This window comes from Halopseudomonas sp. 4NH20-0008, from assembly GCF_057548395.1.
The window spans coordinates 55,283-102,142 of sequence record NZ_BAAJMD010000014.1 but is presented as its reverse complement, the minus strand read 5'-3'; the positions used below and the strand labels follow the sequence as shown (position 1 = coordinate 102,142).

Annotated in this window: 45 protein-coding genes (1 of these 45 running past the window's edge); 29 read left to right on the top strand and 16 right to left on the bottom strand. The window is 57.2% G+C overall.

Translation table 11 applies throughout. The annotated features are described in order from the left end of the window. The 5 genes from AC27HQ_RS14205 to AC27HQ_RS14185 all read left to right on the top strand — a co-directional run. On the top strand, positions 1-1,019 hold a 1,019-nt coding region (locus AC27HQ_RS14205; RefSeq protein ID WP_487156844.1), incomplete at its 5' end, for a methyl-accepting chemotaxis protein. A 102-nt stretch (positions 1,020-1,121) separates the two neighbouring features. Continuing rightward, on the top strand, positions 1,122-1,799 hold the full coding sequence (locus AC27HQ_RS14200; protein ID WP_487156842.1) for a CsgG/HfaB family protein: 678 nt from the start codon (positions 1,122-1,124) through the stop codon (positions 1,797-1,799). Between the two features lie 20 nt (positions 1,800-1,819). Continuing rightward, the gene (locus AC27HQ_RS14195) at positions 1,820-2,182 is read left to right on the top strand and encodes a DUF4810 domain-containing protein (RefSeq protein ID WP_487156841.1); all 363 of its coding nucleotides are present in this window, start codon (positions 1,820-1,822) and stop codon (positions 2,180-2,182) included. Beyond that, entirely contained in the window at positions 2,179-2,835 is a 657-nt protein-coding gene (locus tag AC27HQ_RS14190; RefSeq protein ID WP_487156840.1) for a DUF799 domain-containing protein, read from the top strand. The genes AC27HQ_RS14195 and AC27HQ_RS14190 overlap by 4 nt, the downstream gene beginning before the upstream one ends. 67 nt (positions 2,836-2,902) lie before the next feature. Beyond that, positions 2,903-3,778 carry a cation efflux transmembrane domain-containing protein gene (locus tag AC27HQ_RS14185; RefSeq protein ID WP_487156839.1) on the top strand — a complete coding sequence of 292 codons (876 nt, stop codon included), beginning with the start codon at positions 2,903-2,905 and terminating at the stop codon, positions 3,776-3,778. Positions 3,779-3,844: 66 nt separating this feature from the next. Here AC27HQ_RS14185 and AC27HQ_RS14180 read toward each other — a convergent pair whose 3' ends face one another. Continuing rightward, positions 3,845-4,291, bottom strand: coding sequence for a DoxX family protein (locus tag AC27HQ_RS14180; protein WP_487156838.1), 447 nt, complete (start codon positions 4,289-4,291; stop codon positions 3,845-3,847). A 251-nt stretch (positions 4,292-4,542) separates the two neighbouring features. Between AC27HQ_RS14180 and AC27HQ_RS14175 the strand changes: the two genes are divergently transcribed. Next, complete coding sequence (locus tag AC27HQ_RS14175) at positions 4,543-6,225, top strand: sensor domain-containing diguanylate cyclase (protein WP_487156837.1); 1,683 nt, start codon at positions 4,543-4,545, stop codon at positions 6,223-6,225. 51 nt (positions 6,226-6,276) lie between these two features. Here AC27HQ_RS14175 and AC27HQ_RS14170 read toward each other — a convergent pair whose 3' ends face one another. The 3 genes from AC27HQ_RS14170 to AC27HQ_RS14160 all read right to left on the bottom strand — a co-directional run bounded on the left by AC27HQ_RS14170 (position 6,277) and on the right by AC27HQ_RS14160 (position 12,564). Continuing rightward, positions 6,277-8,493, bottom strand: coding sequence for a putative bifunctional diguanylate cyclase/phosphodiesterase (locus tag AC27HQ_RS14170; RefSeq protein WP_487156836.1), 2,217 nt, complete (start codon positions 8,491-8,493; stop codon positions 6,277-6,279). Between the two features lie 76 nt (positions 8,494-8,569). Continuing rightward, the gene (locus AC27HQ_RS14165; protein WP_487156835.1) at positions 8,570-10,888 is read right to left on the bottom strand and encodes an ATP-dependent DNA helicase; all 2,319 of its coding nucleotides are present in this window, start codon (positions 10,886-10,888) and stop codon (positions 8,570-8,572) included. Continuing rightward, a complete protein-coding gene (locus AC27HQ_RS14160) occupies positions 10,885-12,564 on the bottom strand; it encodes a VRR-NUC domain-containing protein (protein ID WP_487156834.1) in 1,680 nt (559 codons plus the stop codon). The genes AC27HQ_RS14165 and AC27HQ_RS14160 overlap by 4 nt, the downstream gene beginning before the upstream one ends. A gap of 156 nt (positions 12,565-12,720) precedes the next feature. Here AC27HQ_RS14160 and AC27HQ_RS14155 point away from each other — a divergent pair, with 156 nt between their 5' ends. Further along, complete coding sequence (locus tag AC27HQ_RS14155) at positions 12,721-13,731, top strand: Lnb N-terminal periplasmic domain-containing protein (protein ID WP_487156833.1); 1,011 nt, start codon at positions 12,721-12,723, stop codon at positions 13,729-13,731. Positions 13,732-13,748: 17 nt separating this feature from the next. Here the strand turns inward: AC27HQ_RS14155 and AC27HQ_RS14150 are convergent, their stop codons facing one another. Both AC27HQ_RS14150 and AC27HQ_RS14145 read right to left on the bottom strand, forming a co-directional pair. Further along, positions 13,749-14,807, bottom strand: a complete 1,059-nt coding sequence (locus tag AC27HQ_RS14150) for an AI-2E family transporter (protein WP_487156832.1) — start codon at positions 14,805-14,807, stop codon at positions 13,749-13,751. A 179-nt stretch (positions 14,808-14,986) separates the two neighbouring features. After that, entirely contained in the window at positions 14,987-15,238 is a 252-nt protein-coding gene (locus AC27HQ_RS14145) for a GlsB/YeaQ/YmgE family stress response membrane protein (RefSeq protein ID WP_487156831.1), read from the bottom strand. Positions 15,239-15,494: 256 nt separating this feature from the next. Between AC27HQ_RS14145 and AC27HQ_RS14140 the strand changes: the two genes are divergently transcribed. Genes AC27HQ_RS14140 through arfB form a run of 3 tightly spaced genes read left to right on the top strand, consistent with a single transcriptional unit; the run spans position 15,495 to position 16,711 of the window. Further along, the gene (locus AC27HQ_RS14140; RefSeq protein ID WP_487156830.1) at positions 15,495-15,836 is read left to right on the top strand and encodes a YkvA family protein; all 342 of its coding nucleotides are present in this window, start codon (positions 15,495-15,497) and stop codon (positions 15,834-15,836) included. A gap of 16 nt (positions 15,837-15,852) precedes the next feature. After that, positions 15,853-16,290 carry a nucleoside deaminase gene (locus AC27HQ_RS14135; protein ID WP_487156829.1) on the top strand — a complete coding sequence of 146 codons (438 nt, stop codon included), beginning with the start codon at positions 15,853-15,855 and terminating at the stop codon, positions 16,288-16,290. Positions 16,291-16,297: 7 nt separating this feature from the next. Next, positions 16,298-16,711, top strand: coding sequence for an alternative ribosome rescue aminoacyl-tRNA hydrolase ArfB (arfB, locus tag AC27HQ_RS14130; RefSeq protein ID WP_487156828.1), 414 nt, complete (start codon positions 16,298-16,300; stop codon positions 16,709-16,711). 495 nt (positions 16,712-17,206) lie between these two features. Here the strand turns inward: arfB and AC27HQ_RS14125 are convergent, their stop codons facing one another. From AC27HQ_RS14125 to AC27HQ_RS14115, 3 genes are all read right to left on the bottom strand, one after another. Then, positions 17,207-18,199 carry an L-threonylcarbamoyladenylate synthase gene (locus tag AC27HQ_RS14125; RefSeq protein ID WP_487156827.1) on the bottom strand — a complete coding sequence of 331 codons (993 nt, stop codon included), beginning with the start codon at positions 18,197-18,199 and terminating at the stop codon, positions 17,207-17,209. Positions 18,200-18,239: 40 nt separating this feature from the next. Continuing rightward, on the bottom strand, positions 18,240-19,919 hold the full coding sequence (ilvD, locus tag AC27HQ_RS14120; protein WP_487156826.1) for a dihydroxy-acid dehydratase: 1,680 nt from the start codon (positions 19,917-19,919) through the stop codon (positions 18,240-18,242). A 159-nt stretch (positions 19,920-20,078) separates the two neighbouring features. After that, positions 20,079-20,927, bottom strand: a complete 849-nt coding sequence (locus AC27HQ_RS14115; protein ID WP_487156825.1) for a DUF6671 family protein — start codon at positions 20,925-20,927, stop codon at positions 20,079-20,081. 352 nt (positions 20,928-21,279) lie between these two features. On the opposite strand from AC27HQ_RS14115, the gene nhaR reads away from it, so the two are divergent. Then, positions 21,280-22,191 carry a transcriptional activator NhaR gene (gene nhaR, locus AC27HQ_RS14110; RefSeq protein ID WP_487156824.1) on the top strand — a complete coding sequence of 304 codons (912 nt, stop codon included), beginning with the start codon at positions 21,280-21,282 and terminating at the stop codon, positions 22,189-22,191. A gap of 24 nt (positions 22,192-22,215) precedes the next feature. On the opposite strand, the gene AC27HQ_RS14105 is transcribed toward nhaR, so the two are convergent. Together AC27HQ_RS14105 and AC27HQ_RS14100 are read right to left on the bottom strand one after the other, a co-directional pair. Next, entirely contained in the window at positions 22,216-23,073 is an 858-nt protein-coding gene (locus AC27HQ_RS14105; protein ID WP_487156823.1) for a PA4780 family RIO1-like protein kinase, read from the bottom strand. 39 nt (positions 23,074-23,112) lie between these two features. Beyond that, complete coding sequence (locus AC27HQ_RS14100) at positions 23,113-24,150, bottom strand: M14 family zinc carboxypeptidase (protein ID WP_487156822.1); 1,038 nt, start codon at positions 24,148-24,150, stop codon at positions 23,113-23,115. A 177-nt stretch (positions 24,151-24,327) separates the two neighbouring features. Here AC27HQ_RS14100 and AC27HQ_RS14095 point away from each other — a divergent pair, with 177 nt between their 5' ends. The 3 genes from AC27HQ_RS14095 to AC27HQ_RS14085 are packed head-to-tail and all read left to right on the top strand — an operon-like array spanning position 24,328 to position 27,307. Then, positions 24,328-26,013: a carbon starvation CstA family protein gene (locus tag AC27HQ_RS14095; RefSeq protein ID WP_487156821.1), complete on the top strand. Its 1,686-nt coding sequence runs from the start codon at positions 24,328-24,330 to the stop codon at positions 26,011-26,013. Next, a complete protein-coding gene (locus AC27HQ_RS14090) occupies positions 26,006-26,284 on the top strand; it encodes a cory-CC-star protein (protein WP_487156820.1) in 279 nt (92 codons plus the stop codon). The genes AC27HQ_RS14095 and AC27HQ_RS14090 overlap by 8 nt, the downstream gene beginning before the upstream one ends. 15 nt (positions 26,285-26,299) lie before the next feature. Beyond that, positions 26,300-27,307 carry an ArsA family ATPase gene (locus AC27HQ_RS14085; RefSeq protein WP_487156819.1) on the top strand — a complete coding sequence of 336 codons (1,008 nt, stop codon included), beginning with the start codon at positions 26,300-26,302 and terminating at the stop codon, positions 27,305-27,307. 23 nt (positions 27,308-27,330) lie between these two features. Here the strand turns inward: AC27HQ_RS14085 and AC27HQ_RS14080 are convergent, their stop codons facing one another. Beyond that, entirely contained in the window at positions 27,331-27,969 is a 639-nt protein-coding gene (locus AC27HQ_RS14080; RefSeq protein WP_487156818.1) for a TetR/AcrR family transcriptional regulator, read from the bottom strand. A 122-nt stretch (positions 27,970-28,091) separates the two neighbouring features. On the opposite strand from AC27HQ_RS14080, the gene AC27HQ_RS14075 reads away from it, so the two are divergent. The 3 genes from AC27HQ_RS14075 to AC27HQ_RS14065 are packed head-to-tail and all read left to right on the top strand — an operon-like array spanning position 28,092 to position 32,529. After that, positions 28,092-29,150, top strand: coding sequence for an efflux RND transporter periplasmic adaptor subunit (locus AC27HQ_RS14075; protein WP_487156817.1), 1,059 nt, complete (start codon positions 28,092-28,094; stop codon positions 29,148-29,150). Continuing rightward, a complete protein-coding gene (locus AC27HQ_RS14070) occupies positions 29,147-32,203 on the top strand; it encodes an efflux RND transporter permease subunit (RefSeq protein ID WP_487156816.1) in 3,057 nt (1,018 codons plus the stop codon). The genes AC27HQ_RS14075 and AC27HQ_RS14070 overlap by 4 nt, the downstream gene beginning before the upstream one ends. A gap of 59 nt (positions 32,204-32,262) precedes the next feature. Further along, positions 32,263-32,529 carry a TA system antitoxin ParD family protein gene (locus tag AC27HQ_RS14065; RefSeq protein ID WP_487156815.1) on the top strand — a complete coding sequence of 89 codons (267 nt, stop codon included), beginning with the start codon at positions 32,263-32,265 and terminating at the stop codon, positions 32,527-32,529. Here the strand turns inward: AC27HQ_RS14065 and AC27HQ_RS14060 are convergent. Continuing rightward, positions 32,478-32,843, bottom strand: a complete 366-nt coding sequence (locus AC27HQ_RS14060) for a hypothetical protein (RefSeq protein ID WP_487156814.1) — start codon at positions 32,841-32,843, stop codon at positions 32,478-32,480. The genes AC27HQ_RS14065 and AC27HQ_RS14060 overlap by 52 nt on opposite strands. 136 nt (positions 32,844-32,979) lie before the next feature. Here AC27HQ_RS14060 and AC27HQ_RS14055 point away from each other — a divergent pair, with 136 nt between their 5' ends. Together AC27HQ_RS14055 and AC27HQ_RS14050 are read left to right on the top strand one after the other, a co-directional pair. Then, on the top strand, positions 32,980-33,291 hold the full coding sequence (locus AC27HQ_RS14055) for a hypothetical protein (protein ID WP_487156813.1): 312 nt from the start codon (positions 32,980-32,982) through the stop codon (positions 33,289-33,291). Between the two features lie 36 nt (positions 33,292-33,327). Next, a complete protein-coding gene (locus tag AC27HQ_RS14050) occupies positions 33,328-34,518 on the top strand; it encodes a GGDEF domain-containing protein (RefSeq protein ID WP_487156812.1) in 1,191 nt (396 codons plus the stop codon). 9 nt (positions 34,519-34,527) lie between these two features. On the opposite strand, the gene AC27HQ_RS14045 is transcribed toward AC27HQ_RS14050, so the two are convergent. After that, a complete protein-coding gene (locus tag AC27HQ_RS14045; protein WP_487156811.1) occupies positions 34,528-34,953 on the bottom strand; it encodes a hypothetical protein in 426 nt (141 codons plus the stop codon). A gap of 112 nt (positions 34,954-35,065) precedes the next feature. On the opposite strand from AC27HQ_RS14045, the gene AC27HQ_RS14040 reads away from it, so the two are divergent. From AC27HQ_RS14040 to AC27HQ_RS14000, 9 genes are all read left to right on the top strand, one after another. Then, positions 35,066-35,383, top strand: a complete 318-nt coding sequence (locus AC27HQ_RS14040) for an EthD family reductase (RefSeq protein WP_487156810.1) — start codon at positions 35,066-35,068, stop codon at positions 35,381-35,383. 38 nt (positions 35,384-35,421) lie between these two features. Further along, a complete protein-coding gene (locus tag AC27HQ_RS14035; RefSeq protein WP_487156809.1) occupies positions 35,422-36,093 on the top strand; it encodes a glutathione S-transferase family protein in 672 nt (223 codons plus the stop codon). 289 nt (positions 36,094-36,382) lie between these two features. Beyond that, positions 36,383-36,931: a hypothetical protein gene (locus AC27HQ_RS14030; protein ID WP_487156808.1), complete on the top strand. Its 549-nt coding sequence runs from the start codon at positions 36,383-36,385 to the stop codon at positions 36,929-36,931. Positions 36,932-36,933: 2 nt separating this feature from the next. After that, positions 36,934-37,266 (top strand): winged helix-turn-helix domain-containing protein, encoded by a 333-nt coding sequence (locus AC27HQ_RS14025; RefSeq protein WP_487156807.1) that lies wholly within the window; start codon positions 36,934-36,936, stop codon positions 37,264-37,266. A gap of 29 nt (positions 37,267-37,295) precedes the next feature. After that, entirely contained in the window at positions 37,296-38,252 is a 957-nt protein-coding gene (locus AC27HQ_RS14020; RefSeq protein WP_487156806.1) for a MotA/TolQ/ExbB proton channel family protein, read from the top strand. Positions 38,253-38,254: 2 nt separating this feature from the next. Continuing rightward, positions 38,255-38,689 (top strand): TonB system transport protein ExbD, encoded by a 435-nt coding sequence (exbD, locus tag AC27HQ_RS14015; protein WP_487156805.1) that lies wholly within the window; start codon positions 38,255-38,257, stop codon positions 38,687-38,689. Continuing rightward, positions 38,689-39,396, top strand: a complete 708-nt coding sequence (locus AC27HQ_RS14010; protein WP_487156804.1) for a TonB family protein — start codon at positions 38,689-38,691, stop codon at positions 39,394-39,396. Before exbD ends, AC27HQ_RS14010 begins: the two co-directional genes overlap by 1 nt. 18 nt (positions 39,397-39,414) lie before the next feature. Next, entirely contained in the window at positions 39,415-42,021 is a 2,607-nt protein-coding gene (locus AC27HQ_RS14005; protein WP_487156803.1) for an ankyrin repeat domain-containing protein, read from the top strand. Between the two features lie 109 nt (positions 42,022-42,130). Next, positions 42,131-43,630 carry a phospholipase D family protein gene (locus AC27HQ_RS14000; protein ID WP_487156802.1) on the top strand — a complete coding sequence of 500 codons (1,500 nt, stop codon included), beginning with the start codon at positions 42,131-42,133 and terminating at the stop codon, positions 43,628-43,630. A gap of 1 nt (position 43,631) precedes the next feature. Here AC27HQ_RS14000 and AC27HQ_RS13995 read toward each other — a convergent pair whose 3' ends face one another. Both AC27HQ_RS13995 and cls read right to left on the bottom strand, forming a co-directional pair. Next, positions 43,632-44,003 carry a DUF6746 family protein gene (locus AC27HQ_RS13995; RefSeq protein ID WP_487156801.1) on the bottom strand — a complete coding sequence of 124 codons (372 nt, stop codon included), beginning with the start codon at positions 44,001-44,003 and terminating at the stop codon, positions 43,632-43,634. A gap of 105 nt (positions 44,004-44,108) precedes the next feature. Next, positions 44,109-45,551: a cardiolipin synthase gene (gene cls, locus AC27HQ_RS13990; protein WP_487156800.1), complete on the bottom strand. Its 1,443-nt coding sequence runs from the start codon at positions 45,549-45,551 to the stop codon at positions 44,109-44,111. A gap of 94 nt (positions 45,552-45,645) precedes the next feature. On the opposite strand from cls, the gene AC27HQ_RS13985 reads away from it, so the two are divergent. Continuing rightward, positions 45,646-46,860, top strand: the 5' portion of a protein-coding gene (locus AC27HQ_RS13985) for a CASTOR/POLLUX-related putative ion channel (protein ID WP_487156799.1). The gene runs 735 nt beyond the window's last position; 1,215 of the gene's 1,950 nt are visible here — the first part of the coding sequence; its start codon is at positions 45,646-45,648; its stop codon lies beyond the right edge, outside the window.

Sequence of the window (46,860 nt, the reverse complement as noted above, 5' to 3'; positions counted from 1 at the left end):
CACTGAAACGAGGTTCATTCCCAAGACAGCGAGCTGACGGTAAAGCGTTATGGGTTGAAGGGACTTATTTTCCGGTCAGAAACGCTCAGGGAAGCGTGGTACGCGTTGTCAAGATTGCCAACGATGTTACTTCTTCATACCAAGATAGCGCTGATAAGGAGGCTTTGCTCACCTCTCTGAATCAGTACATGGCCGTGATCAAGTTTAAGCCCGATGGCACTGTGATCGAAGCAAATGAAAACTTCTTGACCGCAATGGGTTATCGGCAGGCGGATATCGTTGGTAAGCATCATCGCCAATTCTGTTACGAAAGCTTTTACAAGCAAAATCCTGATTTCTGGGGTCGGCTTGCTAATGGCGAAAGCTTTACAGGACGTTTTGAGCGTAAAGACAGTCGCAATAATCCCGTATGGCTCGAAGCCACTTATAGCCCAGTGCTGAACGAGTTTGGCAAGGTATGTAAGGTAGTCAAATTTGCGATGGATGTTACTCAGCAGGTTCTGCGCTCTCAGAATGCGCGCGATACGGCCGCAGCGACCTCCGAGCAGACATCTCAGATTGCCATGCAAGTCAATGCTGCTATTGAGCAGGCAGTTTCTGCTTCGGCGGAGGTTTCCAATGATATTTCTTCTGCTGTTGAACTGAGTAAGGATCTTGAGCGTCAAGCAGCCAAGATTTACGGAATCGTAAGTGCCATTCAATCCGTTGCAGATCAAACCAATCTCCTGGCTTTGAATGCAGCCATTGAAGCCGCGCGTGCTGGGGAGGTGGGTCGAGGTTTCGCTGTAGTGGCTGATGAAGTGCGTGCCTTGGCGGCGAAAACAGGACAATCTTTGACTCAAATATCAGAGGTTGTCAGTGAAAACAATAATATGATTGCTAGCCTCAGGGAAAAAATGAGCACTGTTAGTGATCTTTCTAATAAAAGTATTGAACGCGTAGGGAGTGTCGCAGACGGCATCCTTGAGGTTGAGCGCGGTGTCAGTGACTTGGCTAAGGTCATGTCACAATTGGCTTGATTGAAAGATACCAATCAAGCCAATTTGCCATATTCCCTTGTTTGACGTCTGCGGCTACTATCGGTGTGCCATTACTCAATTCCTGGAAAAGGACTCCTACAGGTGATCAACAAGTCTGCGTTGTCTGCTACCGCCCTGGTAGCTGTGTTTGCCCTTGGTGGCTGTGCCACTGAAACACACCGCACCCTCGAGGTACCCAAGGTAGAAAGCTTTGGTACCTTTTATCAGGGCGAGCGCTCGCCGATTGCGGTCGGACAGTTTGATAACCGTTCCAGCTACCAGCGCGGTATTTTCTCCGACGGTGTTGACCGTCTGGGCAACCAGGCCAAGACCACGCTGGTGACTCATCTGCAGCAGACCAATCGCTTCAATGTGCTGGAGCGGACCAACATGGCCCAGTTGCAGACTGAAGCGGGCTACAGCGGTGTAACCCAGTCGATCAAGGGCGCCAGCTATGTGGTGACCGGTGACGTGACCGAGTTCGGCCGCAAGACCGTTGGCGATCAGCAGTTGTTTGGCATTCTCGGACGCGGCATGGAGCAGGTTGCCTATGCCAAGGTCAATCTGAATATCGTCAATGTACAAACCTCTGAAGTGGCCTACTCGGTGCAGGGTGCGGGCGAATACAGCCTGTCCAACCGCGAAGTGGTCGGCTTTGGTGGTACTGCCGGTTATGACGCAACACTGAACGGCAAGGTGCTGGATCTGGCCATCCGCGAAGCGGTCAACAATCTGGTGCGCGGCATTGAATCCGGCGCCTGGAATCCTGCCGGGAACTGATCACGACAAGGGAATGTGTTATGAAGTCACTTTTTCTCAAGGGCACGCTGCTGGTCGGCGTTTGCCTGGTGAGCGCCTGCGCTCCGGTTTCACCGCCGCTGTATTACTGGGGTAATTACCAGCCCAGTCTGTACCAGTATCACCAGAATGGCACCACCGACTACGCCGGTCAGATTGGCGCGCTTGAAGCGGTCCTGCAGCGCGCCCAGGCCCAGGGCCAAAGCGTGCCGCCGGGTCTGCATGCACACCTGGGCATGCTGTATTTCAATACCGGGCGTGAGGGCGAAGGCCGAGAGCAGTTTGCTATGGAGAAACAGCTGTTTCCCGAGTCAGCCCACTTTGTCGATTACGTAATGAAGGCGCAGCCTGAGGTGACCCCATGAAATCAAGGATGATGGCCCTGTTGGGGCTGGCCAGTCTGCTGCTGACAGGTTGTGTGACCACCACCCCCTACGATTACACTGCCTTCCGCGAGAGCAATCCGCGCTCGATTCTGGTGCTGCCGCCGGTCAATGCGTCGCTGGATACCACCGCCAGCTATAGCTTCCTGACCCATGTCAGCATGCCGTTGGCCGAGGGTGGCTACTATGTATTTCCGGTTGCCGTGGTGGAGGAAACCTTCCGCGAAAACGGCATGACCAATCCGGATGAGATCCATGCCCTGCCGCTGGAGCAGTTGAACAAGGTGTTTGGTGCGGACTCGGTGATGTACATCAGCATCAAGCAGTATGGCACCAGCTATCAGTTGCTCGCCAGCGACACCCGCGTGACAGCTGAAGCCAGTCTGGTGGATGCCCGTACCGGTGAGCTGTTGTGGAAAGGTCAGGCGACTGCCTCCAGTACCGAGCAGAGCAACAACAACCACGGTGGGGGCTTGTTGGGTGTGCTGGTGGTGGCGCTGGTAGAGCAGGTAATCAACTCGTCCACCGACCGCAGTTACCAGATCGCCGGTATGACCAGCACACGCCTGTTGTCGACCAATGCGGTCAACGGCGTATTGCCGGGGCCGCGATCACCGCTGCATCAGCGGCAGTAAAGGCTTGGGCCTGGCCTGATTGAGGATCAGGCCAGGCAAATCAGTCAAAGATTGCGAGGCGTCAGTCATGAAAGAATCCTGCAATTGTACAGACACAGACAACACCAGAAGCTGTTCGGATCAGAATCCGTCAGCCCCGGCACAGTGCTCCAGTCTGTTCAGTTTGCCGGGCATGGATTGTCCCTCGGAAGAGCGGATTATTCGTCTGGCGCTAAGCCCGTTTGAGGCGGTTAAAGCACTGCATTTCGATTTGTCACACCGCCAGTTGCGGTTGCAGCATGATGGTCCGGTCGAGCCGTTGACAGCCAAATTGGTCAGTTTGGGCATGGGAGCCGTGCTGCTGTATTCACAACCTGCCGAGATAGATCAAGTTCAGCCTGCGACGTCATCTGATGCTCAGGAGGCGCATACGCTGCGCTGGTTGCTGGGCATCAATGCAGTAATGTTTGTGCTGGAGATGGCAACTGGGTTGATAGCGCAATCAGCGGGTTTGATTGCTGACTCGCTGGACATGTTTGCTGATGCCGCGGTCTATGGCTTGGCACTTTATGCCGTAGGGCGTGCAGTTAGCCTGCAGATGACCGCAGCCCGCATTGCCGGTGTGGTGCAGGCGGTTCTGGCGCTGGGGGTCTTGCTTGAGGTGCTGCGGCGCTTTGTCTTTGGCAGTGAGCCGCAATCTCAGATGATGATGGCTGTTGCCTTGCTGGCGTTGATAGCCAACAGTATTTGCCTGTTTATGATTCACAAACATCGCCAAGGCGGTGTGCATATGCGCGCCAGCTGGATCTTTTCAGCCAATGATGTGCTGATCAACCTGAGTGTGATTATTGCCGGTGCCCTGGTGGCCTGGACCGGTTCAAACCTGCCAGATCTGCTGATAGGCACTTTGGTGGGGCTGATAGTGTTGAATGGTGCACGGCGTATCCTGGCGCTCAGGGCTTGACCGAGCCAGAGATAATAGCCCTGCTTCGCACCGGTATCAGGTGCCAAAGCAGGGTTGGCTGAGGGGTTAGTTCGAGCGCTGGCTGATCAGACGATCAACCGATAGAGCACCGGCACCGTTAAAGGCCAGCGCAACCGAGATGGCCAACAGTGCCAGGCCAAATTCGTAGCCGTTGTTGCTCATGAACAAGCCGTTGCCGAGGTGAACCACCAGGATGGCAACCAGCATGGTTAGAGCCAGTACCACAGCCGCAGGGCGGGTCAGCAGGCCGAGCAGCAGGGCAATGCCGCCGAAGAATTCGGCACTGCCGGCGCCCAGCGCCATCAGGTAGCCAGGCTGCAAGCCGATGGAGGCCATCCATTGACCGGTGCCTTCCAGCCCGTAGCCGCCAAAACTGCCAAACAGCTTTTGGGCGCCATGGGCGATAAAGATGATGCCAGCGGGGATGCGCAAAGCCAGTCCGGCAAAGCCGTCGTTGGTTGCCAGCAAACGTTGGATGAATGTGATGCTCATGGTGAATCCTCGATAAGGTCGTTGTGATGGTTGATGTCGTTACTGTATTGATTAATTGTCTGAATGAATAACGCAGCTTTTTGACCAGAATGATCAACATTTTGAAACAGTAGCAGAGCCAGTCTGATTTCGCCGGTAGCAGCAAAACGGCTACAGGGATGCTTTATGTGGGGCAGGTGGCATGGACTGGTTATAATGGACGTGTTGCCGGCAATGGCGCTGGTAACTGATTTGACCTGAAGGTGGCCCTTTTGAGCCTGAAAACCCGTTTCCAGTTGGTCATTGCGGCTTTGTTGGTGCTGGCCAGTATCGTGACCTGGCAGCTGTTCATGCAGATCAGCGAAAGCATTATCGAAAGCTGGGGTGTGCGCACTGTTGAAATTCAGGTGCGCTATGACACGGCGCGGCTGATGCAGCCGGTTGAGCGTGAACTGGCCCTGGCCCGGCAGATGGCTGACTCCACGGTGCTCAAACGCTGGGCCCGGGACCCGGAGAATCCCGAACTGCATGCCGCAGCCATGCTGGAAATGGAAAGCTTCAGACGTAACTTCAGCGCCAATAATTTCTTTGTGGCGCTGCGAGAAACAGGTGGTTATTACTTCAATAATGCCGAGTCCGAGTACCTGGGTCGGGAGCTGCGCTACAACCTCAATCCTTACAAACCTGAAGATGCCTGGTTCTACCAACTGCTGAGCCTGAATAAAAATTTCCACATGAACGTCAACCCGGATGTTGAACTGGGTATTACCCAGTTGTGGATTGATGTGTTGATGGAGGATGAGGGCACGCCACTGGGTATTGTGGGTACCGGTATTCCGCTGGAAGAGTTGCAACGTGAGGTGGTGGATATCCAGCAGGTCGGTATTACCACGCTGTTTGTCGATCACAGTGGTGCCATCCAGTTGCACAAGGACAGCCGGTTGATTGACTACGCCACGCTGGTAAAACCGGAAGGGCAGAAAAACACCATCGCGCTGCTGATTGATCTGGAAGAAGACCGCCAGGCGCTGGCTTCTATGATGCACGATTTGCGCAGTGAGCAAGCCAGTCAAGGCCGCGTTGCCAGCCGTTTCATGCAGGTGGACGGCCAGCGACATCTGGTCGGCGTGGCCTATTTGCCGGGTCTGGACTGGTTTGAGGTCAGCCTGATCGATCTCAATGAGTTGATGCCGGTCAGCCAGTTCACGGCCGTGCTGGTGGTATTCATCATTACCTTGCTGGTCGCCCTGTTGCTGGTCAATCTGACCCTCAGTCGGCTGGTGTTCAAGCCGCTGGTGCAGCTGGAGGCGGCCATGCTGCGTCTGCGCGATGGCCAGCCATATGACCAGGATCTGCCGCGCGGCAAGGGCGAGATTGGCCAGTTGATTGAGCACTTTGCGACCATGGCCAGGGCCATTCGCAGCAATACCCAGGAGCTGGAGCGCAAGGTGGCCGAGCGCACCGAGGAGCTCAATCGCCTGGCCCGCCATGATCCCCTGACCGAGTTGTTGAACCGGCGCGGCATGCAGGAACTGCTTGAGCTGGAGCATCAGCGTTGTGAGCGGCAACATACCGAGGCTGGGGTGATCTGGCTGGATATGGATTACTTCAAACAGCTCAACGATCAGTTTGGCCATGACCTGGGTGATCGCGCCCTTAAGCGCGTTGGTGATGCGCTGCGGGCAACCATTCGGCCTTATGATCATGCCGCCCGCTGGGGTGGTGACGAGTTTCTTGTCCTGGTTTCGCCCTCGGATGCGGCCAATCTGGCCAGCACCGCTGAGCGCCTGCGCGAGGCGATCGAAAACATTGAACTTGAGGTCGGTCAGCGCATGAGTGTGAGTATCGGCACGGCCCTGCTGTCAGACGGCAAGGTCCTGCAGGCGGCTCTGCTGGCAGCCGATCAGGCGCTGTATCGAGCCAAGGCGGCAGGCCGTAATCAGGTGGGCGGCTAAGTCACGGATCTGTTTGCCGCTTGTGTATGGGGTCAGCGTTGTTCTGGTGTTTTATCGCCGCTTGTGGCGGCGTGCCGTTTCTTCGCTGTAATTATCAAGATATTGCTTTATCTCACTGAAAGATAAAGGTTTGGAAAACAGGTAGCCCTGATACTCATCGCAATCACAGGCACTCAGAAACTGTTTTTGTGCTTCCGTTTCAACGCCCTCTGCGTTGACCTTGCGCCCGAGGTGACGGGCCATGGCGATGATGCCCTGGGTCAAAGCGGCGTCTTCTGCATGGCTGTCGACACCGCTGACAAAGGAGCGGTCAATCTTGATCTTGTGTACCGGTAAAACCTTCAGGTAGCTGAGGCTGGAAAAACCGGTACCAAAATCGTCAATCGCCACTTGCACACCGAGTTCGTTTAGTTGCTGCAAGGTAGCAACAGCGCGATCCGGATTGGTCAGCATAACGCCTTCGGTAATCTCCAGTACCAGTAATTCAGGCGCCAACTGGTGGGACTGCAGGGCGTGCTGTACCAGGGTGCAAAAATTGCTGCGCAGTAAAAAGATCGGGGAGATATTGATGGCGACATTGACCGGGTTGCTGCGGCCCTGATTGAGTTCGACTATCTGTCGGCAGGCGGTGTCCAGCACCCATTGGCTGAGCGGAATGATTTGCCCGGTGCTTTCAGCTACGGGGATAAACCGCGTTGGCGGGATAAAGCCTTGCTGTGGATGCTGCCAGCGCAGCAGGGCCTCGAGGCCGATTACCTGGCCGGTGACGTCACTGATTTGCGGTTGATAGTAGAGTTCGAAGCCATCCTGTTCGAGGGCCTCCTGCAGGTCATGGCGCAGGGTGGTGAGTTCGCAGGCACGATCTTCCAGGTTGCTGCTGTACCACTGGTAGCTGTTGCGTCCTTCCTGTTTGGCCTTGTACATGGCCAGATCGGCATAGTGCAGCAGGCGCTTGGGCTGTTCGACGTGGCCGTCACTCATGGCAATACCGAGGCTGGCGGTGACCCGCAGATCCACTTCTTCAAGCCGGTAGGGATGGGCAATGTCGGCAATGATACGTTCGGCAATGGCCGCTGCGTCCTGCTCAGCGGTGAGGTTGGGTAGAATGACGATGAACTCGTCGCCGCCCATGCGCGCTACCGTGTCTCCCGGACGCATCAGCAAGGCCATGCGTCGCGCTACTTCGATCAGCAACTGATCACCCAGATGATGGCTGAAGTTGTCATTGATGGGTTTGAAACCGTCCAGGTCGATCAGCATGACGGCCAATTGTCGGCCACTGCGTTGGGCAGCCAGGCAGGCCTGTTGCAGTCGATCATCAAGCAGGCTGCGATTGGGCAGTCCGGTCAATTCGTCATGCTGGGCAAAGTGCGCCAGTTGCGCCTGCAGGCGGCTGGCTTCTGCTGTGCGCTGATCCAGGCGTCGGGCTGCTGCCAGGGATGTGCGCAGGTTAAAGCGGCTCAGATAGCCAAAGATCAGCGCAGCCAACAGCAACAGTGGCATAAGCCATATCAACATGCGCGTGCCAGGGCGTTCGCTGTCCCATTGCAAATGCAGGCTGTCGCCACCAAGGACCGGCAGGGCGAGCAGCGAACTGTCGTCGCCGTCCTCGGCAGACACCTGGCGCAGATTGCTGATGCCATAGTCGTTGCCCATGGATTGCAGGGACTGTGGATGGAGTTTTTCAATAAACAGCAGGACCGATGCGGGCCCCCCGATGGCCTCTACCGTCGGATCGTCACCGTCGGAGATGGCCGCTGCGCCGCCCAGTGCCAGTTGCCCATCGACGCTCAGGTAGTAACTGACGGCCTGTTGATCCAGTTCAGCTGCGCGGGCCTGGGCAAGCCAGTCGCTGATGTCCTGCCCCAGCCACTGCTCGGCTGTCGTATCGCGTATCTCGCCCTCGATCAGGGCGTAACCTGTGCTGCCGTCCGGTGCGATGACAAAAACGCCCTCATAGCCCATGGCGTCATACATGCTGCGACCCATGTTGGCACGTGTGTAGGCCCAGTCCAGGTCCAGCTTGGCATGCAGATGCTGGTAGGCATCGCCCCAGAAGGCATAGTCAATGACGTTGCGCTCGGCGTTGCGGCTGCCCGCATCAATGGCCTTGCTGGTGTAGAACAGGTTTTTCCTGGCTTCCGCTGTGTTCTGTTGGTGGGCGATCAGGATGATACTCAAGGCACCCAGCAGCACCAGCGCCAGGATCAGGCCGGTCATACAGAGCAATGCCGAACGGGTATTGCGGTAGTGAGCCTGATTGGTCACGGTGGCAGCAGAACTCCGGTGGAAGACGTTGGCTGGTTGTCTCATCCTGAGTCGTCGGCTTGACGTCAATATGCCACTATTCGAGTGGCGTATACAGGTCTTTCAGACCAACTGCACTGTTATCCAGCCGGTATGTGACAGGCCGCCACCAAAGCGGCAGCAACTGGCGCACAGCCGGCTTGGCATAGCGGTCATCCAGCAGGTAGACCACGCCCTGATCATCGATGGTGCGGATTACTCGCCCGGCGGCCTGTACGACCTTTTGCAGACCGGGATACAAGTAGGTGTAGTCGTAGCTGGATGTCTGGTCAAATATCAGTGCCAGGCGGTTGCGTATTTCTTCGTTGACCGGGTTGATCTGCGGCAAGCCCAGGGTGGCGATAAAGGCGCCGATCAGACGTTTGCCGGGCAGGTCGATGCCCTCGCCAAAGGCGCCGCCGAGTACGGCAAAACCAATACTCCGGGATGATTCGGTAAAGGCATCCAGGTAATCCTGCCGGGCCAGCTCGTTCATATTGCGCGACTGCTCGCTGACCGGGATATGCGGGTAGCTCTCGCTGAAGGCCTCCAGCACCTGTCGCAGATAGGCGTAACTGCTGAAAAATGCCAGATAGTTACCCGGACGGCGCTGGAACTGCTCGGCCATCAAACGGCAGATGGGCTCCAGACTGGTCTGGCGGTCAGGGTAACGGGTAGACAGGTTGCTCAGGCTGTAGACCTGTAACTGTTCTGCGCTGAAGGGTGACTCCACATCCAGTGCCCTTGCAGTTTCAGTCAGACCAAGCAGGTCGGCGTAATAGTGCGCCGGGCTGAGGGTGGCGGAAAACAGCGTGGCACTGCGGGCTACGGCAAAACGCGGTGCCAGAAAGGGCGCCGGGACTATGTTGCGCAGGCACAGCGTGGAGGTGGCGCAGAGGCTGCTTTCCTCGTCGCGGCTGATATCAAACAGCGAATGCGGGCCGTAGGCTTCGGCCAGACGGCAGAACAGCATGGCCTGCAGGTAAAAGCTCAAGAGCAGGCTGTCGTTACCGGCGGGCTGGTCGGTCAGGTGGTCGGTGATGGCGCTGACGGCCTTTTGCAGGGCCATGACAAACAGATCGGCGACGGCCGGGTAGACCTGATAGGGCACTAATTGATCGGCATGCAACTGCTCCCAATGCCGACTGACACGGTCAAAGACCGACTTCAGACCCTTGGGCGCGATACGTCGCAGGGTGTTGAATTCAGCCTGATTGAGTTCGGCGCTGTACATGCTTCGCCCGCGGTCCACCAGATTGTGCGCTTCATCCACCAGCAGGGCGACGCGCCAGTCGTTGGCCTGGGTCAGGTGGAAGAGCAGGGCGTTGATGTCGAAGTAATAGTTGTAGTCGCAGACCACCACATCGCTCCAGCGGCACAGCTCCTGGCTCAGGTAATAGGGACAGATCTGGTGCGCCAGGGCGATTTTGCGCAGTGTCGGAAAATCCAGCCAGCGCCTGTCTACAGCCGCTTGTCGCGCCGCTGGCAGACGATCAAAAAAGCCCTTGGCCAGTGGGCAGGACTCACCGTGACAGGCTTTGTCGGGGTGTTCACAAGCTTTGCCCCGTGCCGTGTGTTCAAGAATGCGCAACGGCAAGCCTGGCTGATGCGTGCGCAGTTGTTGCAGGGCATCCAGGGCCAGACGTCGACCGGGGGTTTTGGCGGTCAGAAAGAATACCCGATCCAGTTGTTGCTGCGGCATGGACAGCAGTTGCGGGAACAGGGTGCCGAGGGTTTTGCCAATGCCGGTCGTGGCCTGGGCCAGCAGGTGGTAGCCGTCACGGACTGCGCGGAAGACGCCGGCAGCCAACTGCTTCTGGCCAACCCGAAAGCTGGCATAGGGAAAGCGCAGGCTGCTCAGGTGCTGATCACGTTCAATCCGATGCGCACTTTCCTGACGTGCCCATTGGATAAAGCGACTGCATTGCAACTCGAAGAATTCGCGTAATTCCTCGGCGCTGAATACCTGACTGAAAGGGCTTTCCTGCTGGGTCACGACGTTGAAGTAGAGCACGGTCAGTTCGATTTCGGGCAGGTCGCGCATCTGGCACATCAGCCAGCCATAGACTTTGGCCTGAGCCCAATGCAACAGCCGGTGGTTGGCCGGAATACGGGAAATATCGCCGCGATGGGTCTTGATCTCTTCCAGCTGATTGCGCTGCGGGTCGTAGCCATCGGCGCGGCCACTGACTTGCAGGCCGGGATAGCTGCCGCTCAGTGGAATTTCGCATTCGTAGCCCGGGCCACGGCGTGAGACCACGGTATGGTGTCCGTTGATGCCTTCCTGGGCGGTGGGTGAGGGGGTAAAGCGCAAATCAAGGTCGCCTTCCTTGGCGGTAAATTCGCACAGGGCGCGCACGGCAATGCGGTAGCTCATGCATCACTCCATTGCACATGGCAGACCTGCACCGGCATACCGTGCTGTGCGCAGAGTGCCAGCCAGCGTTTCTGGTTATCCTGCAGACGGTCGCCGGGACCCTTGACCTCGATCATCCGGTAACGCCGTTGCTGCGGCCAGAACTGGATCAGATCCGGCATGCCGGCGCGGTTGGCACGGATATCTGCCAGCAGCCGCTCGAACCAGACACGCAGGTGTGTGGCTGGCAGGCAGTGCAGTGCCTGATCAAGCAGCTGTTCCGTCAACAGACCCCAGAATACAAAGGGCGATTGCAGCCCCTGTTTGGCGCTGTAGGTGCGGCGGATGCGCTGGATATAAGCGTCGCTGTCGAGCGCTTGCAAAGCCTCGGCAAACAGCCCAGCGCGGCGCTGGCGAAAATCGGCCTGATACAGGTCCGCCGGCCCGCTTTGGAAGGGATGGAAAAATGCACCCGGTAGCGGGGCAAAGATCGCCTCCCAGCAGAGCAGGCCGAACAGGCTGTTGATCAGGGTGTTTTCGACATAATGCACCGGGCCATCGGTTTCATTCAGGTGCAAGGCAACCGCGACTTCTACCGATTGCCGCTCGGGCTGCGGCAAAGTTAAATCCAGGCGGTTGATCTCGACTGTGGGGGCTGGGTTGGGCAGGGGCTGTCCAAGACGTTTGCGCAGGCGCGGCAGAACCCGCTGCAGGCTCTGCTGTTCAGCTTCACAACGGGGTGCTGCCAGCGCTTGCATGGCGAGTTCATGGGCGGCGGTATAGTCGGCACTGAGCTCCAGAATGCGGATCTGCCGTTGGCGTGCCTCAGGGTGGGCATTGTTCGCATAGTGTTGCAGGGCCAGAGACAGCTCGCCCTGACGCTCGGCCTGACGGGCCAGATTGAACTGCAGGCGCGTCAGACGCTGCTGAATCCACGGGCTGTCCGGCTGCATTCGGTTGAGCTGATCCAGTGCATCCAGTATCGGTTCGCCTTGCTCAACAGATTCACGACAGGCATGCAGTTGCAGGTACTGCTCCAGTTGCTGGCGGCTCTGAAAGCCCCGCGAGACAGTGTCCATGTCAACCTGCTCGTACTGAAAGATACCCAGGTCAGCCAATACAAAATCGGCCCAGCCCTGATTCAGGGTGCCAAAGAACAGCAGGCGCAAGCGCTCGCATAAAGCGTTGATCGTCAGACTCAGCAAGCGGTCCTGCGCAGTCGGCCACCACTGAGTAAAGCATTGCTGCTGGGGCCAGACCTCAGTCAGTCGCTCAACCAATTCGGTTTTGCCGAGTTTGCTGCAGTGACTGGGTGTGAGGCTGGTTGCGGCAGCGGGGTCGCTCTTTATCTGGTCTGCCAGCATTAATAGCAGCTCATCCTTGCGCAGCAGTCTGGCCAGTTCGGGCAGGTTCAGCACCAGGTCGTCCCGCACCCAGCCGAGGGTCAGCAACGGCTCTGCGGCAAGGGCGGTGTCGCCGATTTCCTGGTAATTGAGTTTGCTCTGGCGAAAGTGCTCGCCCTTGCGCATGACCATGCGCACCAGCAGCGCCTGACTGGCTGTTGGCAGTGCCCGAAAGTGCAGGATAAAGGTCTGTTCTTCTGCCGACAGCACGTCCCCATAGCGCGCTGCCACCCAGTCGATGACCTGGTGGAAGTTGTGCAGGTAATACAGATCGCTGAGTGGTTTTTGGAGCATGCGTGTCAGTACTGGTTAGGTATACAGTATTGTGCGCTGGTGTCCTGATCGATTCAAGACCCGGGTTGTAAGCAAAAGCGCTTTCCGGCGGAAAAGGCAACGTCGTTCGCATTGCGTGCTTTCCGGGCTATCAGGGAGGATGGCATCTCAAGTAGGATGTCTGATCTTTCAAGGGCTACCCGAATCGGCATGCTGCACACCCTGTTACTCAGTGTTTTGACCCTGGCGATACTTTTCAGCAGTCTTTGGGCTGTGTTGGCGCTTTGGTACCGTTTGCCTCTGCTCAGCATGGCCTGGGTAGCTGCGCTGTTGCCGCTGTTTTACCTGCTCTGGGCTGGCCAGTTGTGGATGGTATTGCCGGCCTATGGCCTTTGCTATTTGTCGCTGCTGCTCTGGTGGCGGCGACTCAAACCGAGCAACGAGCGGCATTGGACCGATGATCTGGCTCGCACCACAACTGGCAGCATTGAGGGCGACAGGGCAACCCTGTTTAACCTGCGCAACTTCAACTGGCGTAGCAAAACTGACTACGACGTTCGCTGGGAAAGCCGCGAATACGATCTGAGCAAGTTGCAGTCAGTCGACATGATTACCTCCTACTGGGATTACCGCGCCATTGCCCATGTGCTGGTGTCCTTTGGTTTTGAGGGCGGCGAGCATGTGGTGTTTTCGGTCGAGGTGCGCAAGGAGCGTCATCAGGACTACTCGGAGATCGGTGGCTTTTTCAAACAGTTCGAGTTGAGCATTGTCGCGACCGACGAGCGCGATGCGGTCCGCGTGCGAACCAATGTGCGAGACGAGCAGGCGTACCTGTACCGTATCACCCTGAATCAGCTGGATGGCGCCGGTCTGTTCCGCGCCTTTGTCGAGGAAGCCAACAGCCTGGCGCAATGCCCACGCTTCTATCACACCATCAGCGCCAACTGCACCACGGAAGTCTTTCATATGATGCGCCGGATCGTTCCCGGTCTGCCGCTGGATTATCGCTTGCTGTTGTCCGGCTATTTGCCCGACTACGTGCAGAAGGTCGGCGGCCTGCAGCCCGGCTTCAGCGCCGAAGAGCTGCGCCGTCGTGGTCGTTTTACCGAGCGTGCGCTGGCCGCGGATCAGGCTGAAGACTTCTCCAGGCTGATCCGCCGTGGTGTCCCGGGTTGGGAGCTGGAGTAACTCGGGTCGACGATGTCCTAGCTACGCTTTTCGACCCGCTCACTCATCATGATCCCCGCCCAGCGGGTTGAGGGCGAGGCGTCCAGCGCCAGTTTGGCAATCATGGTCAGGGGGATCGACAGCACCATGCCCACCGGTCCGAAGACATAACCCCAGATCAGCAACGAAACCAGTACGATCAGCGGCGATAGGCCTAGACTGCGACCCATCAGCTTGGGTTCGATAACATTGCCGATCAGGGTGTTAATCAGCACATACATGACCAGCACGATCAGTGCATCGGTTACACCCAGCCCCAGCAGGGCAATAAGCACCGCGGGCACCCCGGCAATGATCGAGCCGATGGTCGGGATGAAGTTCAGCAAGCCGGCGACAATGCCCCAAAGAATGGCAAAGTCCACGCCGATGATGGCCAGGCCAATACCCACACACAGGCCGGTGGCGACACTGACGGCGGTCTTGATCAACAAGTAGCGGTAGACCGAGCGCAGAAAGCGTCTGGAGCGCACCCGTGCCCGGCGACGCGAGGGAAAGGCTGCGTTGAGCTTGTCCATCAGCGTGCGCTCTTCCAGCAGCAGGAACATGAAGGCCAGCAACACCAGCAGCGTGCTGGCAGTAAAGGCCCCCAGTCCGCCGGCAATCTCGCGGGCTGCCCCGGTGATGGTTGCCGTGGCGGGAAGCGGCAGGGTCTGCGGCAACAGCTCTGCAGGCAAACCTCGGGCCACAATGATCTCGCGCAGATCGTTCATCCAGCCGATAAAACGGGCCTGATACAGCGGCGCCTGGGTCGCCATGCTTTCCGCCGCGCCCTTGAGGGCCAGAAACAATAGAAAGAACGACAGACCCACAACGGAAAACAGCACCAGCACCGACAGCGGACCGGGCACGCCCCGGCGTTGCATCCAGCTCAATGGCGGCGCACAGATGATCGCCAGAAAGGCCGCCAGCAGAAAGGGGGTAACGATGCTGCTGATGGCCTTGAGCCCCGCCAGAACGATGACCAGTGCGGCTGCGCCGAGCAGCCACTGAAACGCATTGGATACGGATTGGGGGGGAGCGGGAATAGGGGACTGCATACTGTCATCCTGTTGCTGCCGGCGCGTTGACGGCCAGGCCTGTTGAATATGGGTGACATGATAAGGCTAAAGGCGGGGCAGCTACAGAGCTGGGGATGGAATTTATCGGGTAGTTTATTGTCGTCAGACAGGCTGAGCCACCAGATAAATCAGGCCCAGCTTGTCATCGTCAATCTGCTTCAGCGACGAAATACGCCGAGCAAACGCAGTATGACAATCAGCAGAATCGCACCGCCGAGTGCAACGAGAAAACGCGCCAGATCACCTGCAGTTGAAATACCCAGTTCGCCGGCAATCCAGAAGCCCATGGCAGAACCGAGGATACCAACCAGAATGTTGGCGATGATGCCCATCTGACCGTTGGTTTTCATGACGATGCTGGCCAGCCAGCCAATGATGCCGCCGATGATAATGGTGATAATCCAGCTCATTGTTTTGCCTTCCTTTAGTTTTTGAACGAGCCGGCAGGTTTCCCATTGCCGGGTATCAAGCAGTCACTGCCCTGGCCACCAGGGAGTAAAGCGGGAATGGCAGCCGAGTACGGCCATTCGTCGTACTCTGTGCCCACAGCATAGACTAAAGCGCTTGCCGGTTGTCTCTATATTGTTGGCCTGGCGTTGAACGCCCGGGCTGGACGCGGGTCTGCATAGGCGTTAGCGTGGTTAATAGCAATCAGAGGGTTTCCCCATGAAAAATAAGGATGACCTGTCCAGCGCGTTCACTGAGACAGGTTTTTGGCAAAAACTCAGCGGCTATGCAAAGCAAGCCGGTCGCGAGGTGGTCGAGAAAGCCTTGTGGATGTATTTTGCGGCGCAGAATCCGCACACGCCGGCCTGGGCAAGGTCGGTGATATTCGGTGCGCTGGCCTATTTTATTCTGCCCCTCGATGCCATGCCGGACATGCTGCCGGGTATCGGTTACAGCGATGACCTGGGCGTATTGGCTGCCGCCTTTGCGGCGGTGTCGGTGTACATTACGGCTGATGTTAAAAACCAGGCTGCAGACAAGATTGCAGCCTGGTTTGGTTGATTTCGGAGAGCGGTGAATGGATCCTTTTATGCGTGCCTGTATTGATGAGGCCCTTGTCGGACTGGCAGAGGGTGGCATTCCGATTGGCTCGGTGCTGGTGCACAAGGGACAGATACTGGGCCGTGGCCACAACAAGCGGGTGCAGCAGGGAAGTGCGGTGCTGCATGGCGAGATGGATGCTCTGGAAAATGCTGGGCGTTTGCCCGCGTCGGTGTATGCCGAGTCGGTGCTCTATACCACGCTGTCACCCTGTGCGATGTGCAGTGGCGCCATTCTGCTGTACGGCATACCGAAGGTAATCGTTGGCGAGAATCACAGCTTTATGGGCGAAGAGACCTTGCTGCGTTCCCGTGGTGTTGAGGTCGAGGTACTGCAGGATGACGAATGCATCGCTATGATGCGCGATTTCATGCAGCGTTCGCCGGCACTCTGGAATGAGGATATCGGCGTATAATCGGGCCATGATCAAATTAGCCAACGATGTTGAACTCGGCGACTGGGAAGTGGAAATCAGTGCCATTCGCTCCCAGGGCGCCGGCGGACAGAACGTCAATAAAGTCTCAAGTGCCATTCATTTGCGCTTTGATATCAATGCCTCGAGTCTGCCGCCGTTCTTCAAGGAGCGGTTACTGGCGCTGTCTGATCAGCGGATCAGTAAGGACGGGGTAATCATCATCAAGGCGCAGTCCTACCGCACCCAGGAAATGAACCGTGATGATGCCATCAAGCGCTTGCAGGAGCTGATCAACGCTGCCGTCGTCGTGCAGAAGAAGCGCCGCCCGACCAAACCCACCAAGGGCTCGCAGCAGCGGCGTATGGACAGCAAAACCATTCGTGGCAAAGCCAAGTCACTGCGTGGAAAGGTTTCGATCTGAGTTTGATCTTGTTACGCATGGCTCCTGCTCAGGATGTTATCGGTTGCATCAATAGCCCACTTTCCGCGTGTTGAAACCACGGCGCCAGCAATATCTGGGGATGGCATAGTGACAACTGTTGCCATTGCTTTTGCGCATCGCGCCCCGATGTTGCACTGGGGAAAACGGGAATAAAATACCCTGCTGTGTTGCATTTGCGCTCAGCCTTGGCTGCCTCGACCAAGATGCTGGCAAGCTTGCTTCGTGTTATCTCATGGCCGTGCAAAGCCACAATGGGCTGCAGCCAGCACAGCGTCCAAAGGCCCTGAAACTCCAGGGTTTGATCTATCCTCAGAGCCTGGCTGGGTGGCTGAACGACCATGTGCGGGTCAATCCATATCCCCAGAAGCGGCAATGGCTTTGCCGGATAATGGGTGCGGCTGAAACTAAGGAAGTGATTCAGCTCAACGCAGCTGCGGGGCAAATCCTCGGCACGTCTTACCAGCATCAGCAGGCTCAAGATGTCCCCCTGGCTGAGTGCGCGCCTCCAGCCGCGCGTTGCAAGCGATCATGCACGGCGCTCCAATCTATGCTCTGCGGTGGTCGCTCGATCAGGAGTTCATTGCAGCACCAGGTGTCGATATGACGCAGCTGAGCATAGAGCTGCCGTCCATAGTCCTCGGCCTGGCTGGGCATGCAATGCCAATGTCTGAAGCGAGGATCGGGTGCGGGTCTGCGGGCCATGACAGCCACTGTTCTACCTGCGATCACTGCTGTGTGGGCAAGGTCATCCAGCCGAAATGGATCAACCAGGCTGACAGGCGTTGTCGGTGCATAGTGTGATGAGAGTGAGCCTGGTACTCGGGGGCTGGCGCTTGAGCCAGTGGTCAGCCGTTCTCCCCCAACCTCCTCGAGTGTGCCTGGCATCACGGCGCCTGGTCGCAGTATCCGTGGCCGATCTGAACTGAGGTCGAGAATGGTGGACTCAAGGCCAACTGTGCAGGGTCCCCCGTCAAGAATACAATCAAGGGCGTCACCCATCTCAGCCGAAACATGATCTGCTGTGGTTGGGCTTACCCGCCCAAAGCGGTTGGCTGACGGCGCTGCAACGCCGCCCCCAAAGGCCTGGAGTAGCGCCAGGGCGACAGGGTGATCTGGCACACGCAAACCGATCGTATCCTGGCCGCCGGTCACTGCATCCGGAACTCCGGGTGCGCGCTTCAAAATAAGTGTAAGCGGCCCGGGCCAACAGTGTCTGGCCAGTCTCCAGGCGGCGTGCGGAATATCCCGCGCCCACAATGCCATCTCTTCTGCTGAACCAAGATGCACAATCAGCGGATGGTCGGCCGGACGCCCCTTGGCAGCAAATATCCGTGCTACCGCTGTGGCGTCGGCCGCGTTGGCGCCCAGTCCGTATACGGTCTCGGTGGGAAAGGCCACCAGGCCACCATCGCAGAGGAGAGCGGCTGCGCGACTGAGGTTTTCCGCGGTAGGGGGCGAGAGCTTCATGGCATCCACCCTGGGTTGTCCGGTCTTGCCAATACGGTCTTCATTTGTCGGTTACCGCACCTTCCGCAGCACTGGAAACCAGTTTGGCGTATTTGGCCAATACCCCTCGGGTGTACAGCGGTGCTGGTTGTACCCAGCGACTGCGCCGCTCAGCCAGGACACTATCGGGAACCGCCAGGCTGATTTCCCGGGTTTCTGCATTGATAGTGATCACATCACCGTCTTCCACCAGGGCGATAGGGCCACCATCGAAGGCTTCAGGGGTAATATGACCGACGACGAAGCCGTGCGAGCCGCCCGAGAATCGGCCGTCGGTAATCAGCGCCACCTCCTTGCCCAGACCTTTGCCCATCACCGCAGAGGTGGGTGACAGCATTTCTCGCATACCTGGCCCGCCTCGCGGCCCTTCATATCGGATAACGATGACATCACCAGCCACCACCTCGCCCTGCAGGATGCCTGCCAGTGCCGCTTCCTCGCCGTGGTAGACCCGAGCCTTGCCGCTGAAGTGAAGACCTTCCTTGCCGGTTATCTTGGCCACGGCGCCGGTGGGAGAGAGGTTGCCGCGGAGAATCACCAAGTGGGAGTCTTTTTTGATCGGGTCATCAAAGGGGCGGATGATGGATTGGTCGGCGGGATAGTCGGCGACATCAGCCAGGTTCTCGGCCAGGGTCTTGCCCGTGACAGTCAGCACATCACCATGCAGCAACCCTTTATCGAGCATGCGCTTCATGAGTGGTTGAATGCCACCGATGGCAACCAGTTCTGACATCATGAACTGGCCTGAGGGGCGCAGATCAGCCAGGACCGGGGTTGTCTTGCCAAGTTCGACAAAGTCATCCAGGGTGAGTTTGACATCGACAGCGTGGGCCATGGCCAGTAAGTGGAGCACGCCATTGGTCGAACCGGCGAGCGCGATAATCACGCGAATGGCGTTTTCAAAGGCCTTGCGCGTCATGATATCGCGCGGCTTGATGTCTTGAGCCAGCAGCGCCAGGACCTGTTGACCGGCGCGGAAACAGTCGGCTGACTTGTCGGCCGAAACGGCATTCTGTGCCGATGAACCGGGCAGTGACATGCCCATGGCCTCAATTGCAGAGGCCATGGTGTTGGCGGTATACATGCCACCACAGGAGCCTGGGCCGGGAATGGCAGTGTCTTCGATCTGTTTCAGCTCAATCAGATCCAGCCCGCCTTTGGCGTGCTGTCCGACCGCCTCGAAGACCGAAATAATATCGGTATGATCATAGCCAGGCTTGATGGTCCCGCCGTAAACGAAAATGGCGGGTCTGTTCAGGCGCGCCATGGCGATCAGGCAACCCGGCATGTTCTTGTCACAGCCACCCACGGCGACCAGGCCGTCAAATCCCTCGCAACCAACCACCGTCTCGATTGAATCGGCAATAACCTCTCGCGATACCAGCGAATACTTCATGCCCTCGGTGCCATTGGCGATTCCATCGGAGATGGTGATGGTGTTGAAGATAACAGCTTTGCCTCCCGCAGCATTGGCGCCTTTTTCTGCCTCTTCAGCCAGTTTGTTGATGTGCATATTGCACGGGGTGACATTGGCCCAGGTTGAGGCAATGCCGATTTGCGGTTTGCGAAAATCATCATCGGTAAAGCCAACGGCCCGCAGCATGGCACGGGCCGGTGCCGCCTCTGGGCCATCCACGACCTGGGAGGAGTGTTGACGCATCCGGTCGGTTATCGTGGTCATATCGCATACTCGCAGTTAGATAGAGCCGCATGGCTGTTGGGCTGCTGGTGGCTCGCAGCGATTTCATCCCGAGCATTGCAAGTCGTCATGATCACGGCGGGGTTGATGCATCCGGTTTCCAACCTTGGGTGCCAGGGGTTGTGCGTCATGTCTCTCTCCTCAGGGATTGCAAAAATCACATTGAGCCGGGTCAGCAAGGCCTTGGCCGGCAGTGTTGCGCGTTTCGCGATAATCGCAAGCAATACAGGCGTGTCGTGTTGCCTGAGTTGCTTGGGTTGGTGCACAGCAGGCTGCGCAGGGCAATCCTGGCAGATGCTCAACCACCCAGAATCCCGGTGTATTGCAGTCTGGACAGTGTGAACTGAGCTTGGCAGCCAGGTTGTCGGCTGCCTGAGCAATCATGGCCATGCGTGTTGGGTTGGCGTAGGCGCGGCCATCCACTTCGACCAGCACCGTTGCACTGTGCGCCTGTATCAAAGCCCTGTTAAAGGCACTTTCAAGCTTGTCCCAGCTATCCAGTCGGTCATGTATGCGCGTATCGTTCTGATTATCCGGTCGCAGCAGCAGCTGGTGTTCTGGAAAACCGGCCTGACGCGCGTAGGCTTCGATTTCATGCCAGTTGCTGGTCAGCAAATGACCTGACTTTGCATACCCTTGGGCAACCCCGACAACTTCAATACCACGCTGGTCGTCAATAAAAACCAGCAATTCAAGGTTCCAGGGAAGCATCCCCATGATCGGGTCGGGGCCAAAGCTACCTTCGCTGCCGAGCCCCAGAGTCAAGCCTGACAGGTCCATGCCCATGCGTGCCTTTTTGCGCGCAGCCTCAAGCTGCGTGCCCGCACGCTCAACAGTGCGCGAAAAGGTGCCTAGTGTGTCGGTGTCATAACCTGATATCAGCATTACCTGACAGCCCAATATCGGATCAAGTGCCTGGCTGATGACGTGCTCCTTGCCATGCTGAGTCAACAGCGCGACTTTTTGGTCATGGTAGGTCCCCAGGCTCACAGGGGGGCCACTGCAGCGGAAACAGCGTCAAACAGTGAATAGGCCACAGGAAGTGACTGCGTCCCGCTTTCGAACCCAGAAAACAAGGGGGCAGACACTAGGGTTGTGTCCCCCTTGTACGAGAAACCGGGCGTTTTCAAGTGTTGAATAGTCAAGGTCATGCCACTGTCATTCTGGCTTGGTTAGGACGGCGATAAGTCTGCACCCGCTCTGAGGCAGGGTGATCGTGGTCGTCAGTTGTGGGGAACACGAATAGCTTCACGCTGTGAGCATGCTAGTTTTGCTTTTGCATCAAGAAAAGCAGATTATTCTTTATGTTTTATTCGTTACAGACTGATAAGAGCAGGGCGTCATGCTGAATTACAAACAGCTGCATTATTTCTGGAATGTTGCCAAAGCCGGCAGCATCACGCGAGCAGCCGAACACTTGCACTTGACCCCGCAGACCATCAGCGGTCAATTGGCCGAGCTGGAGCGCGCATTGGGGACGCAGTTGTTCCGGCGTATTGGTCGTCGGCTTGAACTCACTTCAGCTGGAAAACTGGCACTGTCGCATGCCGATGACATATTCCAGCTGGGTAATGAACTGGAGCAATCGTTACGCAGCGGGGCTGGGAGTGAAGAACAGTCATTCCGTGTTGGGGTTGCCGATGCGGTACCGAAGTCCTTGGCCTATCGCTTGCTTGCACCGGCCATGACACTGGCTGACTCGATACGGCTGCTTTGTTACGAGGACAAGCTGGAACGGTTGTTCGCCGAGCTGGCCATTCATCAACTGGATTTGGTGATCGCTGATCGACCTCTGCCCGCTGAGCTTGGCGTCAAGGCTTATAATCATGCATTAGGTAGCTCTGCGATGGCATTTTATGCTGCACCAGAACTCGCAGCACAATACCGCCTGGGCTTTCCCCAGTCACTGAATGCGGCCCCCTTCTTACTCCCCGGCGACAAGGTTGCGGTGCATGCATCGCTGGTGCGATGGTTTGATGAACATCAGATTCAGCCTCATATAATTGGCAAGTTTGATGACAGTGCATTGATGAAGGCTTTTGGCAAGGCAGGGGCCGGTATCTTTCCCGCTCCGGCCATTCTGGCAGATGAGATAAATGATCAATACGGGGTTGAAGTAATAGGCTTAACAGAGGAGAGGATGGCACGCTACTACGCGATTTCTGTTGAGCGACGATTGAGCCATCCTGCCGTGCTTGCGGTCAGTAATGCGGCACAACAATCGCTTTTTGTTGAGGTTGGCCTGACGCCTTAGCGCGATCTGTCAGGCACTACCGCATCAGTCTTCTTCCAGGTTTTCCCGCAGGCGTTCCTGGCGTTCGCGTTCTTCGTCCATGACGGCCTTGATCTCGGCGACCACCGAATCGACATCCGCCTCGCCTTCCGGATCATCAAACTCACCGGTCAGTTCGCTATCAGGGGTTAGCTCGCCCGCTTCATACAATGCCCACATCTCATCGGCATAACGGGTGCTGAGCAGGGCCGGCGCATACTGGCCGTAATACTCGCTCATATTGCGCACATCCCGTTGCAACATCATGCGCGCGTTATTGTTGGCGGCGGCATCAACCACCTGCGGCAGGTCGATGATTACCGGGCCATAGGCATCGACCAGCACGTTGAACTCGGACAGATCGCCATGTACCAGACCGACACAGAGCATCAGTTTGACGTATTCCATGACCTGCGCGTGATCTTCCAGTGCCTGCTCTTCGCTCATCGAGACATCATTCAGGCGCGGTGCTACCCCGCCCGCATCATCGGTGACCAATTCCATCAGCAGCACGCCCTCAAAACAGCCAAAGGGCTTGGGCACCCGGACCCCGGCGGCGTCGAGCTTATACAGGGCATCGACCTCGGTATTGATCCAGGCATCTTCCTGTTGGCTGCGGCCGAACTTTGAGGCTTTTTCCATGGCGCGGGCGCGCCGTGAATTCCGCACCTTGCGGCCTTCCTGATAAAGCACGGCCTGTTTGAAGCTGCGTTTGCTGGCTTCCTTATAGACTTTGGCGCATCGAATCTCGTTGCCACAACGCACCACAAAGACGGCTGCCTCCTTGCCGCTCATCAGCGGGCGGATGACTTCGTCAATCAGGCCGTCTTCGACCAGGGGTTCAAGGCGTTTTGGTATTTTCATAGCGCCCTTATACCGTACTGGCGGCGCTTTGGGTATGCCTCAGCGATACCATTCCTGCTGAGCCTGGTCGCTCAGGTGGTCACGCTGGCTGGGTCTGGGAACCCAGTTGCGCCAGGACTGACCCGCGTTGAGAAGAAACTCGAAGAGGGGCAAATGCTGGCGCAGCACGCGGCGTTTGCGGTGGTCGATGACCGGGTTGAAGTAGCCGAAGTAATCGAGCATCTGCCGTGGATTCTTGCGCACCCACAACCAGGAACCCATTTCAAGGGTGAAGGGGAGAAACAGGTTGTCTGGATACTGCTCGGCCGATTCGTCGTACAGATAGTCCCAGAGATCACCATGGGTGGTGTAGTGAATGGATTGCGGCTCAATGATATAGGGATGGTGATGCGGGTAGGCCGACAGGTAAAGTTGCTTGAGTGCAAAGACTTCGGCCAGATTGGCAATCGGCTTGTGCGAGCGGGCATAACTGAACCACAGCCGGTCCTGACGGCCAAAGCCGCTGTGGCAGTCGACGCTGAGGGAGAAGGGCGCTTTCAGCAGACGCTGGCGCACGGTATTCACCAGGGCCAGGGCTTCAGGCTCCATGGGCTCACCGCGCTTGCCGCGATACCAGGGTAAACGTCGGCTGATTCGGTGCCCGCTGACCAGCCAGGGCACCGGGCCCATGGCGTCAATCGGTGCGTTACGCATCAGGTCGACACCGTTCAGGTTGCTGCGCCGGTGGTACCAGATGCCGCCGGGGTTGACCATGGGCATGAATACCAGACGCACCCGTTCCAACTGTCTGCGTAGCTGATCATCCCAGTCCAGGCGGTGTATCAGGCTGTGCATCCAGGACAGCAGTACCTGGGTGCCAATGCGCTCGACCCCATGCACACCGGCAAAGAAACCAATCACCGGTACCAGCTCGGAGCGACTGCCTAGCTCGATAACGCGGATGGGGATCTGAATGCCCTGGACATTGACCTGCTGCACGGTCTGACAACGCAGGTGACGTGCACCCAGGTGCAAAAGCTGCTCGAGCTCGATAAGTTCGGGCAGGTGACGCTGAATCTGTTGTTGCTGGTCGAGCATACGGGCGCTTCGATGAGGGGGCAATTGTGAAGTAAAGATGACAGTTTTATGTGTCAGCAAGATGACGCCCGCGACCCTGACGCTCTAATCCAAAGGTCTCTGACGTACCCCTGAAAGAGCACTTATGCGCTATATTTAGGCCTCGGATAACAACAACATGATTTTCAGGAGCCTGGCATGAATGTCATTGTTCTGCTTTTGCTTGGATTGGGCGCCATGGCCCTGGGCTATTTTGTCTATTCCAAATTCATCGCCGAGAAGATCTTCAAGCTGGACCCGGATTTTCGCACGCCTGCCCATGAGTTTGAGGATGGCATAGACTTTGTGCCGACCAACAAGTTTGTACTCTGGGGCCATCACTTTACCTCAGTTGCCGGTGCAGCCCCGATAGTCGGTCCGGCCATTGCTGTTATCTGGGGCTGGGCGCCGGCCTTTGCCTGGGTCGTGTTGGGGACCATCTTTTTTGCCGGGGTACATGATGCCGGCGCCATCTGGGCCAGCGTACGCAACAAGGCCAGGTCGGTGGGCGCCTTGACCGGCGACGTGGTCGGCAAACGGGCCCGCAGTATCTTCATGATTGTTATTTTCCTCGTGCTGTTGATGGTCAACGCGGTCTTTGCCGTCGTGATTGCGCGCTTGATGATGAGCTTTCCGACGGCCGTGGTGCCGGTCTGGGGCGCGATCTTTGTCGCCTTGATCATCGGTCAGCTGATCTATCGGCGTATTCTCAGCCTGCCAGTAGTCTCTATTCTTGGGGTGATTGCGCTCTATGCGTTGATTTTTGTCGGCCCTTCTTTGCCTCTGCAGATGCCCGCCGAGGTAGCACCGGGTGTATCGGGCAATGCCGCCTGGATTCTGATCCTGTTCCTGTATGCGGCCATAGCTTCGGTGTTGCCGGTCTGGGTGCTGTTGCAGCCGCGTGATTACATCAATGGGCTGCAGCTGTTTATTGGTCTGATTATTCTGTACGGCGCCATTGTGCTGCTGAACCCGGTCATGGTCGCGCCCATGTTCAACCTGGATGTGCCGCCGGGCACGCCATCGCTGGTACCACTGCTGTTTGTGACCATTGCCTGTGGCGCCATTTCCGGCTTCCACGGCCTGGTGTCCTCCGGTACCACCTCCAAACAGTTGAACCGTGAAACCGATGCCCGGTTTGTCGGTTATTTCGGTGCCATGGGCGAGGGTGGTCTGGCCCTGGCAGCCATTCTGGTGGCGACAGCTGGTTTTGCCAGCCTGGCTGACTGGCAGGCGATGTACAGTGCCTTTGGGCAAGGTGGCGTAACCGCCTTTGTACAGGGCGGCGCATACATTATTCACAACGGTCTGGGTCTGCCGGAAGTCACAGCGGCTACCTTGCTGACGGTGATGGCAGCCCTGTTTGCCGGCACCACCATGGATACCGGCTTGCGTCTCCAACGCTATATCTTCCAGGAATGGGGCGAGATCTATAACCAGGAATGGATGAAAAAGCCTTTGCCCGCAACCTTGCTGGCGGTGGGCAGTTGTTTGCTACTGGCCTTTGGTGCCGGTGGTGCAGATGGTTCGGGTGGCATGCTGATCTGGCCCTTGTTCGGCACTACCAACCAATTGCTGGCCGGGCTGACCTTGCTGGTGATTACCGTGATGCTGGTGCATCTTCGCCGACCCATGTGGTTTACCCTGATTCCGCTGTGCTTCCTGCTGGTCATGACCGTGACGGCATTGGTGATTCAGTTGCGGACCTTCTATGAGCAGGGCAACTGGTTCCTGCTGGGCCTGGATATCGTGGTGCTGGTGGCGGCGGTGCTGGTGGCCCTGGAATGTGCAGCGGCGTTGAAGCGTCACCTGTCGCAGGTCAAGCTGGAGCAAGCCGGTGGCTAAGCGAACGAATAGGGCGTCTGGCTGGCTGAGTCAGGCGCGCTTTTTTCTCGAAGAAGCCTACAGTGCCCCCTACCGTGGTGCCATTGCCCGCGCCCGGCGGGATGAAGAGGACCTGTTCATGCTACTGGTGTTTGGAGAAATGATGGGGCTGCCGAATCCGGCGGCCTATTACACCCTGGAGTTGCAGCCGTTGTTGCTGGAACGCTTCCATGAGTGGCACACGCGCATGGGCATGGAGCGCTCACCGTTGGATCACTGCCGATGTTGCTGAGCGGGTGTGCCCGTGATGTTTGACCTGTTGCAACGCAAGCGGGTCTGGGTCGGTGGCAAAGGCGGGGTGGGCAAGACCACCATCGCTGCTGCATTGGCCATGCTGGCAGCGCAACGCGGGATCAAAACCTTGGTGGTGTCTACTGACCCAGCGCACAGCCTGGGCGATGTATTCGATCGCGCCTTGAGTGACATGCCGATCCAGGTGCTGCCCAATCTGCATGCCATGGAGATTGATCCCGACATTGAAGTCGACGCCCACCTGGAGCGAGTAACGCGACAGATGGCGCGCTTTGCTTCCGTTCAGATGCTCGCCGAGCTCAAACGCCAGATGCAGTTGACCCGACAGTCGCCGGGGGCGCAGGAGGCCGCATTGCTGGAACGCCTGGCGCGCTTGCTGAATGAACCGGATCCGCGCTGGGATCTGATCATCTTCGATACGGCACCCACCGGGCATACCCTGCGTCTGCTGACCCTGCCGGAAATGATGGCGGCCTGGACCGATGGACTGCTCAATCACAGTCGCCGCTCTGAACAGCTATCTCAGGTGCTTAAACATCTGACCCCCAGGGGCGGTAGAGATATCAGTTCGCCGCTGGCCGACCCGCAGGCCGACAAGCTCGGCGATCTTGATCAACGTGGCCGCGAGATGGCCGAGACCCTGCTGGCTCGACGGCAGCAATTTATCCAGGCGCGCCGGCAGTTGGAGGATCCTCGTATCAGTGGTTTCCTGTTTGTGCTGACGCCTGAGCGTCTGCCCATTCTCGAAACCGTGCGCGCGGTGGACACGCTGAAAGCGGTCGATATTCCGGTGGCGGCAGTCTTGATCAATCGCGTCATCCCGCCGCAGGCGGATGGCGACTTCATGGCGCGCAGGCGCAGTCAGGAAGCACAATGGCTGGCCCGCATTGATAAAGAGTTGGCAGCTTTGCCCAGGCCGCGCCTACCCTGGCTGGATACCGACGTGCAGGGGGTCGAGAATCTGCAGATCATTGTCGCGGCGTTGATCGAGCAGGGCTTTTAGACTTTTTTCCAGTCGGTTGCTGATCAGTCTGGTCGCAATGCCCGCAGCATCAGGTTGACGGCTGACTCGACGCGCTGCTGTTTTTCTTCGGCACTGGGCGTCTCACGGCCATTCATCCACAAGCCGGTGACCATATTGCCTTTGAACATGCCGATCAATTGATCTGCCTGCTCCAGCGGATCATCCAGGCGAATCTGTCCCAGCCTTTGCGCTTCTGCGAGCAGGTTTGCTGCATTTTGCACCGAGGCTTTCGGCCCGTCACGGTAGATGAGTTGGCCATGGGCGCTATGTCGTGCACCGTGGGCGATCACAGTGCGCATGATACGCACGCCCTGTTCACTGGTCAGAAAATCAAGTAAATGCATCCCCAGCTCTACCAGTTGCGTACGCAGGTCTTCGAGATCAGCAACCGGGGCCTTGGATTGGCCTTGCATATCACGATGCTGACGCTCCAGAACCGCTGAGAGCAAGGCTTCAGCGTTGTCGAAATGACGATAAATGGTGCCTTTGGACACCCCGGCACGGCGCGCGACACCCTCAATCGTAAAATGCATGTCGCCCTCGGCGAAACCGCACAGGACCGCATCAAGAATGCTCTCGAGCTTTTCCTGATCGACGGGTCTGCCGGGTCCGGTTTGACAATTTTGAGGGGGCTTGCTCATTGACGCTCCACTGCACAGATGATCGTGCGTGCAGTATGCCGTTTATTTTTCAATTCGTCATTTACGGGACGATATCGTTCTGTAATTATGTGACCAGCATTCATTAAAAAAAGGGTTGGGTCATGCGTGTTCTTGCTTGTCTTTTGATGGCGGCGATGCTGGTTGGCTGTGGTTCAGGCGAAGCCGAACCCCATGCTGAGTCGACCAGGGTCAAGGTGCTGGTAGCAGAAATATCGCCCGCCGCCGGTAGCGAGTGGACCCTGAGTGGTACGGTTCAGTCGCAAAATGAAGCGGCGCTCTCCTTCCGCTTGCAAGGAGAGATCAGCGAACGACTTGTTCAGGCCGGGCAGCAGGTCAAGGCGGATGATGTCCTGCTGCGTCTGGACCCCAGTGATACCCGTCAGCAGTTGGCCGCAGCACAGGCGAACCTGGCAGCCGCTCGGGTTCAGGCCGAGAACGCTGAAGCCAACCGCAGACGTCTGTCTACTCTGCGCGACCAGCAACTGGTGCCGCAGCAGGCCTATGAAGATGCCGAAGCCCAGGCCCGTGCCACCCAGCAGGCCGCCAAGGCTGCAGAAGCAGCAGTCGCCCAGGCCAGTTCAGCCGTCGGTTATCTGGAATTGCGTGCGCCGGCCAGCGGCGTGCTGCTGGAGGTCAGTGGCGAAGTAGGGCAGGTGGTCGCACCGGGCGTCAGTGTTGCCCTGCTGGCCTATGATGGTGCGCGCGATGTCGAGGTTTTTGTACCTGAACGGCGCCGTGCGCACCTGCCTGAACGTGCACAGGTGCAGGCCTTTGCCAGTGACAGGATCAGCCCGGTGCAACTGCGTGAAGTGGCTGGCTCAGCCGACCCTCTGACCCGTAGCTGGCGTGCCCGCTTTGCGATTGACGGTGAACCGGAAGAATGGCCGCTGGGTACCAGTGTTACCCTGCTTTTCAATGATGATGAGCAGTCCAGTGACACCAGCCTGCAGCGCATTCCCCTGGGCGCCCTGATCGATCAGGGTCAGGGTATGGGCGTCTGGGTTGTGGCTGATGGCCAGGTCACGCGTGAGCCGGTTGAGCTGGTGCGCATAAATACCGAGTATGTGTATATCCGCAGTGCGTTAGCCAATGGCACACCGATTATTGCGCTGGGGGCTCATATGCTGGTCGAGGGGCAAGCGGTTGAGGTGCTGCAATGAGCCTGGACCCCTTGCGTTTTAATCTCTCCGCCCATGCGGTTCGGGAGAAGTCGGTAACGCTGTTTTTTTTACTCTTTACCGCCTTGGCCGGGATTTACGCCTTTATGGCCCTGGGGCGGGCTGAAGACCCGATGTTCACAGTCCGTGCGCTGGTGGTCTCGGCCAATTGGCCGGGCGCTACGGCTGAACAGATGCAGATGCAGGTCGCTGATCCACTTGAAAAGCGCATTCAGGAAATAGCCTTCTTCGAGAAGGTGGAAACCACAGCGCGGCCGGGTCAGGTCACCCTGCAGGTTACCTTTGAGGATTACACGCCGTCAGAGCAGTTGCCACAGCTGTTCTATGAGGTACGTAAACGTATGCAGGACGAGGCGTCCCGGTTACCGCCAGGTGTCCAGGGCCCCTTTATCAATGATGACTTCTCCGATGTGTACTTTTCTATTTATGCCTTGACCGCCCATGGCCTGCCGCCACGGCAACTGGTGCGCCATGCGGAACAGTTGCGCGATCGTTTTAACCGAATACCCGGTGTGCAGAAGGTGCGCTTGATTGGTGAGCAACCCGAGCGGGTTTTCGTCGATCTGGATGCCTACCGGTTGGCTCAGTTGGGCATAAGCGTAGAACAGATAAGTGATGCGCTGGATGCCTATAACCGGTTGTTGCCAGCGGGTCTGATTGAGACCGCAGGGGCCCGGCTGTATTGGCGCCTGGATGCTGATCTGGCAGACCTTGAAGCCATTGCCAATGTACCGCTGCGGGTCGGTGAGCGCTTGATTCGGCTGGGCGATGTGGCCGATGTACAACGGGGCTATGAATCACCGCCGAGTTATCTGGTACGCGCCTTCGAAGAGGATGCCCTGTTGCTCGGCGTGGTCCTGCGCAAGGGCGAGAACGGCCTGGCCATTGGCGAACGCTTGGAGCAGGAATACAGCGCGATCATTGCTGATCTGCCGCTGGGTATCGAACTGCGTCAGATCACCAACCAGCGCGAGGCCATCAGTCGGGCCGTCGAGCTGTTCCAGATCAAGTTCATGGTAGCGGTACTGGTGGTGATGCTGGTCAGCTTTCTCAGTCTGGGATTTCGGCCCGGATTAATTGTCGGTATTGCGGTGCCGCTGACCCTGGGTATTACCTTCCTGATCATGCTGATGCGCGGCATGAACCTGGACCGCATTACCCTGGGTGCCCTGATTATTGCTCTGGGCCTGCTGGTGGATGATGCGATTATCGCCATTGAGATGATGCTGGTGAAAATGGAGGAGGGCTGGGACCGGGTGCGGGCGGCGGCGCATGCCTGGACGGTGACGGCGGCGCCGATGTTGTCCGGCACCCTGATCACGGTGATTGGCTTTGTGCCCATCGGTTTTGCCCGATCGGGAGTGGGCGAGTACACCGGTAACATCTTCTGGGTGCTGTTTTTTGCCCTGATCGCATCCTGGTTTGTGGCCGTCATTTTTACCCCCTACCTTGGCGTGCTGTTGCTCAAGGATGTGCCCAAACCCCAGGTTGATCATGCCGAGGTGTACAAGAGCCCGGTCTATAGCCGTTTTCGCAACATGATTCTGTGGTGTGTGCAGTACCGCAAGACAGTCGTGCTGATGACCATAGCCAGCTTTGCACTGTCGATACTGGCCATGGGCACGCTGGTGGAGAAACAGTTCTTTCCCTCATCGGATCGACCTGAGGTGATCATTGATATCCACATGCCGGAAGGCTCGAGCATTGCGGCCACGGATGCGTTGACGCGGCGCATCGAGGCTGATTTGCATGCCCATGCCGATGTACGTTCATTGTCCTCCTATGTCGGGGCGGGGGCGCCGCGGTTTTTCCTGTCGCTGAATCCCGAACAGCCCAATCCCGGTTTTGCCAAGGTTCTGGCGATTGCCGAGGATGACCATGGTCGTGACCGTATTCTGCAGGCCATGCAGGCGCGGGTTGAGGCCGGTGAATATCCCGAGGCCTTGGTGCGGGTCAATCAATTGGTCTTTGGTCCGCCGGTGGTCTGGCCTGTGACGTTCCGAATTCTAGGTCCGGATACCGAGCAATTGCGCGAGATTGCCGAACAGGTCCGACAGCAGATGGCAGCCCATCCGGCTGCGCGTAATACCCATCTGGATTGGGGCGAGAAAGTCCCGGTGGCCCGCCTGAAACTGGATAACGAACGGCTTCGCGCTATTGGTCTGACCCCGCGTGAACTATCCCGGCAGTTGCAGTTCCAGTGGGGCGGGGTACCTGTCACCTTGCTGCGTGAAGATATTCGCAGTGTTCAGTTGATCGCCCGGGGCTTGCCTGAAGGCATCAGTGATTTTGCCGATTTGCCCCTGCGTACCGCTGATGGCCGCAGTATCACGCTGCAACAGGCGGGACTGATCGAGATTGTCAGCGAAGAGCCTGTCCTCAAGCGCTATACCCGTGAACCCTTTATCGCCGTTCAGGCTGATGTCGAAGGCGCACAGCCGCCGGATGTGATCATGCAGTTGTGGTCCAGCATGGCGTCACTACGCGAGAATCTGCCACCGGGCTACTCCCTACAGATTGGCGGTACGGTGGAGCAGTCTGCCAAGGGTCAGGCTTCGATAAGCAAGATTCAACCCATCATGCTTGGTTTGATGATGGTTGTGATCATGTTCCAGATGCGCAGTTTCTCCGGCACCTTCATGGTTCTGGCGACCGCGCCGCTGGGTGTCATAGGTGCTACCTTGGCCTTGATCATCGGCCACCAGCCCTTTGGTTTTGTCGCACTGCTGGGCCTGACCGGCCTGGCGGGCATCCTGATGCGCAATACCCTGATCTTGACCAAGCAGATTGATGACAATCTGGACGCGGGTATGGGTAAGGCTGAGGCCTTGGTCGAGGCGACGGTGCAGCGAACGCGCCCGGTTCTGCTGACGGCCCTGGCTGCAGCGCTGGCCTTTGTGCCCCTGACCCTGGATGCCTTCTGGGGGCCGCTGGCCTACGTGCTGATTGGCGGCACGCTGGTGGGTACCTTGATCACCCTGTTGTTCCTGCCTGCGCTGTATGCGCTCTGGTTCAAGGTCAAGCCTGTTGCATAACGCTACAAGTGCTAGGGTGGTGGCAGTGATCGAGGTCTGTTTCTGACGGGAGGTTGTATATGGCTACGTCGTCTACGCTGCGCCTGGATGAGAAGCTGGTCGTGGCTGCCGCTGCCCGCGGCAGTCTGGAAAAACGCACAACACCACGGCAGATTGAATACTGGGCGGAATTGGGGCGCGCCATTGAGCGCGATCTGGATGCCCAGACGCTGCTTGCGGTGCGAGAAGGGCTGGCACGGATTCGTGTTGAGCCAGTCTATTCGAAGCCGGTGGCTCAGAGGATGTATTTGCCGCACTGGAACTGGCAAAGTCCAGTGGTTGCCTGAGTCGCGACGTCAGCGCTGCTGCCATTCGCTATCAAGCCAGCCGCAGCATGCCGGGTTTGCTTGAGCAGATCCAGGCGGATGGCAAAGTGATTACCGGGCGCTTCGAGAACGGTCGCTTTATCCCGCAGACGAACTGATTCTTGGCTACCGGCAAACAACTCAGGGTGCTTACCGGTGGCAATGGTGCGGGCAAGATCACCTTCTATCGCCTCTGTCTGCAACCGCGAGGCATGGCGTTCGTCAATGCCGCCCAGATTGCCCGCGATATTGCCCCGGATAATCCGGAACAAGCCAGCTATGAGGCTGCCAGTCATGCTGCGCTGTTGCGCCAGGCGCTGCTCGAGGAGGGCGCCAGTTTTTGCTACGAGAGGGTGCACGATCGACTTTGTTGCCGAGGCCAAGGCCCGTGGTTACAAAGTTATCCCGGTGTTTCTTCACCTTGATAACAGTATGTTGAACAAGGCGCGTGTCAGTCAGCGCGTGGCCGAGGGCGGTCATAACGTACCGGCAGACAAGATCGAAGCCCGCCTGCAGCGCACACTGGACAATGTCAAAATCGCCATGGCCCTGGCCGATGAAGTACATGTGCTGGATAACAGCCGCAGCAATCAGCCGCTGCGGCGTTTAGCGGTTTTACGTCATGGGCAGGCAGAACTGTTGCAAAATGCCCCCACGCCTGGGTGCGAGAATTGCTTTGCGGTTATCTCTGATCGGTGTGAGATATTCCATTTTTTGTTGGTCTGGCTCAACGACAGCGGCTAAGCTGAATTAACTTAACTACATGATGTCGGGTGCTGCATGCTGGATATCGCTACCCTTATGCTGGTGTTGGCTGTCACTACCATGATGTCAGTTCTGGGATTGCTGGTTGCTGCGCTTATCAACCGTGAGGTGATCGCCATCCGTTATTGGGCCGGCGGACTGAGCCTGTTTATTGTTGGTCTGTTGTTGCAGGTGACCAGCGAGCCCGCCCAACTCTGGATCAGCGCAACCATTATTACCCAAGCGTATTTTGTCCTTTGGTGGGGCACCAGGGTGTATCGGCAACCGCAAAGCCTGAAGGCTTTTATGCTTACCATGCTGGCGATTCAGCTGGTCCAAGGCGGTTTGTTTCTGTTTTTCACTGATTCATTGCGCTTCAGCATCATGACCCACAGTTTACTTGTCGTGGTGGTCTGTCTGATCACCTCGCGTGAACTGTGGCAGATGCGAGAATTGCAGCGCCCTCTGGTCTGGATGTGGTCTGGATTGTGGGCTATCCACGCGCTGGTCTACCTGCGGCGTTTTCTCCTGTACGGCTATGACCAGGCCTATATGTTTGTGACAGACTTCCAACAGGCTACAGCTGTCGAGTCCTTGAACTATCTGGAGGGCATCGCTTTTTTGTATGGATTCTCTCTGCTGTGTGTGGTCCTTACAACGCAGCAGTTGCAGAGTGCCCTGAAACGCCAAGCTACCCGTGACCCGCTGACAGATCTCTTTAATCGGCGGGCCTTTGAGGAAGCGGCAGTCAGGCTGATGCAGCTGTCAGAACGCAACGGTCAGGCTGTTAGTCTGTTAATGCTTGATCTCGATCATTTCAAGGACATTAACGATCAGCATGGGCATGCTGTCGGCGATAGGGTGCTATTGGACTTTGCTCATCACCTTGAGCGCTATAGCCGCAGACCAGATCTGCTGTGTCGTTTTGGTGGTGAGGAATTCTTATTACTCCTGCCAAATACAGAACTGCATCAGGCTATAGGGATTGCCGAACGGATACGCAAGGAATGGCAGCGTCAGCCGCTGCAGACCGGCTTACAACAGCTCAGCGTAACGGTCTCGATTGGGGTCGCTGAGACATTGTCAGAGGCGACAAACAGCCTGTACGTTTTGATTGAACGGGCCGATCAGGCACTTTATGCCGCCAAACAGCAAGGGCGGAACAAGAGCCTGGCCAGTGAGCAGCGACCGAGTTCTGAGTCTCCACTTTACAGTGTTGGTCAGTGAAACCAGGTCTCATAACCAGGTATCTAGAAAACGTCGGATACTTTGGCTGTCATTGGGTTGAACCAGTGTACCCAATACCTCGCCCTGGGCATCCAGCAAGATCAAATCCGCATCCTGAGTATTGTGCTGTTGGGCGAAAGCCTGGCCGTCAGGTTGGCCCTGATGGGCAACGCGAAAGCTAACCTGTGATTGATATTCCTCTTGCAACTCGGCCAACATGGCCATCACCTCAGCACCACCGACCACAAAGACGTCCCGCGTCAGAACCAGAACAGGCGTTCCCTGTCCGATTAGGTCAAGATTGGTTGAGATGCCACTGCGGGGTAGTTGCTGCCAGATCACCGCCGCCATGCCCAGTAAGAGAATCAAGATGAATGTGACTTTGATCCAGGTCGGGATAGCGCGCTTGTGTTGAGAGGCTGGGATGTCTTTCATAATGGCTCATTCGCTTATGTGAATATTGGATTATCCCATATCGACATGATCCCGTGCTGAACGGGAAATCCGTTGTAATCTTTCAACTCTACCTACTCACAGAGACAAGAACATGATCAAGGCCAGTGTGCTGTATCCGTCAACACCCAACGCCCGTTTTGATATGGCTTATTATCTGAACAACCACATGCCTATGGTTGTCACCGCCCTCGGCGCGGCCTGTCTCAAGGCCGAAGTAGACAAGGGGCTGGCTGGTGGTGCACCGGGCTCGGCTGCGCCTTTTGTTGCCGTGGCGCATCTGTACTTTGCCACGCTGGAGGACTTTCAACAGGCCTTTGCCCCGCATGCCGGACGCTTTGCCGAGGATATGCCCAATTACACCGAGATTGTGCCTCAGGTGCTCATCAGTCAGGTTGAGAGTGTGGCATAGTCTGTCTCATCACAGGTTATCTTGAGGCGGTTTCCAGCATGATTACAGTTCACCACCTGAACAACTCCCGATCGCAACGGATACTCTGGTTGCTCGAAGAACTGGGCCTGGATTATCAGGTCAAGCGCTACGAGCGAGATCCCCAGACCATGCTGGCACCGCCTGAACTCAAGGCGATTCATCCACTGGGCAAATCGCCGGTGATCACTGATGGCAACCTGACCGTCGCTGAGTCCGGTGCCATTGTCGAATACCTGGTTGATACCTACGGAGAAGGCCGGCTGGTGCCAGCTCCAGGCTCACCCGCGCGTTTGAAGTACCGTTATTGGCTGCACTTCTCGGAAGGCTCGGCGATGTTACCCCTGCTTATGAAGCTGGTGTTCAACCGGGTTGAAACGGCACCTATGCCGTTTTTTGCCAAGCCCTTTGCCCGGGGTATTGCGCGTCAGGTCAAAAGCAATTTTATTGAGCCTCAGATCAAGCAGCATCTGGATTATATGGAACAGGAGCTGGCTGCAACTGGCTGGTTTGCCGGTGACGAAATAACAGCCGCAGATATTCAGTTGAGCTTTCCCTTGGAAGCCGCAGCCGCCCGCGGCGGGCTGGATGACAAGTGGCCAAATCTGATGGGCTTTCTTGCGCGAATTCATGCGCGCGATGCCTACAAACGCGCCTTGGAGCGGGGTGGTGAGTACGGCATTATTGGTTAAATTTTAGCGCTGACTGTTTATTCTGGTTCTTCTTTCTTGTCCGCTTGTCCGCTTGGCCGGCTTCAGGCGCAAGCGGACACATCCCCCGCGCAGGTTGTTCACCCGCAGTCCCGTTTCTGTCGCATTCTAGTGGCCCATACCATCAGGCCAGGACAGATCAGCCTTTTGCCCCACAGTCACGCAATTGTCCGCCACCTGATGCATGGCAAATTGCCCATAGGCACTTGTTTTTGTCTCCTCTGTTGAATAGAGTACTTTACAAATATAAATACAAAGATCGAGACTGCCCATGTCCCCATCCGCTGAAGAAGCCGCTCAGGCGCTGCGCGCGATAGATGCAATCAAAGCCCGCGCTGCCGGTTTTCAGGATTACCAGGCTGAATCCAATCAGCTGATTCTCTGGGGCACGGCACACATTATCGGTTTTGTACTGACAGCACTGTTCCCCGGCTTTATCTTACTCATCTGGTTCATGGTCATTGCACTGGCGCTGGCGTTGGGTGTCTTCATGGCCGTGCATGCCGATACCGGTATCCCGGGTATTGGCTGGCGCTATTTGTCGCTGATCGGCGCGATTATTGTGTTTTACGTCGGCATGACCATTCTTATGCAGCCGATCACGGCTGAGCAGTCAGCGCTCATCAGCCCCATGTTCGTATCTACCCTCTATGTTTTGCGTGGCGTGCAGTTTCGGTCGCGCTACATTCTGATCGGCTTGCTGGTTGCGAGTCTGTGCCTGGTAGGTTATCTCCTGTTGTTGCCGTATTTCTGGTGGTGGATGGCTTTTGCCTATGGCGGCACCTTCCTGATTTTCGGCCTCTGGTTGCGGCGCCATTGAACATGCAAACCCCTGACGAAATTATCCACCAGCCGATACGGCTGAAGATCATGGCCGCGCTGAATACCTTGCCGGGTAATCAGTGGTTGGAGTTTGTTGCACTGAAAGCCATAGTCGAGGCCACTGACGGCAATCTGGGCGCCCATCTGGGTACCCTGGAAAATGCCAACTATGTGCGTATCAAAAAAGATTTTGCCGGTAAAAAGCCCCGCACCCGCGTTTGCCTGAGTGCCCGTGGTCGCGAAGCTTTTGCCAGTTATGTTGCGGCCCTGCACTCGATTCTTGCGCTCAGTTCGCTGGAATCGAACGAAGAAAAAACCACTACCCACACCTAAACCAACAACAATTGATGCTCGGGGTTTATATGGATATCACAACAGTTCGCATTACCACCGCCCGCTGGCAGACCCGTCTGCGCCTGCTGGCTCTGTTGGCCCTGATGGGGTTGACCGGCATGACCACCAGTATGGTCATGGCCGAAGTGGAGTCTGACCCGGCCACGCCGGCTATCAGCGCTGAACAACCCACGGAGAACTCGACCCCGGTTGAGGACGCATCATTGCCAGCGCCTGAGACCAGCGCTGCGACTGATACAGCGGATTCGGCACAAACGCCGGATGAATCGGCTGCTGCCGAGACCGCGACCTTTGTTGAGCCGGAACGCTTTGGTGTGCGGGAAATGTTTGAGCAGGCTGACATGGTGGTCAAGGCGGTGATGATCTTCCTGGTGTTCTGCTCCTTGCTGACCTGGGCTGTATTACTGGACAAGCTCATTGTTTTTGCCCGTGCCCGCCGCGCCAACAGCCGCTTTTTGCAGGCTTTCCGTCAGGGTGACGGTCCCACTATTCAAGATCTGGCAGATAACAGTGCCATGGGCCGGATGTGGAAAGTGGCTCAGGCCGAGGTTGGCCATTTCGGGCGCCGTGAGGCCAATGCCGATCAAATCAACCGCCTGCTGCAGCGCATGTCGCTGACCTCGAGCATTGTTCAGGAACGTGACCTGGCCCGTCTCGGCAGCATGATGGGTGTATTGGCAACCATAGGTGCAACTGCACCCTTTATTGGTCTGTTCGGCACGGTGTGGGGGATTCTTAACAGCTTTGCCAGCATCGCCACGATGAAGTCCGCGAGTCTGGCCATTGTTGCGCCGGGGATTGCCGAGGCGCTGCTGGCTACCGCTCTGGGTCTGTTTGCAGCCATTCCCGCTGTGATGATCTTCAACAAGTTTGCCCGTGACATCAATGGCTTCGTTGGCGCGCTGGACAATTTTTCAGCGGAAATGATTGCCGATGTATCGCGCAAGCTGGATGAGGCCAAATAACCATGGGCATTCAATTCAACTCCGGACCCATGGTCAAACGGCATAACTACCAGCAAAACGCCGAGATGAATATCACGCCTTTTGTTGATGTGATGCTGGTATTGCTGATCATCTTCATGGTTGCTGCGCCACTGGCGACGGTAGATGTCCCGGTCGACCTGCCGAGTAACGCGGCGTCTCCAGCACCACCACCACTGGATCCTATCTATGTCAGCGTGCAGGCCGACGGTCAGTTATTTGTGGGTGAGCAGGCGGTCGCATTGGCTGATTTGCAAGGTCTGGTCAGGGGCGTGACGGCAGGGCGCGCAGATACCCGGTTGTTTTTACGTGGTGATCAGGCGGTGGATTACGGCACGCTAATGCGGGTCATGAATACCCTGCAGAAGGCCGGTTACACTCGGATCAGCCTTGTTGCCTCGGAAGAGCTGGAGCCCTGATGACGCATCCGACGACAGAGAACAACTGGCCGGTACGGCTGGGCGTCATTCTGCTTTCGGTGCTGTTCCACGCAGCCTTGCTGGCCTGGTTGCTGAGTGGACGATTTTCCCAGCCGATGGTAGAAGAGCCGACGGTCGTTGCCATTGAAATGGTGGAGCTGCCGCCCGAGCCAGAGCCGGAGCCCGAACCCGAACCCGAGCCCGAGCCTGAACCCGAACCTGAGGTAGAGCCCGAACCCCAGCCGGTTCAGCCCCGCCCGCAACCAGCGCCGCGTGTTGCTTCGCCGCCACCCAGACCGACTGGGGGGCCACCGGTGCATGCTTTTGGCGCCAATAACGACTGGCAGGCACCACCTGCGCCGCCAGCTGATGCGCCAACCCGTGCGCGAATGGCGCCCTCGGGCTATTCGGATACGGTCAAGAATCGGGTGATCGCCCAGGTTCGCCGCCCCGAAGGCTCAGTTTATGCGCCGCCTCCGGGCTACAGGGGAGACCCCAATGACTTCAAGCGTCAATGCTATATCCCGTATGAAATAACCGTTGATGCGCAGGGCAGGATGCTGTCCTACAGCATTGACCGTTGCGGTGACGAGTTGTTGGATGCTGAAGCTGAACGAGCCATTCAGCAGGCGGGTCCGTTTCCGCCACCACCTAATCAAGGCGCGAGCCAGTATGTGATTTATGGCACGACCATTTTCATAAAATAATTATCAGGAATGCCGCCCATGTCCTTGCAATCAGGCTCCAAGATTACCCTGCTGGCCTCGTTGGTCGCGCTGCTCAGTGCCTGTGCCGCGCCGGTTCCAGGTCCTCAGGAGTTCCATGACTTTACCCCCAGACTGCAAGAGGTTCGGGCGCAGACCCGTGCCAGTTTTGAGTGTGGTGGTGCGTTGCCGGCGGTGCATCGTCAGGTCTGTGCCAGCGATGACCTGTCCCGCCTGGATCGTGAGTTGGTCGAGTTGCAACGCCAACGCTTGCGCACCCTGGATCTGGCAGGCAGTTTGCTGCTTGAGGCCAATCACCGGCAGTGGCTGCTCAGTCGAGCCGCCCAATGTGGGCTGACGGATGAGTCTGGCACCCAGACGGTGCCAGATGCCAATTCGACTGCCTGTTTGCACAGCCTGTACCGACAGCGCATCCGCGACCTGAGCGGCTGGCCACAGGGGCAACCAACAGGTCAAACCGAACAGCATGCCTATTCAGCCTATGTCGAGTACCGTCTGGTTGACAGTCGTGACCCGACCTTTTGTGCTGCCATGGGTAATGATTTGAGCCGCGACCTGGTTGTTAACGGCCAGCCTGTTCCGGCCCGTTTGCCGGGTGTTACGCCGCTTGCCGGAATTAATGGCCCGAGCAGCAGCGCGCAGGTCGATGGCAACGAGGTGCGTGTCGAGATTCATGACGCCGGCCCCTTTGGTGGTTACCAGATTCGCGCACGCGGATTGCGTGTCAATGGCCAGGTGATCATGGATGACCGGACCTTGCCAGTCTGGGTTGCGCAATTGCCCAACTACGGTGGGCGCGCCCATGCGTCCTCATCGCAGACCGGCGACTATGCTTCCATCGATGTCTTCAGCAAGGATGGTCGCACGCTGTTGATGGTCAACGAAACCTGGGGCTTCTACTCACCCGCAGCACGCGGTGAATCGGCCTTCAGTGGCATCTATGCGCTGCGCGGACAGAGCCTTGAACCCTTGTGTCTGTTTCAAACCTACCTGACGCCGCCACGTACCAACACGCTTGCTGGCATGCCGTCTTATGCGGCGCTCGAGGGCGAGTTGGATGCGATAGCGGGAGACCCATTACCCGGTTTTGCCCAGCATGAGCGGCGCGATAACTTCCAGACCTGGAAAGAGCGTCAATGGACCTTGCTTAACCTGCCGTTGCTGGGCGCTGACGCGTTAAGCCGTTATGGTCGCGAGGCCGCACTGCGCAAGCGCAACGATGAGGCAATGGATGCGTTCTTCAACTGGTCCGAGCGCAATCATGCAAACAAGACACGATATCGCCGTGTCATGCCCATGTTGCAGCCTGCGCACAATGAACTGGTGCAAATGTATCTGGCTCAAGGCTTGAACAATAATCAGGCGCGAGCGGCAGCGGACATACTGTTCCATGAGACCTTTGCCCGCACCATGGAAAATCTGGCATCTCCGGATAGCGTGCCAGACCTTCCCCTGGCGGCTAACGCCAGTTACCGGCCGCGCTTTTCCGTAGCGCCGGCGGCCGGCGAACTTGAGCGCGGACGCAATTTTGCGACGCTTTACAGTGTGTTGCTGAATAATGCACCCAACCATGTGATCCGTGATTTCATCAATTATGAAACCCGCACCTTTGGTCCAGCCAGAGGGCAGGGGCCCGACAATAGCCCGGCGCTGATGGCGGCGATCATGTCGCCAGCCAATGTTGCCCTGTTACTGCAGGAGGGTTTTGACCCGAATGCCAGCAACGACTGGGGTAAAACGCCGTTGATGGCTGCCGTACAGTTGAACCAGGCAGAGAGCGCTCGGGTACTGCTGGCAGGCAGAGCGGATGTGCACGCCGAAACACGCCGTGCGCCGCTGATGGGCGTGGGTGGGCCAGATCGCAAGGAGGCCGCACTGGGGCGACAGACCGCTCTGCTGCTGGCAGCGGCCAATGCCGATGCGCAAGTCATCAATCTGTTGTTGTCTGCCGGTGCCGCGACCCAGGCCTGGGACGGCTATCATCAGCAGGTATGCAGTGCATTGGATGGCAATGGCCAACTGTCAGCGGCTGAATTGACCTCGCTGACAGGTCCGTTGTGCGCCTCGGTGTATACGCCGCCGCCCGTTACACGCCAGCCGGTTGTGAATATTCGCGCTGGTGATGTGCTGACCATTCGCGACGACGGTGTCGACTACAAAATTACCCTCAGAGAGCTTGAGCCGACCCAGTTCTACGGTCGGTCAATGACCATGAGTCCGTCAGACATGCAGGCACGTATGGGCCGGGTTGCCACCAATATCGGCACCGCGGCGGTTCGCCGCGCCAAGTTGCGGATTACCGGCCCGTTGACGCTGGTGTTTGATGATCTGCAAAAGGTGACGCCTGACAGCTTACCCATGATTGTCAGCTTCCCGGTCAGTGGTGATATCAGTCAGGCGAGTGGCAGCAATCAGGTGTTCAGCAAGCCTGCCCAGACGGTGCTGCAAGTCGAACATGATCCGTTAAAGGGGGATGCCGAGTCCTCCTGGCGTGCCTTGTACAGCGCGGCCTTGACGCAAGGCTTTACGCCCTCTGCCCAGGGCTACGTCGTGGTACACACGCGCGGTACGCGGCGCATGGAATATCAATTGGTTGTGACGGAGTAATCAGAAGGCTTTTGGCTGCAGGTGTTATGCTCGACGCCGCAGCCCGTGGGCCATAACGAGAATAATCATGCTTCTGATGCGCTTAGTGCCAACCAGGCTTGTTGCCCTGATGACTATCCTGCTTGCCGGGTGCGCAACACCGTTACCGGAGCATGACCATCCTGCTAGTTCGGCCTTGCCGCCGACTGAGGAAGGGCTGCTCAATTATTATGTCAAGAAACAGCCGGCCAACGCGGCTGATCAGTCCGGTTTCATGCTGCTTGAAACCGGCGCTGATGCCCTGGCAGCTCGTTTGCTGCTGATTGATCTGGCTCAGAGCAGTATTGATTTGCAGTACTACATCTATGCTCCTGATACCACTGGCCTGCTGATCGGCGAACGTCTGCTTGCAGCCGCGCAGCGCGGTGTGCGCGTCAGGGTGCTGCTGGACGATATCGGCAGCGGTATGTCCGATCGTGTTTTGGCTACCCTGGATCGACATCCGAACATAGAAGTACGTCTGTTCAACCCTGTCAGCTTGCGCCATGACCTGTTCAAGTTTCCGAGCAAGGTGCTGGAGTTTGGACGCATCAATAACCGCATGCACAACAAACTCCTGCTGATTGATAACCTCGCGTTGATCACCGGTGGGCGCAATATTGGTGATGAGTATTTTACGCTCAGTGAACGTGATTTCCAGGATATAGACATTCTTGGTGTTGGCCCCGTCAGTGCGGCGGCCTCATCCAGCTTTGATGCCTTTTGGAACAGCGTCAACGCCATACCGGTCAAGGTCATTCACGCCGATGCCGAGGTTTATCGGTTGCCGGGTATGCAGGAGTTGCTGGTAACCCGCCGCGAACAATTGATGCAGCAGCCGTATCTGAAAGCGGTTGCAGACTCGCGATTCAGCAACCTGTTGGTAAGAGGGCAGTTACCCCTGGTCTGGGGTCGAGCGGACTGGATGGCTGATCCGCCGGCCAAGGCTGAGGCCAGTGCGGATGAGAGCGAAGTCCCCTATCTAGGGTTGCGCCTGGTGCAGCACGCCCAGGAAGTTGAAGCAGAATTGCTGATCATTTCAGCCTACTTTATTCCTGGTGATGAGGGTGTGCAGTTGCTGCTTGATCTACGTCAACGCGGTGCTGACGTCTCGATCCTGACCAACTCACTGGCAACCACCGATGTGTTAGCAGTACACAGCCATTATGCGCGATACCGTCAACCGTTGCTTGAAGCCGGCGTCAGGCTCTGGGAGTTGCAGCCAATGGCCGTCAGGCAGGAGGAAGCCAGTCCCTTTTTAGGCGACTCTTTGGCCAGTCTGCACGCCAAGAGTTTTGTGTTTGACCGTGACAGGGTCTTTGTTGGCTCGATCAATCTGGATCCGCGCTCAATCAGCTTGAATACCGAAGCCGGCGTTATGGTTTACCAGCCTGAGCTGGCCAGCAAACTCTCGGACTTATTCCAGCGATGGACGGCCCAGGATTATGCCTATTCATTGCGTTTGAACAGGGATAATCAGATTCGCTGGTTGGGGAATGACGAACGGCTCAAGCGTGAGCCGGAGGCCAGCCCAACCCGGCGTTTCATCACGTGGCTGTTGGGCTGGTTACCGATTGAGGAGCAACTTTGACTCACCGGTTCAACAGGGCTCTGGAAGTATCAAGATAGATATCGCCCTGTTGCTTTACAGCAACGGCATCATAGCGCTCAGAGGCCTTGTGAACGTCTTCCAGACGTGCGGCCAGGACGGCACCCTCATCGCGGATTTTTTCCAGCGCATTCTCAAGTGTGTAGGTCAGCTCATGAACCTCGGTCAGGGCCGTATTGTCCAGTTCGCCCTGCAGCAGGGTGGCAAGTCGCTTGTTGTACTCCTCAAGGTTAGCAAGCGCCTGCTCAAGGGTGTCTGCGGATGCGCCTCGATAGTGATCGACATCAGTGGCCATGGCCATGGATGCGCTCATGAGTGCGGCAGTCAGGGTTACGGGTAGCATAAGAATACGCATGGATGTCTCCGCATTAAATGATAATTAGTCGCATTTGAAATCTAGCACTGCGGCTAAATAAGAACAAGTCTCATTTAATAGAATGATAAAGATCAGCCATAGATGTCACAGCAGCGGGCTCATGAAAAACATCATGCGCTCGATCATGCGGGAAAGCCTGGAGCGTTGTTGCCAACGTTCCAGCACAAGGGGTTCGCACTGCGCTGCATAGCGCTCAAGGAGTGCGCTGATACGCAAACAGCCGGACTTATCGAACAGCGCAACGGTCAGCTCGAAATTCAATTGCAGACTGCGAATATCCAGATTGACGCTACCAACCAGGGCCAGCTCTTCATCCATCAGCATGGCTTTGACATGCAGCAGGCCGCCATCAAATTGCAAAATCTGTACTCCCGCTTCCAGCAAAAGCTGGTAGTAGGAGCGACTGGCCCAGCGCACCATCAGGGAGTCATTGCGCCGTGGCAGCAGTATGCGCACGCAAACCCCGCGCTTGGCGGCTTGGCAGAGCGCATCAAAGATGGCTTCGGATGGAACGAAGTAGGGTGTACTGATGGTAATGCTGTGATTGGCGCGGTAGATGCTGGATAACACGGCCTGGCCAATCAGATCCTCCCCAACGCCTGGTCCTGAGGGTATGACAGACAACCACTTGTCACAGGCCTCAGGCGCTGAATACAGCTCAGGCAAGTGGCGCTGACCGGTCTCTACCTCCCAATCCCAGGAAAACACCTTGGCCAGCCCTGCCGCGGCTTGGCCATCCAGGCGCAACATGACATCGACCCACTGGCCACTGCGCGAGCCTTTCTTGAAATACACCGGATCGGCCATGTTCATCGATCCGGTGTAAGCAATCTGGTCGTCGACGATAAGCAGTTTGCGGTGCAAACGCAGATCGATGCGGTGGATCAGGGCGCGCATCAGCCGAACGGGCAGGGCTGGGACAACCTCAATGCCAGCGGAAACCATGCGCTTGCGCCATGCCGAACGAAAAAAACGCCGGCTTCCAGCGTGGTCGATCAACAGCGATACCCGCACGCCACGCTGGCTGGCAGCAATCAGCTCTTCTGACACCTGATTGATGCGTCCACGGGGATGCCAGATATAACTCTCTATCCGGATGCTCTGCTGCGCCTTGCGAATATCATCAAGCATGCGATCAAAAATCTGCGACGGGCTGTCCAGAATCTCCATTTGAGAATAGCCCAGCGCGCCTATTCCGACGCGAGTCGCCAAGAGTTGATGGACGGCATAGGCAATCTGACCGCCTGGATGGGGGATGTGCTTGTTGCCAAACCGCAGGTTGAGATTGTCCAGATAAGGTTCAACCATGGCCTGGGCTCGCGTTGCGCGTGTACGGCCAAGATTCAGTTCGCCAATCAGCAAATACAGGATCACGCCCAGCAGTGGCAGAATGTAAATCACCAGCAGCCAGGCCAGAGTGACACTGACCGGCCGCCTTTGGGTGACGACCCGCAGGGTGACTGCAGCGGTAAGCAGCCAGTAAAGAATTGCCAGTATCAAACCAATTATGTTTTGCAGGTTATCCATTGGTGTTACTTGAATCACGCTGGTGACACAGTCTGATGGTCAATTTAACAGGCTTTGGGTAGGCTTGCATGCAATGTCCAATGAGAGAACAACCATGTTGCCATTTACCTTGATCGGGCGTGTGCGCTATGTGCTGGAGCGGCAGTTGGTCAAGGGGGCTCATTACCAGCTACTTGTGGTCGCGGTGTTCATCGGTTTGATTTCGTTAGTCGGTGGTTGGCTGGTATGGCCGGCGGCATCCCATGAAATGACCTTGGCCGAATCCATTTGGTGGGCGTTCCTGCGCCTTACCGACCCCGGGTATCTCGGCGATGATGAAGGCAGTTGGCGACGGATCGTCTCAACGGCGCTGACCATCATGGGCTATGTCGTCTTCATGGGCACGCTGGTGGCCATCATGACCCGATGGCTGATCAGTAGCATGACCACGCTCGAGCAGGGGTTGACCCCGGTGACGATTCGCAATCATGTAGTCATTCTCGGCTGGACCAACCGCACCCTGCCGTTGGTCCGCGAAATACTCGACGAGCATGGCGGCATACAACGCCTGCTCAAGGCGCGAGAGGCCAAGCGGCTGCGGCTGGTCATACTCTCGGATGAAGTGAATACCGCGCGCATGCATGAATTGCGCGATATGCCCGGAATTGGGCGGGCCAGGGGTAATATCATTTTACGCTCCGGTACGTCGCTGCACCCCGAAGCGCTGCATCGCGTGGCTTGCATGCAAGCTGCGGTAGTACTGATACCGGGGGGATCGCAAGCCGGAAATCCATTGGTCACAGGCGATATGGAAACCATCAAGGCACTACTTACCTTGCAGGCCCAAGGCCAGTCTAGCGGTCATCCTTTGCCCTATGTGGTAGCTGAAATCGAGGATAGCCGTAAAGACAGCATTCTCAGGCGAGCCTACCCCGGCCCATTGGAGATTCTCGCCAGTGATGCCATTGTCAGCCGCCTGTTGACGCAGTCGATCATTCATCCAGGGCTGCCTGAACTCTTTGGTGAGGTGATGTCGGTTGAACCGGGCAATGAATTCTATGTGCGCTCGACAGATGGCTTGCAGGGCCTGAGCCTGGGTGAAATAGCCAGTCGCTGCCCCAAGGCGGTTGTCTGCGGGATATTGCGACCCTGTGAGACGGGCTGGACGGTAATGCTCAATGCTTCACTGGCTGCCGAACTGGAAGCCGGTGACAAGCTGGTGATCTTGGCCCGGGGCTATGAGGATGCCGACCCGAATGGTGAGGTTACTGCCGCCAACCGCATGCGCGTGCTGAATCCAGGTAAACGGCCACCGGTGAATGGCAAGCAT

Coding starts and splice junctions, on each gene's coding strand:
- AC27HQ_RS14060 (WP_487156814.1), bottom strand. CDS start 32,843: ATGACTGGCAGCCTCATAGCTGGCTTGTTCCGGATTATCCGGGGCAAT.
- AC27HQ_RS14005 (WP_487156803.1), top strand. CDS start 39,415: ATGTCCTTGCAATCAGGCTCCAAGATTACCCTGCTGGCCTCGTTGGTC.
- AC27HQ_RS14020 (WP_487156806.1), top strand. CDS start 37,296: ATGGATATCACAACAGTTCGCATTACCACCGCCCGCTGGCAGACCCGT.
- AC27HQ_RS13995 (WP_487156801.1), bottom strand. CDS start 44,003: ATGCGTATTCTTATGCTACCCGTAACCCTGACTGCCGCACTCATGAGC.
- AC27HQ_RS14030 (WP_487156808.1), top strand. CDS start 36,383: ATGTCCCCATCCGCTGAAGAAGCCGCTCAGGCGCTGCGCGCGATAGAT.
- AC27HQ_RS14135 (WP_487156829.1), top strand. CDS start 15,853: ATGGATCCTTTTATGCGTGCCTGTATTGATGAGGCCCTTGTCGGACTG.
- AC27HQ_RS14095 (WP_487156821.1), top strand. CDS start 24,328: ATGAATGTCATTGTTCTGCTTTTGCTTGGATTGGGCGCCATGGCCCTG.
- nhaR (WP_487156824.1), top strand. CDS start 21,280: ATGCTGAATTACAAACAGCTGCATTATTTCTGGAATGTTGCCAAAGCC.
- AC27HQ_RS14055 (WP_487156813.1), top strand. CDS start 32,980: ATGTTGAACAAGGCGCGTGTCAGTCAGCGCGTGGCCGAGGGCGGTCAT.
- AC27HQ_RS14075 (WP_487156817.1), top strand. CDS start 28,092: ATGCGTGTTCTTGCTTGTCTTTTGATGGCGGCGATGCTGGTTGGCTGT.
- AC27HQ_RS14065 (WP_487156815.1), top strand. CDS start 32,263: ATGGCTACGTCGTCTACGCTGCGCCTGGATGAGAAGCTGGTCGTGGCT.
- ilvD (WP_487156826.1), bottom strand. CDS start 19,919: ATGACCACGATAACCGACCGGATGCGTCAACACTCCTCCCAGGTCGTG.
- cls (WP_487156800.1), bottom strand. CDS start 45,551: ATGGATAACCTGCAAAACATAATTGGTTTGATACTGGCAATTCTTTAC.
- AC27HQ_RS14125 (WP_487156827.1), bottom strand. CDS start 18,199: ATGAAGCTCTCGCCCCCTACCGCGGAAAACCTCAGTCGCGCAGCCGCT.
- AC27HQ_RS14010 (WP_487156804.1), top strand. CDS start 38,689: ATGACGCATCCGACGACAGAGAACAACTGGCCGGTACGGCTGGGCGTC.
- AC27HQ_RS14195 (WP_487156841.1), top strand. CDS start 1,820: ATGAAGTCACTTTTTCTCAAGGGCACGCTGCTGGTCGGCGTTTGCCTG.
- AC27HQ_RS14165 (WP_487156835.1), bottom strand. CDS start 10,888: ATGAGCTACCGCATTGCCGTGCGCGCCCTGTGCGAATTTACCGCCAAG.
- AC27HQ_RS14150 (WP_487156832.1), bottom strand. CDS start 14,807: ATGCAGTCCCCTATTCCCGCTCCCCCCCAATCCGTATCCAATGCGTTT.
- AC27HQ_RS14145 (WP_487156831.1), bottom strand. CDS start 15,238: ATGAGCTGGATTATCACCATTATCATCGGCGGCATCATTGGCTGGCTG.
- AC27HQ_RS14000 (WP_487156802.1), top strand. CDS start 42,131: ATGACTATCCTGCTTGCCGGGTGCGCAACACCGTTACCGGAGCATGAC.
- arfB (WP_487156828.1), top strand. CDS start 16,298: ATGATCAAATTAGCCAACGATGTTGAACTCGGCGACTGGGAAGTGGAA.
- AC27HQ_RS14190 (WP_487156840.1), top strand. CDS start 2,179: ATGAAATCAAGGATGATGGCCCTGTTGGGGCTGGCCAGTCTGCTGCTG.
- AC27HQ_RS14080 (WP_487156818.1), bottom strand. CDS start 27,969: ATGAGCAAGCCCCCTCAAAATTGTCAAACCGGACCCGGCAGACCCGTC.
- AC27HQ_RS14155 (WP_487156833.1), top strand. CDS start 12,721: ATGTCTGATCTTTCAAGGGCTACCCGAATCGGCATGCTGCACACCCTG.
- AC27HQ_RS14140 (WP_487156830.1), top strand. CDS start 15,495: ATGAAAAATAAGGATGACCTGTCCAGCGCGTTCACTGAGACAGGTTTT.
- AC27HQ_RS14185 (WP_487156839.1), top strand. CDS start 2,903: ATGAAAGAATCCTGCAATTGTACAGACACAGACAACACCAGAAGCTGT.
- AC27HQ_RS14040 (WP_487156810.1), top strand. CDS start 35,066: ATGATCAAGGCCAGTGTGCTGTATCCGTCAACACCCAACGCCCGTTTT.
- AC27HQ_RS14025 (WP_487156807.1), top strand. CDS start 36,934: ATGCAAACCCCTGACGAAATTATCCACCAGCCGATACGGCTGAAGATC.
- AC27HQ_RS14105 (WP_487156823.1), bottom strand. CDS start 23,073: ATGAAAATACCAAAACGCCTTGAACCCCTGGTCGAAGACGGCCTGATT.
- AC27HQ_RS14050 (WP_487156812.1), top strand. CDS start 33,328: ATGCTGGATATCGCTACCCTTATGCTGGTGTTGGCTGTCACTACCATG.
- AC27HQ_RS14180 (WP_487156838.1), bottom strand. CDS start 4,291: ATGAGCATCACATTCATCCAACGTTTGCTGGCAACCAACGACGGCTTT.
- AC27HQ_RS14070 (WP_487156816.1), top strand. CDS start 29,147: ATGAGCCTGGACCCCTTGCGTTTTAATCTCTCCGCCCATGCGGTTCGG.
- AC27HQ_RS14045 (WP_487156811.1), bottom strand. CDS start 34,953: ATGAAAGACATCCCAGCCTCTCAACACAAGCGCGCTATCCCGACCTGG.
- AC27HQ_RS14035 (WP_487156809.1), top strand. CDS start 35,422: ATGATTACAGTTCACCACCTGAACAACTCCCGATCGCAACGGATACTC.
- exbD (WP_487156805.1), top strand. CDS start 38,255: ATGGGCATTCAATTCAACTCCGGACCCATGGTCAAACGGCATAACTAC.
- AC27HQ_RS14160 (WP_487156834.1), bottom strand. CDS start 12,564: ATGCTCCAAAAACCACTCAGCGATCTGTATTACCTGCACAACTTCCAC.
- AC27HQ_RS14100 (WP_487156822.1), bottom strand. CDS start 24,150: ATGCTCGACCAGCAACAACAGATTCAGCGTCACCTGCCCGAACTTATC.
- AC27HQ_RS14085 (WP_487156819.1), top strand. CDS start 26,300: ATGTTTGACCTGTTGCAACGCAAGCGGGTCTGGGTCGGTGGCAAAGGC.